Here is a 57,671-nt window from a genome sequence, read left to right as displayed (position 1 = left end):
TTATATTGTTGATCATATAGGTTTGATTAAAAATATTTTATTGTAAGGTTAATTCACCATAAATTGATATTAAATCATTAGTATTAATACGCCCCTCAGTGATGAAGTAAAATCCATCATAGAGGGGCATAATTATTTCAAGTAGATATAGTCGTGATTCTTCAAAAAGATTAGTTATTTAACTGAGAGTGTAGTTCCATATATTTTATCGAAACCACCCACATCATATAGTTCATTGATAATATCCTCAGTAACAGGTTGATCAATTGATAATACCATCATCGCTTGGCCTCCTTGTATATTTCTGCCAAGTGACATTGATGCAATATTAATATTATGTCTACCTAGTAGCTGACCAGTTAAACCGACCATACCAGGCTTGTCACCATGATAAGAAACAAGTTGATAGGCATTAGGTTTAAAGTCAACAGAGTAATCATTAATACGTACAATACGAGCACCAAAGCCAGCTATTACCGTGGCACCAATTTTTACTTCTTCCGTATCACTTACTAAATGAACTTGAATATAATTACTAAAAGTATCTTGTGATGCTCTTTTTTCAACGTTACGTGTTACACCTTGTTCATTTAAAAGTGCAAAAGCATTAATGATATTAACACGATCTCCTAAATCCTGTTGTAAAATTTGTTTTACAATTGACCGTGTAATTAAGTCAGTTTCCTGTTTAGCGACATCACCATTAAAAGTCACCTTGATTTCTCTCGGTGCACCTTCAATTAATTGAATGGCTAATTCACCAGATAACTCACCTATTTCAATCCATTGTTGTGTTATTTCATCTATATCATTGAAACTAATTTTTGGCGCATTGACTGCGTGTGTTACATTACCGTTTTCCAGTATATCTATAATTTCTTCTGACACTGATACTGCAACTTTCTCCTGAGCCTCAATAGTTGATGCACCTAAGTGTGGCGTAACAATGATTTTATCATGCTCAATTAATGGTGAATCGGTAGGGGGTTCATGTTCAAATACGTCTAATGCAGCACGTGCAATCTGATTATTATTTAGTGCATTTAATAAATCATCTTCATTGATGATACCGCCTCTTGCGACGTTAATAATTTGCAATGTTGGTTTTGCTTTTGAAAAGAAATCAGCATTCACAATACCTCTTGTTTTAGGTGTTAATGGCGTATGAACTGTTACAAAATCAGCTTGTCTAGCTATTTCATCTATGGTAGCAAGTTTAACGCCTAATTGCTGTGCTTTATCTTCAGTAAGATAAGGGTCATAAGCTAACACTTTCATACCGAAACTTTGAAGACGTTGTGCTACACCAATACCTATTCGTCCTGCACCTATGACACCTAATGTTTTCTGATAAAGTTCGACCCCCTTAAACGCTTTTCTATTCCATTCCTTATTTTTTAAAGATGCATGCGCTTGAGGAATATTTCTAGCCATCGCTAAAATCATAGCTACTGAATGTTCAGTTGCAGAAATAGTATTACCATCAGGTGCATTAATGACTAAAATACCTTGGAGAGTAGCAGCGTCAATATCAATATTGTCTACGCCAACGCCAGCACGGGCGATAACTTTCAAATTACTAGCCTTTTCAATGACTTGTTGAGTAACTTGCGTCTGACTACGAACAATTAAACCCTCGTAATCACCTATAATATCTAATAGTGATTGTTCATCTAAATCCGTTTTAATATCGACGTTAAAATCAGAATGGTTTAATAAACTTTGTAATCCATCTGTTGAAATAGGGTCTGACACTAGAATATTATGCTTCACTATGAATCACCTCTGAAAATTTTGTTAAGCCTCTACCAATATAATTCGTTTGACGGTAATCTGTAAGTATAATCTCTAAAGCACTTATCACTGAAAGCATATCGAAAGGTGAGACTTTACCCATATGTCCGATACGTAAAATCTTTCCTTTCAATTTACCTTGACCACCAGCAATTGTAATATTAAATCTTGTTTTTAAAGTTGATTTAATATGAGTTAATTCATCTTTGGATGTTGGTATAAATGATGTTACCGTAGGGGAAGCGAAATCATCTTCTACTAAAAGTTCCAAATCTAATGCATTTAAAGCTAATCTTAGACCGTCTCTAATAATATAGTGACGTTTAATGGTATTTTCAAATCCTTCAGAATGAATTAATTCAGCATAAGCGTTTACTGCTCTAAATAACCCGACATTTGGTGTAAAAGGAGTAGAATCTTGTTGAAGTGAGTCAAAGTATTTATTTAAATTTAAGTAAAAGCGTGGTGTAGTCACTTCTTTGAAACGTTTCAATGCACGATCATTATAAGCTACGAATGCTAGACCAGGTGGCAACATAATTGCTTTTTGACTCCCAGAAACTAACACATCTATGTAGTCACGCTCTAAATTAACATCTACAGCACCAATACAACTCACACCATCTACAACAAAGTAGATATCTTGATTGAATGTTTTCAATGCTTTACCAAGTTCACCTACAGGATGTAGGACAGCTGTTGACGTTTCGCAGAATTGAGTAAATACAGCACTGATTTGATGATTTAAATTGTTAAGATATGTTATGAATTCTTTAATATCAATGGATTGTCCCCATTCCACATTATATATGTGTACATTTTTATAGTATGTCTCAGCAATTTGTTTAAAGCGATTGCCAAATGCGCCTGACACTATAACGACAAAATGATCATCGGGATTAACTATATTTAACATACTTGCTTCTAAGACACTAGTGCCACTTGATGTTAAAATCATAACTTCATTTTCTGTACCAAAAATGGGTTTTAAATTGTTAAATGCTTTTTTAGCTATAGATTCAAAATCTGGTGAACGGTGACCAACCATAGGTAAACCTAAAGCATGATTGATTTCCTTTGGAACTGGAGTAGGTCCTGGTGTTAATAAAAGTGGTTCATAATAATTCATTAAATTTCCTCCCACGGTATAAGATTTAATCATTTTACCAAATATTCTGATAATTTAAAAGAGTAATCACCATGTTTATATGAGATTCATGGTGAAACTAGCGCAATTTTAACAATTATTGAATTGACGCTTGAATTTTAATTTCTACATTATTACGTATAGAATTCGAAATCATACAATTATTATCAGCTATTTCTAATAATTTAGGAAGCCTTTTCTCAAGATTCTCTTTGTCTTCCGCAGTCACTGAAATTTTAGGATAATGTGTTATTGTTACCATTTTAAACTTACCATTCTCGAATAGGGCAGTACCTACTGAATTATTTATCAGATTGATGTCGGTAAATTTTGCTCTTTCTAACGTTGCTGCCAATGAGATGATATAACAAGACGATGCAGCTGAAACTAATAATTCATCGGGATTTGTACCTACTCCATTACCACCGAGCGGTGCAGGTATAGAAATTTGTTCAGAAATAATGTCTCCATTAACAGTTCCAACTTCTTCTCTTCCACCACGCCATTTTGTTTGTACTTTAAAATCATGCTTAACCATTTATGTTTAACCTCCACTTATAATATGGTATTTTAAGTGTAGTTTAAAGTGTGACATAATTAAAGAAAGGTGACTTTTATGAAAATTAATAAACCTAATCAAGCATTTCAAATAGTTGCTCATCGTGGTTTATCTAATCATTTTCCAGAAAATACTCTTGTTGGTTTTAAGGCGGCTTTAATGCAACATGTTGATATGTTAGAAATAGATGTACATTTCAGTAAAGACAATCATTTGGTTGTTATACATGATGACACTATTAATCGAACTTCGAATGGTGAAGGAAAAGTAAAAGACTATACACTTGAAGAATTGTTAAAATTTGATTTTGGAGTAAAACATGATAAATCCTTTCAAAATACTAAGATTTCGACATTTGAAGAGGTGTTATCCTTAATTAAAAATTTTTCAAAAAAGTTACTTATTGAGATTAAAGTTCCACATCAATATCCAGGAATTGAAGAAGCTGTATTGAATGCTTTAGAAATATATAAAGTTCCTAAATACAAAGCAATCATTCAATCTTTTGATGAAGATTGTGTGAAACGTTTAAACTCATTGGATAGTGAGTATCAATTAGGGCTGCTTATTAGTAGAAAGAAATATTGGTATAAATCTCCAAATTTTGAAGAAATATCTGATTATGCAAATTTTATTAATCCTAATTACAAATTAGTTAATTCTAGATTTATAAAAAATGCACATAGTCAATCATTGAAGGTTATTCCATATACTGTGAATAAACCGAAAGACGCTAAAAAACTTATCAACCTTGGCGTAGATGGCATTATTTCTGATTTACCAGAGGATATCTTTAGATTATAAAATCACTTAGATCATCTATGAATAAAAAAACCACCCATTCCATAAGGAAGGGTGGTTGTTCATTATCATGAACTTATCTTGAGTAGTACTCAACGATTAATTGTTCATTAATTTCAGCTGGTAATTCGCTACGTTCAGGGAAGCGTACGAAAGTACCTTTTAAGCTATCTGCATCAAAGTCTAAGTATTCTGGTACGAAATTATTAATTTCAACAGATTCTTTGATGATGTCTAAGTTTTGTGATTTTTCACGTACAGTGATAACTTGACCAGGTTTTAATGAATATGATGGAATATCAACACGACGACCATCAACTTCAACGTGACCGTGACCAACTAATTGACGTGCTTGACGACGAGTGCGAGCTAAACCTAATGAATAAACAACTGCGTCTAAACGACTAGCTAATAAAATCATGAAGTTTTCACCATGTACACCGTGTTGTTTACCAGCGATGTCAAATGTGTTACGGAATTGTCTTTCAGTCATTCCATATAAATAACGTAATTTTTGTTTTTCACGTAATTGTAAACCATATTCTGATAATTTTTTACGTTGGTTTGGACCGTGTTGTCCTGGTGCGTAAGGACGTTTTTCTAATTCTTTACCAGTACCGCTTAATGAGATACCTAAACGACGAGATTTTTTCCAGTTTGAACCTCTGAATCGAGCCATATTAAGACTCCTCCTTTTTCTTTTTTGTTGTTATGAATAAACAAAAAAGAGTGTTGCATGCCCAATAGGATATGTTGTTTTATGTGTCTTCACCTTATAGCGTCAGTTACGCGACACGTCCTCATCGGGAACAACATAGAGCTTATTGATATGCAACTGCTATTTTCGTTAATTCACACAAAGTTCATTGTAACAGTATTTTACAAAGTGTCAATACTTTTTAGTTATTTAGTTAGCTGTTTTTCAATAACTTTGACAATAACTTCTAAACCTTCCTTGTCTTCATTAGTAAATCGATCTGTGATAGGTGCATCAATATCTAGAACCCCAATTATTTCATCATTGACATGAATTGGAATAACTATTTCTGATTTACTATTTGCATCGCAAGCAATGTGGCCTGGGAACGCGTGTACATCTTTAACTAACTGAGTTTTATCTTCTGCAACTGCAGTACCACAGACACCTTTGCCAATTGCAATATGAACGCAAGCTGGATGACCTTGGAAGGGTCCAAGAATGAGTTCTTCATTTTCAATTAGATAAAAACCAACCCAATTAATTTGATCTAAATTATCATTTAATATAGCTGATGTATTGCTTAGAATTGCGATAAGGTTCTGTTCGTCTTCGATTAAACTTTGAAGCTGTTTCGTTAATAAATTATAATTTGTTTCTTTTATCAATGGCATATGCTTACCTCATTTTGTTATTTTTAATAAAAGTATAAATGGAAAAATTTATTCTATCAATTCATTCATTTACTATTTTAATGAAAGCGGTATTTGCGTTATAATAATGATAATATAGGAGGAGAATGAGATGGTTTTATACACAATATTAGCAATAATTATCATTGTTTTAATCATTGTAGGAATCATGTTTTATTTACGTTCTAATAAACGAAAAATTGTTGAAGAAGCTGAAGAACGTAAGTTAAAAGTTCAAAGATTACCTTTTGAAGAAAATTTAAAACAACTTTCTGAATTAAATTTAAAAGGTGAAACTAGAAAAAAATATGATGCCTTTAAGAGAGACACCTTAGACTATACAAATAACTATTTAGCACCTGTAGAGGAAAAAATCCACGATGCTGAAATTCAACTTGATAAGTTTCAATTTTCTGGAGCTCAAAGTGACATTGATGATGCACATGAATTAATGGATAAATATGAAGCTGGGTATCAACAACAAGTTGAAGACGTTAATGAAATTGTTTCTTTACATAAGGAAAATGAACAAGTTTATGAAAAGTGCAAGACTAATTATCGAGAAATGAAGCGTGATGTGTTAGCTAACAGACATCAGTTCGGCGATGCAGCTTCACCACTTGAAAAAAGAATTGAATCATTTGAGCCAGAACTTGAACAGTATGAAGAACTTAAAGAAGAAGGTAATTACGTTCAAGCACATAACCACATTATGGGTCTAAATGAATCTATGAATGAAGTCCAAAAGTATATGGATGAAATTCCAGAACTAATTAGAGAAGCCCAAAAAGAACTACCTGGACAATTTCAAGATTTGAAATATGGTTGTCGCGACTTAAAGATGAACGGTTATGATCTAGATCACGTTAAAATCGATGGTACGCTACAAAGCTTAAAGACAGAGTTGAATTTTGTAGAACCTATGATCAGTCGTCTTGAGTTAGATAATGCAAACGATAAACTTGAACAAATTAATGATAAGCTTGATGAAATGTATGATTTGATTGAGCATGAAGTTAAAGCTAAAAATGAAGTGGAAGAAACTAAAGAACAAATTACTGATGAATTGTTCAAAGCACGTGAGATGAATTACACATTACGTACAGAAATTGACTATATTCGTGAAAATTATTTCATAAATGAAAGTGATGTTCATAGCATTAGACAACATGAGAACGAAATTCAAAATTTAGTAGCTGTATATGATGAAATTCTTAAAGAAATGGCTAAATCTGCTGTACGTTACAGCGAAGTTAAAGACAACCTAGAATATTTAGACGATCACGTTAAAGTAATTAATGAGAACCAAGAAAAATTACAAAATCATCTTATTCAATTGAGAGAAGATGAAGCTGAGGCAGAAGATAATCTTTTAAGAATTCAATCTAAAAAAGAAGAAGTTTATCGTCGACTTTTAGCTTCAAATTTAACAAGTGTACCAGAAAGATTCATTATTATGAAAAATGAAATTGACCATGAAGTTCGTGAAACTAATGATCAATTTAGTGAACGTCCAATTCACGTAAAACAACTTAAAGATAAAGTTGCCAAAATTGTTATTCAAATGAATACTTTTGAAGATGAAGCAAATGATGTGTTGGTGAATGCCGTATACGCAGAACGTTTAATTCAATATGGTAACCGTTATCGCAAAGATCATAATAATGTAGATAAGAGTTTAAACGAAGCAGAACGCTTGTTTAAAAATAATCGTTACAAACGATCAATTGAAATTTCAGAACAAGCACTTGAAAGTGTAGAACCTGGAATTACTAAATATATTGAAGATGAGGTAGCCAAAGGTTAATTACGCTTGTCTTATTGACAATAAAAATTTATAACTTTGGTAAGTAATAAATGTTAGGTTAAAGCAAATAAATAGTAGTCTATTTTGAGGTGGGATAATGAATTCGTAATGAATTCTATCCCATCTTTTTTGATTTGTTTAAAGTTATAGTAAGTTATTGAATTCAAGGGGGAGTTACTTTAATTCAGAACGCTTAATAAATAATGCTAAATAAGTTTTCAACTCAAAATCATTTAATTTGAGTTCGACGCCTTTTATTTTTATTTAAAAATAGTATAATGCTTTAGTATCTATTTTTGAATAATATGTCTATAAAAGATAAATTTACTAAGGGTAAATAAATAATTTAATAGAGAATGAAAGAGAGTGTTTTAAGTGATCTATTTTGATAATGCAGCCACTACAAAGCCTCATAAAGATGTACTCGATTCATTTAATAAAGTAAATGAAACTGTTTATTTCAATCCAAATAGTCCTCACAAGTGGGGGTTGCAAGCGGAGAAGGTGCTTCTACAAGCAAAGGAACGTATATCATCAATGCTATCTATAGGACAAAAAACAGATGTTATTTTCACAAGTGGTGCCACTGAATCGAATAATATAGCTTTAAAAGGTATTGCTTATCGTAAAAAGCAATTTGCAAATGAAATTATTACTTCCGTTTTAGAACATCCATCTGTCTTAGAAGTTATGAGATATTTAGAAGAAGATGGGTTTGTATTAAAATATGTTGATGTTAATGCGGATGGCCGTGTTGATATTGAACATTTAGCTTCATTGATGAATGACAAGGTCGGTCTTGTTTCTTGTATGTATGTGAATAATATTATGGGTCAAATTCAACCTATTGATGAAATAGTGGACATATTAAAAGATTATCCTAAAGCACATTTACACGTTGATGCAGTTCAAGCTTTAGGAAAAGTAACAATGAACCTTGAAGGTGTTAATAGTGTAAGCTTTAGTGGTCATAAATTTAATGGACTAAAAGGACAGGGTCTCCTATTAATTGATAATAAAGATAAATTAGAACCTATTGTTCACGGCGGAGGACAAGAATACGGCGTAAGAAGTGGAACAGTGAACTTACCGATGAATGTGTCACTAGTTAAAGCAATAACTTTAGCAATAGATAATTTAAATGAACGTCATCAACGATTAAGTGATTACAACCATGAATTACGTGAATTTTTAAAAGAGTTTAGAGGTGTATATATCAATTCTCCTTTGGATTGTGCACCGCAAATATTAAATATTGCGTTTCCAGGTGTGAAGGGTGAGGTCTTAGTTAATGCATTTTCTAAATTGGATATCATGGTTTCAACTACAAGCGCTTGCTCATCTAAAAGAGGAAAACTAAATGAAGTTTTAATGTCAATGGGACTCCCGGATAATAAAATTGAAGGAAGTATTAGATTATCCTTAGGAGATATGACTACTCAAGAAGATATTGATCAATTTAAAGTGAAATTTGAAACGATATACAAAGAAATTAAGGAGTTGTTAAAGTAAATGGAGTTTGATCATTTATTAGTTAGATATGGTGAACTAACTTTAAAAGGAACAAATCGGAAAAAGTTTGTAAATGCTTTGAAAGATAACGTCATTAAGTCTTTACAAACTATAGAAGGAACGCATGTTAAAGGCAAGAGAGATAGAATGTATATCTCATTAACTGAAGAAGCAGATGCACAGGAGGTAATCAATCGTTTAACTAAAATATTTGGTATTAAATCTATTAGTCCTGTTCATAAAACCTCTCAAGAATTAGATGAAATAAAAAAATTATGTGTTGATTTAGCTCAAGATTTTAAACCGGGAGAGACATTCAAAATTGATGTTAAACGTGTAGATAAGTCATTTCCAATGGACACATATGCTTTACAACGTGAACTTGGAGGTGCGATTTTACAAGCAACTGAAGATATATCGGTTGATGTGAAACAACCCGATTATAACGTAAGAGTTGAAGTAAGAATGGATGGTGTGTATGTATTCACACAAATTTATGAAGGTGCTGGTGGTTTACCAGTTGGCACTGGCGGTAAAACACTCTTAATGTTGTCAGGAGGCATAGACTCTCCAGTAGCTGGGATGGAAATTATGAAACGTGGTGTTTATATAGAAGCGATTCATTTCCATAGTCCACCTTTTACTAGTGAAAAAGCTAAAGACAAAGTGATTGAACTTACACGTATCCTCTCTGAAAGAGTGGGACCAATAAAATTGCATATAGTGCCATTTACAGAATTACAAAAACAAATAAATAAAGTAGTTCATCCTAGATACACAATGACATCTACGCGTCGCATGATGTTACGTGTAGCGGATATTGTATTAGAAAAAGTTGGGGCTAATGCGATTGTTAACGGTGAAAATTTAGGACAAGTGGCAAGTCAAACATTAAAGAGTATGTACGCAATTAATGATGTGACTTCTACTCCGATTTTAAGACCACTTGTTTCGCTTGATAAGGAAGATATTGTCAAGAAAGCACGAGAGATTGGTACATTTGATGTTTCGATTCAACCTTATGAAGACTGTTGTACTATTTTCACTCCTAAAAATCCTGTAACTGAACCAGATTTTGATAAAGTAATTAAATATGAAAGTGTATTTAACTTCGATGAAATGGTTCAACGTGCAGCAGATAATATTGAAACATTAACTATTAATAAAGATTATAAGAGCGAAAAAGACCAAAACACTGATGCATTAATTGATGAGTTATTCTAAAATAGAATAATCAAGTATTAAGAACAAAGGGGATATGCATCATGGAGATAACGCTAAATATTATATTAATTATTATAGCATTTGGATTTTTAGCTGCTTTTATCGATGCAGTAGTAGGTGGTGGGGGCCTAATTTCAACACCAGCTTTATTAGCTATAGGAATGCCACCTTCATTGGCGCTTGGTACTAACAAATTAGCCAGTTCATTTGGATCGCTTACAAGTGCAATTAAGTTTATACGTTCAGGCAAAGTAGATTTAAATATTGTACTTAAGTTATTTCCATTTGTGTTTATATTTGCAGCAGGCGGTGCTAGTTTAGCTACTATGTTGCCTGCACAAATTTTAAAGCCTTTAATTATCATTATATTGAGCCTTGTACTGATATATACAATTATGAAAAAAGATTGGGGAAATGTGCGCACATTTTCTAAGCTAACAATTGGTAAAGCTGTCATTTTTGTATCTTTAATGTTAATAATTGGCTTTTATGATGGTTTCTTAGGTGGAGGCACTGGCTCTTTTATGTTATTTGTTTTGCTTATGTTTGGATTTGATTTTTTGAGTGCAGCAGGTAATGCGAAAGTCTTAAATTTTGCTTCTAATTTAGGTGCATTAGTTCTTTTTATTATCTTAGGCCAGGTTGATTTTGTGTATGGCTTAATTATGGCTGTAAGTATGATTATAGGTTCATATGTAGGTGCACAATTTGCCATAAGCAAAGGTGTTGGTTATGTAAAGATACTTTTTATTATCGTTACAGCAGTTCTAATTTTGAAAAACACATATGACTACATTTTACAACTGCTTCAACATTAGATATGATTCAGTTTTAAATGATTGATTTAAGTTTTACCACTGTCGTATGATAACAATATAATGATAAAAATTATAGGAGGTCATTTCATCATGACACAAATTACTTTTAAAAATAATCCAATTCATTTAGCTGGTTCTGAAGTATCAGAAGGGCAACATGCTCCTGACTTTAAAGTATTAGATAACGATTTAAATGAAGTTAGTTTAGAAAATTATAAAGGTCAAAAGAAATTAATCAGCGTTGTACCTTCTATTGATACAGGTGTGTGTGACCAACAAACTCGTAAATTTAATGAAGAAGCGGCGCAAGAAGACGGTGTTGTTTTAACGATTTCTGCAGATTTACCATTTGCTCAAAAAAGATGGTGTGCATCAAATGGTTTAGATAACGTTATCACTTTAAGTGACCATAAAGACTTATCATTTGGTCAACAATATGGTGTCGTTATGGAAGAGTTAAGATTATTAGCTCGTTCTGTATTTGTATTAGATAGCAATGACAAAGTTGTATATAAAGAATTAGTTAGCGAAGGTACTGATTTCCCTAACTTTGATGCTGCATTAGAAGCATATCGCAACATTTAATATCAATTTTTAGATGATAGATATAACGTAAAAGTGTCCATATTTATTTCAAAAATGCTACTTTAAATTAGCGTTGATTATTTTTAAGAAATAAACCGAATGGACACTTTTTTAATGGAGAGGATTAAGTTTATGAGTGAAGAACAAACAATCATGGAAAAGCTTTTTAAAACATTAGATGAAAAAGCTAAAGTTTTAAATGAACAAAACGGTCAAAGTTTTATTGAGAATTTAGGATTAGCAATGGAAGATGTTTATAGTAATAAACGTGAATTACTAGAACAAGCCACATTACAAGATCGTAGAAAAGCATTTCAGTTCGCTTATTTAAGTTTAATGCAAGAAGAAACAATTCAAGCCAATCACCAAATAACACCCGATTCTATAGGTTTAATTCTCGGATTTTTAGTTCAAAAATTTACTGAAAACAACGAAGAATTACATGTTGTAGATATCGCTAGTGGTGCAGGCCATTTAAGTGCATCTGTTAATGAAGTGCTTAAGGATACTACAATAATGCATCATCTTATTGAAGTTGATCCGGTACTTTCAAGAGTTAGTGTACATTTAGCAAATTTCTTGGAGATACCGTTTGATGTTTATCCTCAGGATGCAATTATGCCGTTACCTTTAGAAGAAGCGGATATTGTTATTGGTGATTTACCGATAGGATATTATCCTCTAGATGAACGAAGTCATGAAATGCAATTAGGTTTTAAAGAAGGGAATAGCTATTCACATTATTTACTAATTGAACAAGCAATTACTGCCTTAAAACAATCTGGTTTCGCATTTTTAGTAGTTCCAAGTAATATTTTTGAGAATGACAATGTAAAACAGTTAGAAAATTTCATTGCTACAGAAACAGAAATGCAAGCATTTTTAAATTTACCTAAGACGTTATTTAAGAACGAAAATGCGCGTAAATCAATATTGATTTTACAAAAGAAAAAATCGAATGAGACTAAGCCAGTTGAAGTGTTATTAGCAAATATTCCTGATTTTAAAAATCCTAATCAATTCCAAGGATTTATTGGTGAATTAAATACTTGGATGAAAGACAATCATCCTCAAAAATAAACTGTGATATTCTTGAATTATGGCTGTATTAATGGTTAAATAAATATGGATATTAATTAATAAATTGGAGGACAATAATATATGTCTAGTTTAGTTTTAGCGATTAACGCTGGTAGTTCTTCTTTAAAATTCCAACTAATAAGAATGCCTGAAGAAACTCTAGTAACAAAAGGTTTAATCGAACGTATCGGTATTAAAGATTCAATCTTCACAATTGAAGTGAATGGTGAAAAAATTAAAGATGTTAAAGATATCAAGGATCATGAAGAAGCTATTAACATCATGTTAGACAGTTTCAAACAACATGGCATCATTGATGACATTAATGATATTGCTGGTACAGGACATCGTGTCGTGCACGGTGGTGAGTTATTCCCAACGTCTGCATTAGTTACAGATAAAGTGGAAGAACAAATTGAATCATTAAGTGAATTAGCACCATTGCATAACCCTGCTAACTTAATGGGTATCCGTGCATTCAGAAAATTATTACCAAACATTCCTCATGTAGCAGTGTTTGATACTTCATTCCACCAATCAATGCCAGAACAATCATATTTATATAGCTTACCTTACCAATACTATAAAGATTATGGCATTCGTAAATATGGTTTCCACGGTACAAGTCACAAATATGTATCACAACGTGCTGCTGAAATCATGAATAAACCAATTGAAGAGTTACGCATTATCTCTTGTCATATTGGTAATGGTGCATCAATTGCTGCCATCGATGGTGGTGAATCAATCGATACATCAATGGGGTTCACTCCATTAGCGGGTGTAACAATGGGTACACGTTCAGGTAATATCGACCCTGCATTAATTCCATTCATTATGCAAAAGACTGGTCAAAACGCCGAAGAAGTTCTTAATGTATTAAACAAAGAATCAGGTCTACTTGGTATTTCAGGTACATCAAGTGACTTACGTGACCTTGAAAGTGATGCAGAAGAAGGAAAAGAACGTGCACAATTAGCACTAGACGTATTTGCTTCAAGAATTCATAAATATATTGGTTCTTATGCTACAAGAATGCATGGCGTGGATGTCATTGTATTTACAGCTGGTGTAGGAGAAAACTCTTCAACAGTTCGTGCTAAAGTATTAGAAGGCTTAGAATTCATGGGCATCTATTGGGATCCTAAGAAAAATGAAACAATCCGTGGTGAAGAAGGATTTATCAATTACCCACACTCACCAGTTAAAGTTATTGTTATTCCAACAAATGAAGAAGTTATGATTGCTAGAGATACAGTTAAATTTGGCGAATTATAATTTATTAATACTGACAACATGCATTGTAATTGGACAATGTATGTTGTCTTTTTTAAATAAAATTGTGACAAATAAATAATGACGATAAAGTCAAAGACCTTATCGCCATATTAAACTCACTTTGTAAATGAATAGTTAGATATAACTATTATGAATATTGTTTTCTAAATTCTGGAGTTGCAACTTCAGGTTGGAAATCTTCAGGAATTTCTTCTGTACGCACTACTAATACATCACATGGTGCGTGACGTACAATTGCTTCAGATACAGAACCGACAATAAATCTTTCAACGGCATTTAAACCTGAAGTACCACACATAATTAAATCTACACCTAATTCACTTGCTAATTTTTTAGGGATAATTGCTTTAGGAGAACCAAACTCTAAACGAGTTTCAACGTTAGTTACTCCAGCACGCGTTGCAACTTCTTGATAACCTTTTAATAATTCTTCAGAGAAACTTCTAGACTTCTCAGTGAATTGTGCATCGTATACTTCATAAGAAGAATACGTTCTTGAATCGATAATGTTCACTATAGTTAATTTAGCGTCATTACGTTTAGCTACGTCTACTGCTTTATTGAAAGCCCACTCAGCTTCGTGTGAACCATCAACTGCGATTAAAATGTTTTTGTATGTTAACATCTTAATAACCCCCTTAGCTTTTCTTACTTATATATTACCACAAATTTCAGAATTTTTACTCTTTATATTTTAACAATAATATGTACTTTTTCTGATTGCGCTTTCATTGGTTTAGCGTTACGATAGTGATGGAGGTGGATGGAATGAAAATTGGTATTCCAAAAGAGATAAAAAATAACGAAAACAGAGTTGGTTTGTCACCAAGTGGTGTACATGCATTAGTTGAGCAAGGACATACAGTACTTGTTGAGAAAGATGCTGGTTTAGGTTCATTCTTTGAAGATAAAGATTACAAAGATGCAGGTGCTGACATTGTATCTGAACAGTCATCTGTATGGGATGTAGAAATGGTTATTAAAGTTAAAGAACCATTGGAAGAAGAGTATAAATATTTCAAAGAAGGACTCATCTTATTTACATACCTACATCTTGCTAATGAAGAAAAATTAACTCAAGCGCTAGTTGATAATAAAGTCGTAGGTATTGCCTATGAAACGGTTCAATTACCTGACCGTTCATTACCATTATTAACACCAATGAGTGAAGTTGCAGGACGTATGTCTGCTCAAGTTGGCTCACAATTCCTACAAAAATTTAACGGTGGAATGGGTATTTTACTTGGAGGCGTTCCTGGAGTACCAAAAGGTAAAGTATCTATCATCGGTGGCGGTCAAGCTGGTACAAATGCGGCTAAAATCGCACTAGGTTTAGGTGCTAATGTTACAATCTTAGATGTAAACCCTAAACGATTAGCTGAATTAGATGATTTATTTGATGGCCGTGTGAACACAATTATGTCTAACCCATTAAATATTGAAAATGCAGTAAAAGAAAGTGATTTAGTTATTGGTGCCGTATTAATCCCTGGTGCAAAAGCACCTAGCTTGGTAACTGAAGATATGATTAAACAAATGAAAGATGGTTCAGTGATTGTTGATATCGCTATTGACCAAGGTGGTATTTTTGAAACTACAGATAAAATTACGACACACGATGATCCAACATATGTAAAACATGGTGTTGTTCACTATGCAGTTGCGAATATGCCAGGTGCAGTACCTCGTACATCTACAATTGCATTAAATAATGCAACATTACCTTATGCGCAATTATTAGCAAGTAAGGGTTACCGTGAAGCATTCAAAGCAAACCACGCATTATCTTTAGGTTTAAATACGTACAAAGGTCATGTAACTCATAAAGGTGTAGCTGAAGCGTTCGGTTTAGAATACACATCTGTTGAAGATGCATTAAAAGAAGATTAATAATTGATTTAATATAAATAATCCAGTTGAGTACATAGTTATTTTACTATTAACTCAACTGGATTTTTAATTTTTATTTATCATAGTGTGTTAGTATTTCATAACCATTTTCAGTTACTAAAATATCATCTTCAATACGTACGCCAGCAACATTAGGTACATATATACCAGGTTCTATCGTAATAACCATTCCCGCTTCAAGTAGGTTTGAATTTGTACTTGAAACATCTTGATATTCATGTTCTTCTAAACCAAGGCCATGTCCTAATCTGTGAGGGAAATAATCACCGTATCCAGCATCACTTATAATGTCTCTAGCGATTTTATCAATATCTTGTAAAGGGACGCCTGCTCTAATTGCCTCAATTGCATTGGTTTCTGCTTCTAAAACAATATTATAAATTGTTTGAGCTTCTTCAGAAGGGGTTCCGAATTTTACTGTACGTGTCATATCGCTACAATAATGATTATATATAACCCCTAAATCAAATAATACATATTCATCTTTAACTAGTTTTCTTTCTCCTGGTGTTCCGTGAGGTGATGCAGCGTGATCTCCAAATAATACCATTGTGTCAAAACTCATCTCACTAACACCAAATTTTTTGATTTCATTTTCAATATGATTGACTACTTCACGTTCTGTTACACCGACTTTAAGGAATTCGGTACCAATTTCGATGCATTTGTCAGCGAGCTTTGCCGCTTCGCGAATATTTTCAATTTCGGATTCGTTTTTAATATTACGTAATTCTTTAATTGTTTGATCAATATCGCCATAGTGCTGAACACCAAAGTTTTGAGTTAACTCGCGTTGACGTTTTACTGTTAAGTGTTCACTTTCAATCAATAACTTATTAAAAGATAACGGATCAATTTCAAAAGGATTCTCAGTATCTAAGTAACCAATGATTTTTCCTTCAAATGGAGAATTCTTAACTTCTTCAACTTCCATCTTTGGACAATATAAAGTTTGATCTCCATTTGCTGTAATTAATAGTGCAAATAGTCTCTCGTGAGGTTCGCTTCTATACCCAGTGAAGTAGAATACATTGAGAGGAGTTGTTATCCATGCAGCGTCAGCTTGTTCATGTTGTAATTGTTTAGTTATTTTTTCGATTTTACTCATTCAATCATCTCCATTAAGTATTTATGTTAATTTTACGTCTAATCAGCTTAGAATTCAAAATTATTTAATATAATAAGCGATTATTTTAGTTTCATGTTATATCTTTAATAGCTAGGGTATAATTATAATAATCAAGCAATAGGAGGCTATAATTATGAAACTTTCTTTTCATGGGCAATCAACGATTTATTTTGAAGGTAATGGTAAAAAAGTAATTGTAGATCCATTTATTTCGGGTAATGACAAATGTGATTTAGATGAACAAACATTAGATGTAGACTATATAATTTTAACTCATGGTCATGCTGATCACTTTGGCGATGTAGTTGAATTAGCAAATCGTAATCACGCAACGGTTATAGGTTCTGCTGAATTACAAGGGTATTTAAGTACTTATCATGGTGTAGAAGATGTTCATGGTATGAATATCGGTGGCAAAGCTAAATTTGATTTCGGTAGCGTTAAATATGTTCAAGCTTTCCATAGTTCAAGTTTCACACATGAAGATGGTATCCCTGTTTACTTAGGAATGCCAATGGGACTTATACTAGAAGTTGAAGGTAAAACGATTTATCACATGGGTGATACAGGATTGTTTAGTGATATGAAGTTAATTGCTGAAAGACACCCTGTAGATGTATGTTTTGTCCCAATTGGTGATAACTTTACTATGGGTATTGATGATGCAAGTTATGCAATTAATGAATTTGTTAAACCTAAGATTTCAGTTCCAGTTCATTACAATACTTTCCCATTAATTGAACAAGATCCACAACAATTTAAGGATGCAGTACATGAAGGTGAAGTACAAATATTAGAACCTGGTGAGTCTGTATCATTTTAATAGATTTTAAATAAATATGAAGTGATTAATTAGTTTAATGAAATTAATAAGCACAAAGGTGATTTATACATGAACAATCATCTTTGTGCTATTATTTTGACGCATCTTTTGAAATTTTACTAACTATTTTACAATCAGTACAGGGATGGTAGCACGTTTTGCTACTTTATGACTTACACTACCTAATACGAATTTTTTCTGAGATTCAGCTTTACGGTTACTTAATACGACGATTTCATATTTACCACTATTAGCGTGTTTCACTAATTCGTCCTTAGGGTTACCACGTACGATGATTTGATCATAATCAATGCCATAGTCTTCTAAAGTAGTTCGTGTTTTTTCTAGCAATTGACTACGTTTTTCAGTCAATTCATTAATATGCGTACCAGCTTTAATTGATGCTTGTGCATCCTGTTCGCCAATCGCATTTAAAATAGTTACTACGGTATCTGGACCTGCTAATTTTGATACTTCCTTCAACGCTTTCTCATTTTTTAATTGAGTATCTACACCTAATAAAATATTTTTATACATAGGTCATCCCTCCTCATAAACAATTATATATAAAATGTTTTAATTTTACCAATGTATATAATTAAAATAATTAAAGATTTAATTAACATAACTTGATTTATTAATTAATAAAAAATCAAACTGATGAAGCGTTTCTAAAACTAATTAATTTACATTTTCTAAATCGATTTTTTATGATTAAAAAGTTATAATAAATAAAACACTGTACATTATAAAGAGGTATTATCAATGACTAAACATGAACAAATCATAGCATACATAGAATCGTTAAATGTTTGCCAAAAAATTTCTGTCAGGAAAGTTGCCAAAGTAATGAAAGTATCTGAGGGGACGGCATATAGAGCTATAAAAGATGCCGGACAACTTGGGTTAGTAACTACCATTGATAGAGTAGGTACAGTACGTATTGATAAAAAGAATCGTGAGGAGATTGAGAACCTTACGTTTAATGAAATTTTAAATATCATTGATGGAGATATCATTGGTGGCAAAAATGGATTAACAAAAAGTGTTTCAAAATTTGCGATAGGTGCAATGGAACTTAAAGATGTGGTTAAATATTTAAGTCATCATACATTGTTAATCGTAGGTAATAGGCCGGATGTTCAGTTAGAAGCGTTAAAAAGAGGTAGTGGCGTACTTATTACTGGAGGTTTTAAAACGACACAAAAAATTATTGATTATGCTAATAATCATGATTTACCAATCCTGTCTTCAAATTATGATACATTTCTTGTAGCGAATATTATCAATAGAGCAATGTATAATCAAATGATTAGAAAAGAAATTTTAATAGTTGAAGATATAGTGAAACCAATTAACGATATGACGGTAATTTTTGATGAAATGGGTATTGAAGATTATAAATCACGTGCCAAAGTTACAGGTCATTCAAGGTTTCCAGTTGTAGATAAAGATTGGCGATTAGTTGGTATCGTTACGAGTAAGGAAGTCATCCAAATGAACTCGGATGATACCATTGCTAAAGTAATGACGAAACGTCCTATCAATGTTGAATTAAATACTACGGTAGCGAGTTGTGCTCACATTATGATTTGGGAAGGGATTGAGATATTACCCGTAACTCAGAATAAAAGAGCAATAGGTGTAATAACGAGAGATGACGTATTAAAAGCGATGCAACTTATTGGCAGACAACCTCAAATAGGTGAGACGATTAATGATCAAATAGCGAAACATATTACGATTTCACAAAGTGACATTTCGGTTGAGGTTTCTCCGTTATTAACCAATCAATATGGAACATTAAGTAAGGCTGTATTTGTCGCTATTATTGAAGAAACAATAAAGCATGAATTGCGAAAATATAAAAAGGTAGATGTTATGATTGAAAGTTTAAATATCATCTATATTAAAACTGTGCCAATTGAAGCATCAATTAGAGTACAATATGACATGCTCGATGTTGGAAGGAACTTTGCAAAATTGGAAGTCGCGATGGTAAGTGGTAATGAAAAAGTCGCAAATGCAATGATAATTTGTCAGATGTTTGAAGATATGCAAAGTATTTAATTTTAAAGTAATAAATCTAATTTAAGGAGATATAACAATGGTAGAAATTTTTAATGAAATCATGCAAAGAGTTAAAGAGGCAGAAACAATTATTATTCATAGACATGTGAGACCTGATCCAGACGCTTATGGCTCACAACTTGGATTAAAGTTATATCTTGAACGAAAATTCCCTGAAAAAAATATCTATGCTACAGGTGAAGCTGAACCATCATTATCATTTATAGGAGACTTAGATGAAATTGATGACAGTGTATATAGTGATGCACTTGTAATTGTATGTGATACTGCAAATGCACCACGTATTGATGATCAAAGATATTTAAATGGACAGTCATTAATTAAAATAGATCATCATCCTGCTACTGATCAATATGGTGATGTAAATTTTGTTAATACTGAAGCATCTTCTACAAGTGAAATTATATTTGATTTCATCTCACATTTTAATGATCTAAGTATAATTGATGAACATGTAGCTCGAGTATTGTATTTAGGTATTGTTGGAGACACAGGGCGATTCTTATTTAGTAATACATCACCTCATACAATGGAAGTTGCTAGTCAATTATTGGCATATCCATTCAATCACAATGCTGAATTAAATAAAATGTCCGAAAAAGATCCTAAGTTAATGCCTTTCCAAGGATATGTTTTACAAAATTTTGAACTATCAGATTCACATGAATATTGTCAAATTAAAATAACTAATGATGTTTTAAAGCAGTTTGACATTCAGCCTAATGAAGCTTCTCAATTTGTAAATACAGTTGCGGATATTAGCGGTTTAAAAATATGGATGTTTGGTGTAGATGAGGGAGATCAAATTAGATGTCGTATTCGATCTAAAGGGATCACTATTAATGATGTCGCTAATCAATTTGGTGGGGGAGGCCACCCAAATGCATCAGGTGTGTCAGTCTATAGTTGGGATGAATTTGAAGAATTAGCACAAGCTTTACGTCAGAAATTATAAATTTAAGAAAGGAAGTCATTCATGGTTGCTCATTTAAATCTTCATACAACATATGATTTATTAAATTCTAGTTTGAGAATCAATGATGTAGTTAAAAAAGCACAAAATAATCATTATGATACATTAGCGATTACTGATACTAATGTCTTATATGGCTTCCCAAAATTTTATGATGCTTGTATTAAAGCCAATATTAAACCAATTTTTGGAATGACAGTTAACGTTACGGATGGTTTGTATACAATTGAGACTGTGGTTTTAGCTATAAATAATGATGGCTTAAGATCACTATTTCAACTCTCTTCTGCAATTAAAATGAAGCAAAAAGAGGTTATATCAGTTGAGTGGTTAAAAAAGTATTCAACAAATTTTGCAATCATATTTAAACAAGCAAATCAATCTCATTATTCTATAGTTGAACAATTTCAAAACCATCAAAATATATTTATAAATCATTCAAGCGACTTAGCATTTTATAATAATATAAGAGTAGTTTGGTTTAAAAATGCACGATACTTAAATCAAGAAGATGTTGAGACGATTCCAGCACTTGAAGCAATTAAAAATAATACTAAGATAGATCTGGTTAATGATACTGAAGATATTGGGGAACATTTTCCTAAACAAAATGAATTAGAAACATTAAATATAGATAGAGAGGTATGGAATAACACACTTGAACTAGCTAGTTTATGTAATGCAAGCTTAGAATATCATCAAAATTTACTACCTAAATTCGATGCACCATCAGGTAATTCTTCAAAAGAGTATTTATGGTCACAACTCCAATCAAGTTTAAAAAAGATGGAATTAAATCATGATGAACGCTATACAAAAAGATTAGAACATGAATATCGCGTTATAACTGAAATGGGTTTTGAAGACTACTTTTTAATTGTGAGTGATTTAATTCACTACGCTAAAACACATGATGTTATGGTTGGTCCTGGGCGGGGGTCCTCAGCTGGTTCATTAGTTAGCTTCCTGCTCGGCATTACTACAATAGATCCAATTAGATTTAATTTATTATTTGAACGTTTTTTAAATCCTGAACGTGTAACAATGCCTGATATAGATATTGATTTTGAAGACACGCGTAGGGAAAGAGTCATTCAATACGTTCAAGACAAATATGGAAAACATCGTGTTTCGGGTATTGTCACATTTGGACATTTATTGACTAGGGCTGTTGCAAGAGATGTAGGTCGCATAATTGGATTTAATGATAAAACTTTAAATGAAATTTCTAAGTTAATACCTCATCAACTTGGTATAACTTTAGATAAGGCATATGAGGATGAGCAATTTAAGCAATTTGTACATAGAAATCATCGACATGAAAAGTGGTTTGAATTAAGTAAGAAATTAGAAGGCTTACCTAGACATACTTCAACACATGCAGCAGGTATTATTATTAACGATCAACCTCTATATAATTATGCACCACTAACATTGGGCGATACTGGTTTATTGACGCAATGGACGATGACAGAAGCAGAGAGAATTGGTTTACTTAAGATTGACTTTTTGGGGTTAAGAAATTTATCTATCATACATCAAATTATCACTCAAGTAAAAAAAGATTTAAATATTTCTTTAGAGATTGAAGAGATACCGTTTAATGATGTAGACGTATTTAAGTTATTATCTAGAGGAGATACAACTGGAATCTTCCAACTTGAATCTGAAGGTGTAAGAAAAGTATTAAAACGACTTCAGCCTGAACATTTTGAAGATATCGTTGCGGTTACGTCTTTATATAGACCAGGACCTATGGAGGAAATTCCGACTTATATTTCACGACGACACAACGAAAGTGAAATTAAATACTTACACCCTGATTTAGAACCCATACTTAAAAATACGTATGGTGTAATAATCTATCAAGAACAAATTATGCAAATCGCTAGTCAATTTGCTAGCTTTAGTTATGGACAAGCAGATATTCTACGTCGTGCCATGAGTAAAAAGAATAGAGCAGTATTAGAAAGTGAAAGACAACATTTTGTTGAAGGTGCGATAAAAAATAAATATGATGAGAAGATAAGTAAACAAATATTTGATTTAATTCTTAAGTTTGCTGATTATGGATTTCCTAGAGCACATGCGGTAAGTTATTCAAAAATTGCATATATCATGGCATATTTGAAGGTTCACTATCCTAATTATTTTTATGCTAATATTTTAAGTAATGTCGTTGGTAATGAATCTAAAACAGCGGCCATAATTGATGAAGCTAAAAATCAAAAATTGAAAATTTTGCCTCCTAATATTAATGAAAGCCATTGGTATTATAGAGCAACTAAATCAAATATTTATCTATCCTTAGGTGCTATTAAAGGTGTTGGTTATCAGAGCGTTAAATCAATTGTTGATGAAAGGTATCAAAATGGTAAGTATAAAGATTTCTTTGATTTTACTAGACGAATACCAAATCGCATAAAGACTAGAAAATTACTTGAATCATTAATATTGGTAGGCGCTTTTGATACTTTTGGAAAAACACGTTCAACTTTATTAAGTTCTATTGATCAAGTTTTAGATGAAGTGTCAAATGTAGAACAAAACGATTTATTATTGGATATTTTAACACCTAAACAATCCTACGCTGATAAAGATGAATTTAGTGATCAAATGATTAGTAGTTACGAAATGGAATACTTGGGATTTTATGTTTCTAACCATCCAGTCGAAAAGCAATTTAATAAAAAGCAATATTTAGGTATCTATACACTAAGTAATGTTGTAAATCACAAACCTATTTTGGTTCAAGTAGATCAAATCAAACAAATAAGGACCAAGAATGGTCAAAATATGGCATTTTTAGTTCTAAATGATGGACGACATACGATGGATGCAGTTTTATTTCCAGATAAATTCAAACGTTATGAAACTCAATTAAATGAGAGAGAAATGTATGTTGTTTGGGGAAAATTTGAAAAGAGAAAACAACAATTGCAGCTCATTTTAAATCAAATGGATTCAGTTGAACATTTTGAAGTAACTAAAATAAATGAGGCATCTCAAATTATTTTAAGAAACATTCAAAACTTAGATGAAATTAAACAAATTCTTAATGATCATAAAAACAACCATATGATTAAAGTGAATATATATAATGAACAAACTGGAGAACTTGATTATTTGGGTAGTATGGATAAAACATCGAATGAAATTAAAAACTTTGTTGAGGCTTTTGATCCAAAAGATATAAGAATTTTATAACTTTTATGTATAAAAAAATTATGATATAGTAAACTGATGATTTATAAAATAAAGTCATCAGTTTATTTTATCTTAAAAAATTTTAAATGCAGAGAATATATATTCATTATACTGATGAACTTTCGATATTTTAGTAAATAAACAGGGGTTGATTTAATGTCTTTAAGAGATGATGCATTACAAATGCATAAAGAAAATCAAGGTAAGTTGGAAATTACACCTAATATCAAAGTTACTAATAAAGAAGAATTAAGTTTAGCTTATTCACCAGGCGTAGCAGAACCGTGTAAAGAAATACATGAAGATCCAAGAACTGTATATGATTACACGATTAAAAGAAATACTGTGGCTGTTGTTACTGATGGCACTGCAGTTTTAGGTTTAGGTAATATTGGTGCCTCAGCTAGTATTCCTGTTATGGAAGGTAAAGCTGTTCTTTTTAAAAGTTTTGCAGGTATAAACGGTGTACCTATCGCTTTAGATACTAAAGATACAGAAGAAATTATTAGAACAGTTAAATTAATTTCACCTAATTATGGAGGAATTAATCTAGAAGATATTTCAGCGCCAAGATGTTTTGAAATAGAAAATCGTCTTAAAAAAGAAACTAATATTCCAGTCTTCCATGATGATCAACATGGTACAGCGATTGTTACTATGGCTGGTTTAATCAATGCACTAAGAATTGTCGATAAAGATTTATCTGATATTAAAGTTGTGTTAAATGGTGCAGGTGCAGCAGGTATTGCAATTGTTAAATTATTAGATTCTTATGGTGTCAGAAATATGATAATGTGCGATTCAAGAGGTGCTATTTTTGAAGGTCGATCTTATGGTATGAATGACACTAAGGATTATGTAGCTAAATTCACTAACAAAGATAAAATTGAAGGTTCATTACAAGATGTAATTAAAAATGCTGATGTATTTATAGGTGTTTCAGTTGCTAGCTTACTATCACAAGACATGGTTAAATCAATGGCGGATGATGCAATCATCTTTGCAATGGCTAACCCAGATCCAGAAATCAAGCCCAATGATGCTAAAGAAGCAGGCGCTAAAGTTGTAGGAACAGGTCGTTCAGATTTTCCAAACCAAATTAATAATGTACTTGCGTTCCCAGGTATTTTTAGAGGTGCATTAGACACTGAATCAACACACATAAATGAAGATATGAAGAAAGCGGCGGTTGAAGCGATTGCTAATCTTATAGATGAAGATGAGTTGAATCCGGATTATTGTATTCCTGGTCCTTTCGATAAAAGGGTAGCTCCTTCAGTTGCACGTGAAGTTGCAAAAGCAGCAATGGAAACTGGCGTGGCAAGAATTGAAGTGGATCCTCAAAAAGTTTATGATAAAACAATGCAATTAACAGACTTGAAATAACCTAGAATTGCAACAATTTTAAAAAAACAAAGACATGTATTATTTCTAACTCATATTTTATGTTCGATCATATATTAAATTGAGATGTAATAAATTAAGGTTGTATGGTTAGGTGGAGGTTTACGAATGTTTAAAGACTTTTTTAATCGTAGTAGTAAAAAACGAAAATATTTAACAGTTCAAGATTCGAAACAAAATGAAGTACCAGCAGGTATTATGACTAAATGTCCAAAATGCAAAAAAATAATGTATACAAAAGAATTAAATGAGAATTTAAATGTATGTTTTAACTGTGATCACCATATTGCATTACCTGCATATAAGAGAATTGAAGCAATCACTGATGAAAATAGTTTCGTTGAATTTGATAAGGGAATGACATCAGCAAACCCTTTAGACTTTCCTGGTTATCAAGAAAAAATTGAAAAAGACCAACAAAAAACTGATTTAAGCGAAGCGGTTGTAACCGGTACTGCCAAACTAGATGGTGTTCAATTTGGTGTAGCTGTTATGGATGCTAGATTTAGAATGGGAAGTATGGGTTCAGTTGTTGGTGAGAAAATATGTCGAATTATTGATTATGCAACAGAACATAGACTACCATTCATATTATTTTCTGCAAGTGGTGGTGCTAGGATGCAAGAGGGTATTATTTCATTGATGCAAATGGGTAAAACCAGTGTTTCACTGAAACGTCACTCAGATGCCGGACTACTTTATATTTCTTATCTTACGCATCCAACAACTGGTGGTGTTTCTGCTAGTTTTGCTTCTGTTGGGGATATCAATTTAAGTGAACCCAAAGCCTTAATTGGATTTGCTGGTCGACGTGTTATTGAGCAAACTATTAATGAGAAACTTCCAGATGATTTCCAAACTGCAGAATTTCTTCTTGAGCATGGTCAACTTGATAAAGTTGTTCACCGTAAAGAGATGAAAGAAACACTTGCTCAATTATTAAAATTGCACCAAGAGGTGAAAAAAGATGCTTGATTTTGAAAAACCACTTTTTGAAATAAAAAATAAAATTGAATCTCTTAAGCAATCTCAAGAAAAAAATGATGTAGATTTACAAGATGAAATTGATTTACTTGAAGCATCACTTGAAAGAGAAACCAAAAAAATATATACCAATCTTAAGCCTTGGGATAGAGTGCAAATTGCACGTCTTCAAGAAAGACCTACGACATTAGACTATATTCCATATATCTTCGATTCATTTATTGAATTACATGGAGATCGTAATTTTAGAGATGACCCTGCAATGATTGGTGGAATTGGGTATTTAAACGGTACCCCTGTTACAGTTATAGGCCAACAAAGAGGTAAAGATACTAAGGATAATATATATCGAAACTTTGGTATGGCGCATCCTGAAGGTTATCGTAAAGCGTTAAGATTAATGAAACAAGCCGAGAAATTTAATAGACCTATTTTTACTTTCATTGATACTAAAGGTGCTTATCCAGGTAAAGCTGCCGAAGAACGTGGACAAAGTGAATCTATTGCTAGAAACTTAGTTGAGATGGCATCTCTAAAAGTGCCAGTGATAGCTATCGTTATCGGTGAAGGTGGTAGTGGTGGTGCACTAGGAATTGGTATAGCCAATCGAATTATGATGCTTGAAAACAGTACTTATTCTGTTATTTCTCCAGAGGGAGCAGCGGCACTGTTATGGAAAGATAGCTCATTAGCAAAAATGGCTGCCGAAACTATGAAAATTACTGCAAAAGATTTACATCATTTAAACGTTATTGATAGTGTGATTGACGAACCTTTAGGTGGAGCACACAATAATATAGAACAACAAGCTATTGATATTAAGCAAGCATTCGTAGATCAATTAGAACAACTTCAACAACAAAGTGCAGATGAATTAGTTGAAGATAGATTTAATAAGTTTAGAAATATCGGTGCTTTTATTGAAAAATAGCTTGAATGTGACACATACAAATTAATATTTAAAACTACTTTGAAAAACACAGTTGCAAATTAAGTTGTGAAGGAACCTTTATTGTATTTTTCTAGCTGTAGTTTTCCTTATAGGGGTGAAACAATTGATTCTTGTTGAATATTGTTCACCCTTTTTTTATTTCGAAAAGAAATATTGATTATAAAACGTTTACATGAATTTTGTGCACCTATATTGATGGAACACTAAAAAAAATTGTGGTAATTTATTATTAAAGAGAAATCTAGTTAGGAAAGGGAATGTCGTCATGAAGAAAATTGCGGTTTTAACTAGTGGTGGAGATTCACCAGGCATGAATGCTGCTGTTAGAGCAGTTGTGCGTAAGGCGATTTATAACAACATTGAAGTTTATGGAATTTATCAAGGTTATCAAGGATTACTTGATGACAATATTCATAAACTTGAATTGGGTTCAGTAGGGGATACAATTCAACGTGGAGGAACTTTCCTTTACTCTGCAAGATGTCCACAATTCAAAGAGGCGAGTGTAAGACAAAAAGGTATAGAGAATTTACACAAACGTGGTATTGAGGGACTAGTAGTAGTTGGGGGAGATGGTAGTTACCGAGGTGCCCAACGTATTAGTGAAGAAACGAAAGATATCAAAACAATAGGAATTCCAGGTACTATTGATAATGATATTAATGGTACTGACTTCACTATTGGGTTTGACACAGCGTTGAACACGATTATTGATAGTGTAGACAAGATTAGAGACACTGCTTCAAGTCATGCTAGAACTTTTATTGTAGAAGTTATGGGTCGTGATTGTGGTGATTTAGCACTTTGGGCTGGATTATCAGTAGGTGCTGAAACAATATTAGTTCCAGAAGCTAATACAGACATTAAAGATATCGCTGAAAAGATAGAAAGTGGTATCAAGCGTGGTAAGAAACACTCAATCGTGATGGTAGCTGAAGGAAGTATGAGTGGTCAAGAATGTGCGGATCAATTGATGAAATATATTAATGTTGATGCACGTGTATCTGTATTAGGTCACATTCAACGTGGCGGTAGCCCATCAGGTGCCGATAGAGTATTAGCATCACGTTTAGGTGGTTATGCTGTTGACCTATTAATGCAAGGTCGTTCTGGACAAGGTGTTGGTATCATGAATAATAAATTGACTGCTACACCATTTGATGAAATCTTCAATGGCAACGACCATAAATTTAATACAGATATTTATGAATTAGCGAAAGAGTTATCTATTTAATTTAGGAGGCTTTTTAAAATGAGAAAGACTAAAATTGTATGTACAATTGGACCTGCATCAGAGTCTGAAGAAATGTTAGAAAAATTAATGAAAGCTGGTATGAACGTAGCGCGTTTGAACTTTTCTCATGGTAGTCATGAAGAACATAAAGCACGTATTGATACGATTCGTAAAGTAGCAGACAGATTAGGTAAAACAATAGGTATCTTATTAGATACAAAAGGACCTGAAATTCGTACTCATGACATGAAAGATGGCTTAATTATGCTTGAAAAAGGCAAAGAAGTAATCGTAAGTATGTCACAAGTTGAAGGTACACCTGAAAAATTCTCAGTAACTTATGAAGACTTAATTAATGATGTGCAAGTAGGGTCATACATCTTACTTGATGATGGTTTAGTTGAATTACAAGTTAAAGACATCGATAAAACTAAAGGCGAAGTTAAATGTGATATCTTAAACACTGGTGAATTAAAAAATAAAAAAGGTGTTAACTTACCTGGCGTAAAAGTTAATTTACCTGGTATTACTGATAAAGATGCTGACGATATCTTATTTGGTATCAAAGAAGATGTTGATTATATCGCAGCAAGCTTTGTACGTCGTCCTAGTGATGTTTTAGATATTCGTGAAATTTTAGAAAGAGAAAATAATCATAACATTACTATTTTCCCTAAAATTGAAAACCAAGAAGGTATTGATAATATCGAAGAAATATTAGAAGTATCTGACGGTTTAATGGTAGCTCGTGGTGACATGGGAGTTGAAATACCACCTGAATCAGTACCAATCGTACAAAAAGATTTAATTAGAAAATGTAATAAATTAGGTAAACCAGTTATTACTGCAACACAAATGTTAGATTCAATGCAACGTAATCCACGTGCAACTAGAGCAGAAGCAAGTGACGTTGCCAATGCAATCTATGATGGTACTGACGCTGTGATGCTTTCAGGTGAAACTGCTGCAGGTTTATATCCTGAAGAAGCTGTTAAAACAATGAGAAATATTGCTGTTTCTGCTGAAGCTGCTCAAGATTACAAAAAATTATTATCAGACCGTACTAAATTAGTAGAAACTTCATTAGTTAACGCTATTGGTGTATCAGTTGCACATACTGCATTAAACTTAAATGTTAAAGCGATTGTTGCGGCAACTGAAAGTGGTTCTACAGCTGTAACGATTTCAAAATATCGTCCACATTCTGATATTATTGCGGTTACCCCTAGCGAGCACACTGCACGTCAACTTGCTTTAGTTTGGGGTGCCTATCCTGTAATTAAAAAAGGGCGTAAAACTACTGATGACCTATTAAATAATGCAGTTGCTACAGCAGTAGAAACTGGAAGAGTTACTAATGGTGATTTAATTATTATTACTGCCGGTGTACCTACTGGTGAAAAAGGTACAACTAATATGATGAAATTACATTTAGTTGGAGATGAAATTGCAAAAGGACAAGGTGTCGGTCGTGGATCAGTAGTTGGTAAAACTGTAGTAGCTAACAGTGCTAGTGATTTAGAAGGTGTAGACTTAAGTGAATCAGTTATTGTCACTAATTCTGTAGATGAGACATTAGTGCCTTATATTGAGCAAGCAGTTGGATTAATTACAGAAGAGAATGGTATCACATCACCAAGTGCGATTATTGGACTTGAAAAAAGTATTCCAACCATTATAGGTGTTGAAAATGCTACTAAAGAATTAAAAGATGGTATTTTAGTAACAGTAGATGCTGCCCAAGGTAAAATATTTGAAGGGTACGCTAACGTACTTTAATTCATTAAATTATTATTAAGAATGATGGCTAACTTAGTAAGAAAAGAGATCCAGAACAGATAATATTTCAAAACGATATTGCAAATTCGCAATAATTGATTAAACTGGGAATAAGCTCGTGAAGAGTTTTTCTCAGTTTTTTCATTTCATTAGAAAGAAATTCATTAAATGAGAATTTCAAATAGGAAAGTTAATTGAGTTATAAAATTTCATTTTGAATAAGGTTATAATTTGTGGTAATATAACATGGATTAATTGAGATATACTATTATAAGAAGGTTTAATTATTATGAAAGAAAATTTTTGGAGTGAATTACCACGTCCTTTTTTTATTTTAGCACCTATGGAGGACGTTACTGATATCGTTTTTCGACATGTTGTAAGTGAGGCTGCTAGACCTGATGTTTTTTTCACTGAATTTACAAACACTGAGAGTTATTGCCATCCGGAAGGTATTCATAGCGTCCGTGGAAGATTAACATTCAGCGAAGATGAACAGCCTATGGTAGCACATATATGGGGCGATAAACCCGAGCAGTTTAGAGAAATGAGTTTTGGTTTAGCTGAAATGGGTTTTAAAGGTATAGATTTAAATATGGGATGTCCAGTAGCTAATGTTGCAAAAAAAGGTAAAGGTTCCGGTTTAATATTGAGACCTGAAACAGCTGCTGAGATTATTCAAGCTACTAAAGCTGGTGGATTACCTGTTAGTGTTAAAACCCGTTTAGGTTATTATGATATTGAAGAGTGGAGAGATTGGTTAAAACACGTTTTTAAACAAGATATCGCAAATTTATCTATACATCTTCGAACACGCAAAGAGATGAGTAAAGTAGATGCGCATTGGGAATTAATCGCAGCAATTAAACAATTAAGAGATGATATCGCACCTAATACATTACTAACGATTAATGGAGATATTCCAGATAGAAAAACTGGACATGAACTTGCGATGAAATATGGTGTTGACGGCGTGATGATAGGTAGAGGGATCTTTAATAATCCGTTTGCTTTTGAAAAAGAACCCCGTGAACATACTAGTAAAGAACTATTGAATTTGTTTAGATTGCATTTATCATTGTTTGAGAAATATTCAAGTGATGAAAGTCAACAATTCAAAAGATTAAGAAGGTTTTTTAAGATTTATGTGAAGGGGATTAAAGGAGCTAGTCAATTACGTCATCAATTAATGAGTACAGAATCGGTTGATGAAGCACGCGATTTATTAGATGAATTTGAGTCTAAAATTGAAGAAGATGTAAATTAATTTTCTAAAACATTAGATATAGTTATTAGATAATTGGTTTATTACAAAAACAAGCCAGTAAATGAATTTTTATGTTAATTCATTTACTGGCTATTATAATCTCGTAAGAATTTTAAATTATTTATTCTTAGCAACTTGTCTATATCTCAAATACATTAAACCTAGTAATATAAACCAAATTGGAGTTAAGAAAATAGCATTTCTAGTTGTTTCATTTACAAATAGTAAACAAAATACTAAGAAGAAGAATACTAATATTGCGTAACCCATATATTTACCACCAGGAAGTTTATAAGATACAGTTTTATGTAGCTCAGGATTTTTTCTGTGATAGTTAATATAAGCAATAATAATTAATGCCCATACGATAATAAATAATACAGTCGAGATTGTTGTTACATAAGTAAACACTAACGTAGCATCTGGGAAGATGTAGTTTAATAATGCTGTTACTAATAATAATGCAGATGAACCAATAATAGCAAAATGAGGAACACCATTTTTATTAGTACTTCTAAAGATAGGTGGTGCTTGATCTTGTTCTGATAAACCAAATAACATACGACTATTTGAGAATATACCACTATTACAAGATGATGCTGCAGCAGTTAATACTACAAAGTTGATCAATCCAGCAGCGAAAGGAATTCCAATTAATGAGAATAATCTAACAAATGGACTTTCACTAGGGTCAACTTTATCCCAAGGAATAATAGACATAATTACTGCTAATGCACCAACGTAGAATACTAAAATTCTTAACGGTACAGCATTGATAGCTTTTGGAATTGTTTTCTGAGGATCTTTAGTTTCTCCTGCAGTTACACCAATCATTTCAATACCAACAAATGAGAACAATGCCATTTGGAATGACATAAAGAACCCAGATGCACCGTGAGTAAAGATGCCATGTTTATATAAATTTGTAAAACTCGCATGTCCAAATTGTGTTTTATATGCCATTAAAATCATGACTAAACCTACAACGATTAAAGCGATGATAGTTATAATTTTAATAATAGCGAACCAGAATTCTAATTCACCAAATAATTTAGCACTAAGCAAATTAAATAGCATTAATATAAGCACACAGAATAGTGCACTAATCCAGTTTGGAATTGCAGGGAACCAGAAACTAACATATTTAGCAACGGCAGTTACTTCAGCCATACCGGTAATGATCCAACATAACCAATAAGTCCAACCAGTCACAAAACCAGCAAACGGTCCTATGTATTCATTTGTCACATCGGCGAAAGATTTGAAGCGAGTATTTTGAATTATAATCTCACCTAAGCCTCTCATAAACATGAACAACATGAAACCTATAATAATATAAGTCAATAGAATAGATGGACCAGTCATTGCTATTGTTTGACCTGCTCCCAAGAATAATCCGGTACCAATAGCGCCGCCAATAGCAATCAATTGCACATGACGATTACTCAATCCTCTTTGTAATTTTTCTTCAGCCATAAGACAACTCCCTTACATTTAATTAATATTATTATGCACTTATAAATTCAATTCGACAATTATTTTTCTAATATTTTCTAAAAATTCCTTTAAATTTTGATTAAATAATTGTAATCAAGCTTGATAATTAAATTGAAATTTTCAATATTTTCTCACTAATTACATAATTTGAATTGGATTAAAAGCTTATATAATGGCGTTTATTGGGTATTTAAGTATATATAAGTTTAAAAAATTAAATTTAATAAGCATTTATTAAGCGATATATAATCGTTCACAAAACTTATCTGATTGGCTATAATAGTATTTGGAAGCCATTACATTATGTATAAGAAAAGGGGAATTACTTATGGCAGAATTACAAAAAGGTTTAGAAGGGGTAATTGCAGCTGAAACTAAAATCAGTTCAATTATTGATAGTCAATTAACGTATGCGGGATACGATATTGATGATTTAGCAGAAAATGCTTTGTTCGAAGAAGTAGTGTTTTTATTATGGAATTATAGATTGCCTACTCAAGATGAACTAGATGCATTAAGAGAAAAATTTTATCATTATATGACTTTAAATCCAAGAGTTTATAAGCATTTTGAAGAATACGCAACTGATAATGTGCACCCTATGACGGCACTACGTACATCTGTATCATATATTGCTCATTTTGATCCTGATGCTGAAAATGAAACAGAAGAAAATAGAAAAGAAAGAGCAATACGTATTCAAGCTAAAATTGCATCTTTAGTTACAGCATTTGCGCGTGTTCGTGAAGGTAAAGAACCAGTTAAACCTAATCCTGAATTAAGTTATGCAGCTAACTTCTTATATATGTTGAGAGGGGAATTACCTACAGATACTGAAGTTGAAGCATTTAATAAAGCATTAGTATTACATGCTGACCATGAACTTAATGCTTCTGCATTTACTGCACGTTGTGCCGTTTCTTCTTTATCTGATATGTACTCAGGTATTGTAGCTGCTGTAGGTTCATTAAAAGGACCATTACATGGTGGTGCAAATGAACAAGTAATGAGCATGCTTGCTGATGTTAAATCAGTGGATGAAGTTGATGCTTATTTAGATGAAAAATTCAAAAATAAAGAAAAAATCATGGGATTCGGTCATAGAGTATACAAAGACGGAGATCCAAGAGCCAAATATTTACGTGAGATGAGCCGAAAAATCACTTCTGAAACTGGTAGAAGTGAATTATATGATATTTCAATAGCTATTGAGAAACGTATGAAAGAAGAAAAAGGACTCATTCCTAATGTCGATTTCTTTAGTGCTACTGTATATCACAGTATGGATATTCCACACGATTTATTCACGCCAATTTTCGCGGTAAGTCGTACATCTGGTTGGACAGCACATATTCTAGAACAATATCGTGATAATAGAATAATGCGTCCTAGAGCTAATTACGTCGGTGAAACTAATCGTAAGTATTTACCAATTGAAGAAAGATAAATTTTAAACTTTAATAGATTTCACAATATTTGGAGGTAAAATTATGTCAGCTGAAAAAATTACTAGAATTAACGATGGATTAAATGTACCTAATGAACCAATTATTCCTTTTATTATTGGTGATGGTATTGGACCAGATATTTGGAAAGCAGCGAGTCGCGTTATTGATGCAGCTGTTGAAAAAGCATATAACGGCGAAAAACGTATTGAATGGAAAGAAGTACTAGCAGGTCAAAAAGCTTTTGATGAAACAGGTGAATGGTTACCTCAAGAAACGCTTGACACGATTAAAGAATATTTAATCGCTATTAAGGGACCATTAACTACACCAATTGGTGGTGGTATTCGTTCATTAAATGTTGCATTACGTCAAGAATTAGACCTATTTACATGTTTACGTCCAGTTCGTTGGTTCAAAGGTGTCCCTTCACCAGTTAAACGTCCACAAGATGTTGATATGGTCATCTTCCGTGAAAATACTGAAGATATTTATGCAGGTATCGAATTTAAAGAAGGTACTGATGAAGTTAAAAAAATTATTGATTTCTTACAAAATGAAATGGGTGCTACTAACATTCGCTTCCCAGAAACTTCAGGTATTGGTGTGAAACCAGTTTCTAAAGAAGGTACTGAACGTTTAGTTAGAGCTGCAATTCAGTATGCAATCGATAATAACCGTAAAACTGTTACGCTTGTTCACAAAGGTAATATTATGAAATTCACCGAAGGCGCATTTAAGCAATGGGGCTATGATGTAGCTCATAATGAATTTGCTGATAAGGTATTTACTTGGCAACAATATGATGAAATTGTTGAAAAAGATGGTAAAGATGCAGCAAATCAAGCTCAAGAAAAAGCTGAACAAGATGGAAAAATCATTATTAAAGATTCTATCGCTGACATTTTCTTACAACAAATTTTAACTCGTCCAGCAGAACATGATGTAGTTGCTACAATGAATCTAAATGGTGACTATATTTCAGATGCTTTAGCAGCTCAAGTGGGCGGAATTGGAATTGCACCTGGTGCAAACATTAACTATGAGTCAGGACACGCTATTTTCGAAGCAACACATGGTACTGCACCTAAATATGCTGGTTTAAACAAAGTTAACCCATCTTCTGAATTATTAAGTTCAGTTCTAATGTTAGAACATTTAGGTTGGCAAGAAGCCGCTGATAAGATTACTGATGCAATTGAAGCTACTATTGCTTCTAAAGTTGTAACTTATGATTTTGCTCGTTTAATGGATGATGCTACTGAAGTATCAACTTCAGAATTCGCTGATGAGTTAATTAAAAACTTAAAGTAATTTATTTACACATTAATATATTATAACTTTAAAGAATTAATAGATTGATGATGCATTGCACTAATGTATTAGTTAACACAATAGCGCAAGTTTTAAAGGATTCTCAATCATAGCAATTTTTAACAAAAGTGGAACATTGAATTTATATTAAATTCTGTTCCGCTTTTTTATTATGAAGTAAAACAAATAACTTTATTTTGTTTATAATTTATTAATTATTTTTTAAAAATAATAAAATTAATACTCAATATGTGGAAAATAATCATATGATTGTTAAGATTATGTAAATTTAATATGTTGTATGTTATTTTTGTTTTAACTTCCGTTATAATGAAAATGAAATGTTATATTAATTCAGGGAGGCACATTATGTCACAAAAAGTATTAGTGGTTGACGATGAGCAATCAATTGTAACTTTACTTAAATATAATCTTGAAACGGCTGGTTACATCGTTGAGGTAGCTTACGATGGTGAAGAAGCTTTGGAAAAGGTGAATGAAATTCAACCAGAACTTGTCGTTTTAGATGTAATGTTACCTAAAAAAGATGGTATTGAAGTATGTAAAACAATACGTTCTGATAAAAATTTAGTACCTATTTTAATGTTAACTGCAAAAGATGATGAGTTTGATCGTGTATTAGGATTAGAATTAGGTGCCGATGATTATATGACAAAACCTTTTTCTCCTAGAGAAGTTGTGGCGAGAGTTAAAGCTATCTTGAGAAGATCTAAATTTGCTAGTGAAATTGAAAAAGCAGATGTTGATGATGAGGATATATTGATTGAAAATATTAGAATCAGACCTGAATTCTTTGAGGTATATAAAGATGATGAATTATTAGAACTCACTCCTAAAGAATTTGAACTATTGTTGTATCTAATAGAAAGACAAGGGCGAGTAATCACTCGAGAACACATGTTAAATTCTGTATGGAATTATGAATTCGCAGGCGATTCTCGAATTGTTGATGTTCATATAAGTCATTTAAGAGACAAACTCGAAGAGAATCCGAAACAACCTAAATTAATTAAAACTGTTCGTGGACTCGGTTATAAATTAGAGAGACCTAAAGCTTAATGCTTAAATTTCATCATAGATTATTATTGCTATTAAGCACAATTACTATAATCAGTTTTATTGGTTTAGGCGTCATTATTCATCATACAATTTATCAAATATTATCAACAGCTCAGGTTACAGAACTCAAACATGTATCTGAAAATTTTTTGAAATTAAACAAGCAAAATGAGAATAATGAAATTAAAAATATTTCAGCTAATCAAAATTTAATTGTTAGAATTTCTGAAAATGGTAAAGTGATATACCAAACTGGTAACCAAAATAAAATAAATGATAACATTGATAATGAAGCTAATCCATCAAATATCATTTATAAAAGAGAAAATGGTCAGGTTAGATATACATTTAAAACAACTGTCAATGACAAAACGATATACATAAGTGGGATGAATACTGAGATTCTTGAATTACAGAAGAGTATGTGGAAGTATTTATCTTTAATAGGAATTATTGTTCTTTTAGCGATTTATTTAGCTGTTAGAAGTATCAATCGTACATATATTAGACCGATTAATGAAGTGACTTATGCTACCTCGTTAATTGCTGATGGATACTATCATGTTAGAGTACCTGAAAGCAATGTTAAGGAGACAAAAGCGCTATTTGTCACGACTAACGATCTTGCAAGACGGTTACAAAAGCTTAATAATAAACAAAAAATGCAATCAAATCGATTAAAAACAACATTAGAAAATATACCAAGTTCAGTATTAATGATTGACAAACATGGTGAAATTGTTGTGGCCAATCATGCATACTATGAGTTGTTTAGGCCAAACGGTAAGGTTGAAAATAAAAACTATACATCATATTTAGATCCTAAAATTCAACAATTAATTCTAGAAAGTTTCAAAACTGAAAAGCCACTATATGATCAGATAGAAATTTTATTAAATAATGTTCATCATAAATATTTCGATTTGTCATGTGTTCCAATACTAAGTAAATCTAAGAAAAAGTTACAAGGTATGGTTGTAGTAATGCATGACATTACAAATTTGAAAAAATTGGAAAACTTGCGTCGGGAGTTTGTTGCAAATGTATCTCATGAGCTTAAAACACCTATTACATCTATTAAAGGCTTCGCTGAAACACTCATAGAAGGTGCGAAAAACGATGAAGAATCACTTGATATGTTCTTAAATATTATTTTAAAAGAATCTAATCGTATTGAGTCACTCGTTATGGATTTATTGGATTTATCACATATCGAACAACAAACAGAGATAGAAACAGCATTTATGAATTTATCAGAGCTTGCTTACACAACTATTGATAACTTACAAAACCAGGCAAGATATAAAGATATTAAAATAGTATCCGAAATAGAAAAAGATGTCATTATAGAAGCACATGAAAACAAAATTGCACAAGTCATTACTAATTTACTATCAAATGCAATTAATTATTCACTTGAGAATAATGAGGTTATTGTAAGAGTGTATAGAGAAGGACATGAAGTAAATTTAGAAATACAAGACTTTGGTATTGGAATAGATAAAAGTGATCAAAAGCATATTTTTGAAAGATTTTATCGGGTGGATAAAGCAAGAAGTAGAGATTCAGGTGGTACAGGTTTAGGTTTATCTATAACAAAACATATAGTGGAGGCACACCATGGAACGATTAATGTCGAAAGCAATATTGGTGAGGGCTCGCTATTTAAAGTTTCATTTTTAGATGAAAAAGAATGATATCGTTCAATAAAGAATGACTATAATATCGCGGTACAAGAACTTTTATTTTGATTAGTAATTAATACAATTATTTTAAGGCCTTTCGTATACTTGCACCAAAAATTTGGTTGAGGATATGAAAGCCCTTTTTTTATTTAAATAAGTAATGGAGAGTGTGAAAAGTTTTTGTATAAACCATACATTCGTTATGGTTCAGGTTATATGCTAAAATATAATAAAATCACTCTGGAGGTATACGCATTGAATAAATTAGTTTTAATTGATGGTAATAGTTTAAGTTTTAGAGCATTTTATGCATTACCACTACTTTCTAACAAAGCAGGAATACATACGAATGCAGTATACGGTTTTGCTATGTTATTGGAAAAGATTATGAGAGAAGAACAACCATCGCACTTTTTAGTTGCGTTTGACGCCGGCAAAACAACATTTAGACATTCAAAATATAGTGAATATAAAGGCGGAAGACAAAGTACACCACCTGAGTTAAGCGAACAGTTCCCATACATTCGACAATTATTAGATACTTACCATATCAAACACTATGAGTTAGAAAATTATGAAGCTGACGATATTATAGGCACATTAAGTAAAGAAGCTAATGACCAAGGGTTTGAAACGATTATAGTTACTGGGGATCGAGATTTAACACAGTTAGCAACTGATAATGTTACTATTTATTACACAAAGAAAGGTGTAACAGATGTTGATCATTATACGCCAGAATTCATTGCTGAAAAATATGATGGACTTAATCCCAATCAAATTATAGATATGAAAGGACTAATGGGGGATGCATCTGATAACATCCCTGGCGTTGCTGGTGTAGGCGAAAAGACAGCTATCAAGCTATTGAAACAATTTAATACAGTTGAAGGTGTTTATGACAATATAGATTCAGTCTCTGGAAAAAAATTAAAAGAAAAACTCGAAAATAGTCGTGAAGACGCATTCATGAGTAAAGACTTAGCAACGATTAATAAAAATAGTCCAATTGAAGTAACATTACAAGACACTGTGTTAAAAAATCAAGATGATAATAAAGATAAAATTGAATTATTCAAAAAGTTAGAATTCAAACAATTATTATCTGATATAGATAGTAATAATACTGAAGAGAAACACGAAGATAAAGTCATTGAAGTGAGTAATGATTTTAACAACATAAATTTTAAAGAATTAAAAGAAGCTGTGATTCACATCGAAGTAGATGGTACCAATTACTTACAGGATACAATTTTAAAATTTGGATTTTATGATGGAGTGGACCATGTTGTAATAGATTCCGATCAACTAAAGGAATATCCTGAATTGATTAAATGGCTAGAGAATGAGACTACAGAAAAAATTGTTTATGATGCTAAAAAAACATACGTTGTTGCGCATAGATTAGATATAGATATAAAAAATATTGTATTTGATGTTATGTTAGCAAGTTATATTATCGATCCATCAAGAACGATAGATGATGTAAACTCTGTAGTAAGTAATTATAATCAAAATTTTGTCCAAGATGATATTTCAATTTATGGAAAAGGGAAAAAGAGACATGTCCCAGAAGACACAATATTAAATAAGCATATTGCTTCAATCACAGAGGCAATTTATGCCTGCAAACGTGAAATGGTTGCTGAATTAGAATCGCACCAACAAATTGATCTATTGTTGAATTTAGAACTTCCACTTGCACGTATCTTAAGTGAAATGGAAGAAACAGGAATTTATACGGATATTAATGACTTAAGACAAATGCAGTCAGAAATCCAAGGAAAATTAGATTTACTAATAAGTAATATTCACGAAGCGGCTGGGGAAGAATTTAACATTAACTCTCCTAAACAATTAGGTGTAGTATTATTTGAAACGCTAGAACTACCAGTCATTAAAAAAACAAAAACTGGATATTCTACTGCAGTTGATGTGTTGGAGCAATTACAAGGTCAACACCCAATAATTGACTATATACTTGAATATCGTCAATTATCAAAATTACAATCCACTTATGTAGAGGGATTACAAAAAGTCATAAGTAAAGATAACAGAATTCATACTCGCTTCAATCAAACATTAGCGCAAACTGGTCGTTTATCAAGTGTAGATCCTAATTTACAAAATATACCAGTCCGTCTTGAAGAAGGACGTAAGATTAGAAAAGCTTTTAAGCCTACTTCAAATGATAGTGTGATATTATCAGCTGACTACTCTCAAATTGAATTACGTGTACTCGCTCATATTACCCAAGATGAAAGTATGAAAGAAGCATTTATCAATGAAAAAGATGTTCATACTGCTACTGCGATGAAAGTATTTGATGTAGAAGCGAATGAAGTTAACGCTTTAATGCGAAGACAGGCTAAAGCTGTTAACTTTGGAATAGTGTATGGTATTAGTGATTATGGTTTGAGCCAGAGCTTAAACATTACTCGAAAAAAAGCAAAAGCATTTATAGATGATTATTTGGCAAGTTTTCCAGGTGTAAAACAATACATGTCTGATATTGTTAAAGATGCGAAAGCAGATGGATATGTTGAAACATTATTGCACCGTCGCAGATATATACCAGATATTAATAGTAGGAACTTTAATTTGAGAGGTTTTGCTGAACGTACGGCAATGAATACTCCAATACAGGGTAGTGCAGCAGATATTATTAAATTAGCAATGGTAGAATTTGATAGACAAATTAAACAAACGTCTTATCATGCTCAGTTATTACTACAAGTACATGATGAATTAATTTTCGAAGTACCTGCCAATGAAGTTGAAGATTTTAGTTTATTTGTTGAGGAAATTATGGAACACGCATTACAATTAGATGTGCCGTTAAAAGTAGATTCTAACTATGGATCTACATGGTATGATGCAAAATAGAAAGAGGAATTAGAAATGCCAGAATTACCAGAGGTTGAACACGTTAAAAGGGGTATAGAGCCTTATATATTGAATGCAACTATTAAAAGTGTGACATTTTCAAACAAAGTTATTGAGGGCAAACAACAAGGAAAAGAGACAATTATTAAAGGAATTAATTTGGATGGTTTCAGATTGAATAGTGAAAGTTTTAAAATAAAATCCATTGATAGAAGAAGTAAATATATTGTCTTCACTATTGAAAAAAATAACAACCAGCGTATTATATTAAGTCATTTAGGTATGGCAGGCGGATTTTTTATTGTCGATAAATTATCAGATATTAGTACACCTAATTATCGAAAACATTGGCATGTCGTGTTTCATTTAGATAATGGTAAACAACTCGTTTATTCTGATATTAGACGATTTGGTGAACTAAGAAATCTGGCTACTTATAATGATTATCCAGCTTTTCTTGAAATTGCGCCTGAACCGTTTGATGACAATGCATTAAACTATTTTTTAGACCGGATTAAACTTAAGAAATACCAAAACAAACCTATTAAACAAATGTTGCTTGATCATAAAATGATAGCAGGTTGTGGAAATATTTATGCATGTGAAGCGTTATTTAGAGCAGGCGTTTTACCTGAGAGGAAAGTAAAAGATGTATCTAATCAAGAACGACAAATGTTATTTTATTATGTTCAAGAAGTATTAAATGAGGGTATAAATAATGGCGGTACTAGCATTTCTGATTATCGTCATGCTGATGGCAAGACAGGAGAAATGCAATTACACTTAAATGTATATAAACAAAAGACATGTAAAATATGTGGTCATGACATTGAGCAAAAAGTCATTGCATCGCGAAATAGTCATTTTTGTCCACATTGTCAGAAATAAAGGTGAGTGAATATTTATGCCAAAAGTTATTGGATTAACAGGTGGTATTGCCACTGGAAAGTCAACGGTTTCTGAGTTATTAACAGCATTTGGTTTTAAAGTTGTAGATGCTGATATAGCTGCAAGAAAAGCTGTTGCAAAAGGAACTAAAGGTTTAGAACAAGTTAGAGCAGCTTTTGGTGATAGTGCTATCACTGAGGAAGGTGAAATGGATCGCAAATATGTAGGTGAAATTGTTTTTAATCACCCAGAGAAACGTTTAGAGTTAAATGATATTGTGCATCCTATAGTTAGAGAGATAATGGAAGAAGAAAAGCAATCATATCTTAATCAAGGTTATGATGTCATTATGGATATTCCACTTCTTTTTGAAAATGAATTACAAAATACAGTTGATGAAGTATGGTTAGTATACACGTCTGAAAGTATTCAAATTGAGAGGTTGATGGAGCGAAATCAATTGTCACTAGAGGATGCGAAAGCGCGCGTTTATAGTCAAATATCAATAGATAAAAAGAGTAGAATGGCAGACCATGTTATAGATAACTTAGGAGATAAGTTGGAACTGAAACAAAACTTAGAACAGCTATTGACTGATAAAGGTTTTATTAACAAAGAAAGATAAAATTTGCTTAAGCAATTATTTATGCTTCGGCTCTAATAGATGAATGATGTAAATGTTAAATTTTACATAGATAAGTCTATTAGAGCTTTTTTTGTTAACCAAATATTGTCGATTAAAAAATTTTTTAAAATTAATGGAAAACGCTTTCAAATTTAAATTATTATGTTACACTATTTTTATAAAGTATAACATATAAACAAACAATCAAGGGGTGCTTTAAATGTCAACAAATATTGCAATTAATGGTATGGGTAGAATAGGTAGAATGGTGTTAAGAATCGCATTACATAAAGAAGATTTAAACGTTGTAGCGATTAACGCAAGCTATCCACCTGAAACAATTGCGCATCTAATAAATTACGATACTACTCATGGTAGATTTGATAAAAAAGTTGAACCAATTGAGAACGGTATCCGTGTCGATGGACAAGATATTAAACTTGTTTCTGACCGTAACCCTGAAAATTTACCTTGGAAAGACTTAGACATTGATATTGTAATTGAAGCTACAGGTAAATTTAACCATGGCGATAAAGCAATTGGCCATATTAATGCAGGTGCTAAAAAAGTATTACTAACTGGTCCTTCTAAGGGTGGCCATGTACAAATGGTGGTTAAAGGGGTAAATGATAACCAATTAGATGTAGATACATATGACATTTTTAGTAATGCATCTTGTACAACTAACTGTATTGGTCCGGTAGCAAAAGTGCTTAATGATAAATTTGGCATCGTTAACGGTCTTATGACAACAGTACATGCGATTACTAACGATCAAAATAATATTGATAATCCGCATAAAGATTTACGTCGTGCACGTTCATGTAATGAAAGTATTATTCCAACTTCAACTGGCGCAGCTAAAGCTTTAAAAGAAGTACTTCCAGAATTAGAAGGTAAATTGCATGGCTTAGCTTTACGTGTGCCAACTAAAAACGTGTCACTTGTAGACTTAGTTGTAGATTTAAAAGAAGATGTTACAGCTGAACAAGTCAATGACGCATTCAGAAATGCTGGACTAGATGGTATTCTCGATGTAGAAGACGAGCCACTAGTATCAATGGACTTCAATACAAATCCTAATTCAGCAGTTATTGACGCTCAAAACACAATTGTGATGGATGATAATAAAGTAAAAGTGATTGCATGGTATGATAATGAGTGGGGTTACTCAAATAGAGTAGTTGAAGTTGCTCAACAAATTGCTAAATTAATTGGCTCTGAAAATGTTGCAACGGCTAAATAATAAGATATCACTATAAATTAAAACGAGACTGTTAAATCTTTTGACTAAGATTTGATAGTCTCGTATTTTATTTTTATGTGATTTTGTATTAAAACTTTCACGCATTCTTGTCATTAAAGAAATATATTATGCATAAAACTAGATTTTTATTAAGATACTTTTGTTTTAGTTTAATTTAAATGAGAATTAGACTTCTTTTGTCAAGAATGCTTTTATAGTATAATGAATCATAATCTATTCAAGAGGGTGAAAGATATGAAATGCCCAAAATGTAGTTCAACACATTCGCGTGTAGTTGATTCTAGACATGCGGATGATGCAAATGCAATTAGAAGAAGAAGAGAATGCGAAAATTGTGGTACTCGATTTACGACGTTCGAACATATAGAAGTAAGTCCATTAATTGTCGTAAAAAAAGATGGAACTCGAGAACAATTTTTAAGAGAGAAAATTTTAAATGGTCTTGTTAGATCTTGTGAAAAGAGACCAGTACGTTATCAACAATTAGAAGATATTACTAATAAAGTTGAATGGCAGCTACGTGATAGCGGACAAACTGAAATATCTTCGCGAGATATTGGTGAACATGTTATGAACCTGTTGATGCATGTCGATCAAGTTTCTTATGTGAGATTTGCTTCAGTTTATAAAGAGTTTAAAGATGTTGATCAATTGTTAGCATCAATGCAAGGTATCTTGAACGATAATAAACGGAGTGATCTATAAATGAGTTTACAATCGTATGAGTATGGTTTGAGTCCACATGACGGTTTTAAAGTGTATCGTCAGTTCCAATTTAATCATAATCATTTGGAAATACTTAATAGATTGTATATGCCATTAATTGGCGCGCAAGCGATAGGTACATATCACTTTATGAACCAATTCGTGAATAGTGATGACACATTAACGCATTACACAATAATGAATGAATTGAAAATGAATTTATCAGAATTTAGACAGTATATGGATTTATTGGAAGCAATCGGTTTATTTAAAACATATGTAAAGCATGATGAACGACAATCATTTTTTATTTACGAATTGATACAACCACCAACTGCCTATCAATTTTTTAATGATCCTATGTTATCAATTTATCTATATAACCAAGTCGATAAACAACGTTTTAAAAGCTTAAAAAATTATTTTAAAAAGCATGATTTTGATTTAAGTGGGTTTCAACAAGTAACTCGCAAGTTTACTGATGTTTTTAAAATTCCACACTCAAGCGTTACTATTGATGCTTCATCAATTAAAAAAGAAAAACCATATCATGGTATTGATTTATCCAATGTATCATTTGATTTTGAGATTTTAAAAGAAATGCTACGTCATCATTTTATTAGCGATGAAATTATAACTAAAGAAGCTAGAGATTTAATTGTTCAATTGGCTACATTGTATGGTTTAACAGAAGATGCTATGAAACGAATTATATTGAATTCTATTACAAGTAATCAACAATTATCATACGAAGAAATGAGAAAGCATGCACGTTCGTATTATTTAATTGAACATAATCAACAATTACCTGAATTAGAGCCTAAGGCAAGTAATCATAATGAAGTGAATAGTAACAATCAATCTGTGTCTTCAAGTCAACCAACTTCCAATGATGATTGGTTTCAATTGTTAGAGGAAACAAGTCCAGTAGATATGTTGGCGTCATGGTCAGAATCAGAACCAACATTTCAACAAAAGAAAATGATTGAAGAGTTAGTCGAAAGAGAAAAATTAAGCTTTGGTGTAATTAATATTCTTTTACAATTTGTAATGCTAAAAAATGAGATGAAACTACCTAAAACATATATTTTAGAAATCGCATCTAATTGGAAAAAATTAGGTATTAAGACTGCAAAAGAAGCATATAACTATGCGTTAAAAGCAAATGAATCAAAATCAGAATATAAAGGTAATGACCAACGTCAATCAAGAAAGCGTTATTCAAAATCACGTGAGATTGTATCTAGAGAAAAAACACCTAAATGGTTAAAAAATAGAGGTCAAGAAAAAACTGATAAAGAAACGACTAAAGAAGAACAAGAACAGTTTGAAAAGGAAAGAGCTGCGTTTCGTGAACAACTAAAACGCGATTGGGAGGAGGATTAAATGAAATCATTCAATAGTATTATCAAATCAAATGGCGATTTAGAAAAAAGAATTGCTAAAATTAAAAAACAAGTCGTTAACGATCCTGATGTTAAATCATTTTTAAATGAACATCAATCTGAATTGACCAATGAAATCATTGATAATGACTTAAATGTGTTGCAAGAGTATAAAGATCAACAAAAAAATTATGATGGGCATGATTATGAAAATTGTCCGAACTTTGTTAAGGGTCATGTTCCTGAATTATATATCGACAATAATAGAATTAAAATACGTTATAACATGTGCCCTTGCAAAATTAAACACGATGAAGAAAGATTTAATTCTCACTTAATCACATCACACCATATGCAACGTGATACATTAAACGCTAAGATGAAAGATATTTATGACACTGATTTGAACCGATTAGTTATTGCTAAAAATGTAAATGATATCTGTAAACAATTAGTTAATGGAGAAAATGTAAAAGGAATGTATATTCACGGCCCATTTGGAACAGGGAAATCATTTATTCTAGGTGCAATTGCCAATCAACTTAAAGCTAAAAGTGTTGCTTCTACGATTGTTTATTTACCTGAATATATTCGCACACTCAAAAGTGGTTTCAGAGATGGGAGTTATGAAACAAAGTTACAACGAATAAGAGAGGCAAATATATTAATGATAGATGATATAGGTGCGGAAGAAGTAACACCTTGGGTTAGAGATGAAGTAATTGGACCATTATTACACTATCGCATGGTTCAAGAACTACCAACGTTTTTCTCATCGAATTTAAATTTTGAAGAGCTAGAACATCATTTATCTATCACACGTGAAGGTGCGGAAGAAACAAAAGCCGCTAGAATTATTGAAAGAATTAAATCTTTATCAACGCCATATTATTTGGATGGTAAAAATTTAAGAAACAATTGAAATTTAAAATAACTATTGTATAATTAAGATAAATCTTAATCGTTGAAATAGTTGAAGATATGATAATTTAATCCATGTTATACAGCGAGCTAATGTATGATGAGAGATTAGCTAATAAATTAAATTATTACTCCTTCATCATTAGGTGTTGGTAATCAATGCCCGGCTCAAGACCGTTATCTTAAGTAGAGATATTTAGCTATTGCTAAATAACTAGGGTGGTACCACGACGAACTCGTCCCTTTTTTTAGGGGGCGAGTTTTTTATTTCAACGAAATTAGAATTTAATTGAAATTAGAATTTAATTATGGAGGTTTTCTAATGGATCAAATAAATGTTCAATTCCCAGATGGAAATTCGAAAGCGTTCGATAAAGGCATTACAACTGAAGAAATTGCACAATCAATTAGCCCTGGATTAAGAAAAAAAGCGGTTGCTGGTAAATTTAAAAATCAAATGGTCGATTTAACTAGACCGTTAGAAGAAGACGGTTCAATTGAAATTGTGACTCCAGGTAGTGATGAAGCGCTTGAAGTTTTACGTCATTCTACTGCCCATTTAATGGCCCAAGCTTTAAAACGTTTATATGGGGATGTTAAGTTTGGAGTTGGCCCTGTTATAGACGGTGGATTCTATTATGATTTTGATATGGATGAAAAGGTTTCGTCAGATGACTTTGAAAAAATTGAAAAAACGATGAAACAAATTGTTGATGAAAATCATAAAATTGAACGTAAAGTTGTATCAAGAGAAGAAGCTAAATCATTCTTCAAAGATGATCCTTATAAATTGGAATTAATAGACGCTATACCTGAAGATGAAAGTGTTACTTTGTATTCGCAAGGTGAATTTACTGATTTATGTCGTGGTGTACACGTTCCTTCAACTTCAAAAATCAAAGAATTTAAATTACTTTCAACTGCCGGTGCATATTGGCGTGGTGACAGCAATAACAAAATGTTACAGCGTATTTATGGTACAGCATTCTTTGATAAAAAAGATTTGAAAGCACATTTAGAGATGCTTGAAGAGCGTCGTGAGCGTGATCACCGTCGAATTGGTAAAGATTTAGAGCTATTCACTAATAATCAATTAGTAGGTGCAGGTCTTCCATTATGGTTGCCTAATGGTGCTACAATTCGTAGAGAAATTGAACGTTATATAGTTGATAAAGAGGTAAGTATGGGTTATGACCACGTATATACTCCAGTGTTAGCAAATGTTGAGTTATACAAAACTTCTGGACACTGGGATCATTATAGAGATGATATGTTCCCACCAATGAAATTAGATGAAACAGAAGAAATGGTATTACGACCTATGAATTGTCCACATCATATGATGGTCTATAATAATCGTCCTCATTCTTATCGTGAACTACCTATCCGTATTGCAGAATTAGGAACTATGCACAGATATGAAGCTAGTGGTGCTGTATCAGGATTACAACGTGTACGTGGAATGACATTAAACGATTCACACATATTTGTTAGACCTGATCAAATTAAAGATGAATTTAAACGTGTTGTTAACATGATTCAAGAAGTATATAGTGACTTTGGCTTTGAAGATTACACATTCAGATTAAGTTACAGAGATCCAGAAGATAAAGAGAAGTATATGGATGATGATGAAATGTGGAACAAAGCTGAAACTATGTTAAAAGAAGCAGTCGATGAAATGGGATTACCATATGTTGAAGCAATTGGTGAAGCGGCATTCTATGGTCCAAAACTAGATGTTCAAGTTAAGACTGCTATGGGTAAAGAAGAAACTTTATCAACTGCTCAAATTGATTTCTTATTGCCAGAACGTTTTGAACTAACATACATCGGTAGCGATGGTGAAAATCATCGTCCAGTAGTTATTCATCGTGGCGTAGTTTCAACTATGGAACGATTTGTAGCGTTCTTAACTGAAGAAACTAAGGGTGCATTCCCAACTTGGTTAGCACCTAAACAAGTTGAAATAATACCTGTTAATGTTGACTTACATTATGACTATGCTAGAAATTTACAAGATGAATTAAAATCACAAGGTGTACGTGTAGAAATTGATGACCGTAATGAAAAAATGGGGTACAAAATTCGTGAAGCACAAATGCAAAAAATACCTTATCAAATAGTTGTTGGTGATAAAGAAGTTGAAAACAATCAAGTCAATGTACGTAAATACGGCTCTCAAGATCAAGAAACAGTTGAAAAAGATGAATTTATTTGGAATTTAGTAGATGAAATTCGTTTGAAAAAACATAGATAGTATTGATAAAAATGATAGCTTAATGTATATTACTATATAGTTAATTAAAAAAAGAGTTAGAGGTTGCGTCTTTAATTAGTAACACTTCAGAAGTTATTAAGGAACGTATGTTGAAAGTGTGGAAGGTAAAGATGCCGAAATGAATGATACCCTTAATTATCATTTGTTGGGACAGTTATCGAATAGAAACTGTACTGTCACAATTTGTGATGTGCTACCGACATAGATTAAGCAGATGGTTGCATATCTAAAGGTATGCAACCATTTTTTTATGCTTTAAAGAATTATAAACTATTTGGAAGTATAATTTGAATGCGTTCATAATCATCGCATAACACAACAAAACTATTTTAGTTAGCCTCTACTGTAAGAAAGGGAGCTTCTATGAAAAAAGTCGAAAATCAAGATGATGGAATCAAAAGAGGACTGAAGGACCGCCATATTTCTATGATAGCAATGGGTGGTTGTATCGGTACCGGATTATTTATGACCTCTGGGGGAGCAATACACGATGCAGGGGCATTAGGTGCTTTAATTGCATATGCGATTATTGGAGCTATGGTATTCTTCCTCATGACATCTTTAGGTGAAATGGCAACGTATTTACCAGTGCCTGGTTCATTTAGTACTTACGCAACACGTTTTGTAGATCCATCTTTAGGATTTGCGCTAGGTTGGAACTATTGGTTTAACTGGGTTATTACAGTTGCAGCAGATGTAACCATTGCTGCACAAGTCATTCAATATTGGACACCTATGGCTGGTATTCCAGCATGGGTTTGGAGTTGTATATTCTTAGTTATTATATTCGCACTAAACTCTTTATCTGTTAGAGTTTATGGTGAAAGTGAATATTGGTTCGCTTTAATCAAAGTTGTAACAGTCATTATCTTTATCATTATTGGTCTTTTAACGATACTAGGTATTATGGGTGGAGAATTTGTAGGTTTCGAGACATTTACGAAAGGTGACGGACCAATTCTAGGTGGTAACTTAGGTGGAAGTTTATTATCAATTCTAGGCGTCTTCCTAGTTGCTGGATTCTCATTCCAAGGTACAGAGTTAATTGGTATTACAGCTGGAGAATCTGAAAATCCAGAACGCGCTGTACCTAAAGCTATTAAACAAGTATTCTGGAGAATATTATTATTCTACATATTAGCAATATTTGTTATAGGTATGTTAATCCCTTACGATAGTAATGCATTGATGGGTGGCGATGATAATATTGCTACTTCTCCATTTACACTCGTGTTTAAAAATGCTGGGTTAGCTTTTGCGGCATCATTTATGAATGCAGTTATTTTAACATCAGTTTTATCAGCAGGTAATTCAGGTATGTATGCATCAACACGAATGTTATATTCTATGAGTAAAGATAAATTAGCTTTCCATTCATTTGGTAAAACGAATAAATATGGTGTGCCATACTTATCTTTATTTGCGACAGCGATTTTAGTTGTTATTATTTTCTTAGTGCAAAAACTAAGTGGTGACGCATATGAATATATTGTTGCTGCAAGTGGTATGACAGGCTTTATCGCATGGGTAGGTATTGCAATTAGTCACTACAGATTTAGAAGAGCTTTCGAAAAACAACATCATAGTAAAAGGGAGTTGAAGTATAAAGCTAAATGGTTCCCATTCGGTCCTATATTCGCAGGCTTGCTCTGTGTGATTGTCATAATCGGGCAAGATGTTGATTTTATTAAAACAGGTCATTTCGATTTAAATCGCTTCATTATCACATATATGGGAATCCCAGTTTTCTTAGTATTCTTTATTTATCATAAATTGAGATATAAAACGAAGATAATTCCATTAGATAAAGTAGATTTAAGACAAGATGTTTCAATGGATGAAGTAAAACATCACTAATATTAAAATAATTGTTGACTTATATGATATACACTGATATGATAATTAACGTTGAATACGAAACGTACCAAGTAGAAACACCCGTTTCTCACCTGTAGCGACGCATCAAGCAGTTGGCAGGTTAATCATGTCACACATTATATGTGTATGAGAGAAGAGCGGGCATTCTATGCTCGCTCTTTTTGCTTGGAAAATTTCGTAAAATTTTGGGAGGTGTCAACCATAGCAAAAGATCAAACGCAAGTTAACGAAAAGATTCGCGCTAAAGAATTACGTTTAATTGGCCAAAATGGTGACCAAATTGGTGTTAAATCAAAACGAGAAGCAATAGAAATGGCTGAACATGTTGAATTAGATTTAGTAGTTGTAGCACCAAATGCTAAACCACCTGTTGCAAGAATTATGGATTATGGTAAATACAAATTCGAACAGCAGAAAAAAGAAAAAGAAATGAAAAAGAAACAAAAAGTTATCAATGTTAAAGAAATACGCCTAAGTCCAACTATTGAGGAACATGATTTCCAAACTAAGTTGAAAAATGGTCGTAAATTCTTATCTAAAGGCGATAAATGTAAAGTTTCTATTCGTTTCAGAGGTCGTGCAATCACTCATAAGGAAATTGGTCAGCGCGTATTAGAAAAATTCGCTGACGAATGTAAAGATATTGCCACTGTTGAACAGAAACCTAAAATGGAAGGGCGTCAAATGTTTATCATGTTAGCGCCTATTAACGAAAAATAATTCACTATTATTAGGAGGAAATGAATCATGCCAAAAATGAAAACTCACCGTGGAGCAGCTAAACGTGTTAAAAGAACTGGTTCAGGTCAATTAAAACGTTCAAGAGCTTTCACATCACACTTATTTGCAAATAAAAACACTAAACAAAAACGTAAATTACGTAAAGCTAAATTAGTTTCTAAAAGCGATATGAAACGAGTAAAACAATTATTAGCTTATAAAAAATAATTGTAATTGATAAATGTACGATAATTAATTGTTATATCTAAGGAGGAATTTAATATGCCACGAGTTAAAGGTGGAACAGTAACAAGAGCACGTCGTAAAAAAACGATTAAATTAGCTAAAGGTTACTTCGGTGCTAAACACACATTATATAAAGTAGCAAAACAACAAGTAATGAAATCAGGTCAATACGCTTTCCGTGACCGTCGTCAACGTAAACGTGATTTCCGTAAATTATGGATTACACGTATTAACGCAGCTGCACGTCAACATGACATGAGCTATTCAAGATTAATGAACGGCTTGAAAAAAGCTGACATCAATATTAACCGTAAAATGCTTTCTGAAGTTGCTATTTCAGATGAAAAAGCTTTCGCAGAGTTAGTTTCAAAAGCTAAAGAAGCTTTAAAATAATTGATTTATAAAAGATGACTTTGAAGTCATCTTTTTTTGTTTTCAAATAATTAAGAATTGAAATTATAAATCGTTAATGCACCTTTATTTGTTCTTTGGTGATCGAGTTTGATAAAATGCTAATTAAGAAATTATTGTAAGGAGAACACTATGTCTAAATATGATGAGCAAATTATAGTTGTACCAAGAGATATCCTTTTTGAACAAGAGTCAAATGCTTTTAACGGCTTTTTAACTAAAAATGATCCACAAGGTGAAGCGATATTTAATACTTTTTCTAATTATGAAGTTAAAAGACGTGGAGATATGGAAGAAGATCCTTCATATAAACAATTAATATCATATTGTCTTTTAGAAAATGAGAAAAATGAAATATTAGTATACAAAAGATTAAGTGGTGGTGGAGAGTCACGTTTACATGGTCAATCTTCTATCGGTGTAGGTGGACACATGAATGATGTGATTGGCGCAAATTCTGTAAATGAAGTTTTAAGGGTAAATGCTCAAAGAGAGCTAGAAGAAGAAGTCGGTTTATTAGAATCTAATTCTCAGAATTTGGAATATATAGGTTTTATAAATGATGATACAAACGATGTGGGTAAAGTACATATAGGTGTAGTTTTTAAAATTAAAGTTAACTCAAATGATATTGAAGTACGTGAAACAGATACATTAAAAATTCAATGGTTAGAAAAAGAGCGTATTGATAATTATGATGAATTTGAAACATGGAGTGCATTAATTTTAAAAGATTTATAGGAGGGATACAACATGTCAGACATCATCCCTTTTCCAAAACTACAACAAAAATTGTATAAAGATATTAAATCATCTCATAACAGTCAACATTACGAAACAGTATATCAATTAATTGAAGATTATGAAGCACAATTTGAACTAGATGAGACATTAGCCTTAATTAAATGTGATATGTTATATCATTTGAATTCGTTTTTGGAGTTAAGAGAAGAAGCTATTGTACTTTTAAAAAGAGGCATTCAAGCGTATGATGAGTTAATGTTATATTATATCAAGGCGTTAAATGGCTTAGGTCAGTATTATGAGTCTGTAAATGTTATCAATCAAATTATAGACGAAGTTCAAAGTCATAAAACAAGAATGGCGTTATTTCCATTAAAGGAATATGCTCAATCTCAACTCAATGAAGATAAACATATCACAAGTCAATCATTGGCTAAATTTAATACACTCAATTTGAATGAACAAATACAATTAGTTCTTAAATTAATTGATAATGGGCATTATGAATTTAAAGAAACTATAGCCTTTTTATTATCTAATGAGGTTGAGGCAGACAATTTAAAAAGTTTAATGTTAGAATTTTTAAGATTTGCTGGCTACAATACACCAATTAATATTAACAAGATGAATTATTCAGTTAACGTTATTCCTAATGAGCTTAATGGTTTGGAACATACTGAACTTAAAACTCAAGTAATTCCTCGAGTAATTGATAAGCTAGAAAATGGAGCACTCAATATCATTGATGAAGCAATACATACCATGAATAATCATGCTATATTACTATATCCACTTAATGTATTCGATTTATACACTTGTGATGATTGGATTACTGGTTATGATGTTTACTTTAAATCAATGATTGGTATACAAACTAATGAAGATAGTTTAAAAATATTAAATTTTATTAATAGTCTTGATGGTCAAATTTGAGCAAATTATTTTATATTGTTAAATTAATTCGTTAAAGTTAGATTATTGAATTTTAAAAGTGTTTTAAGCCCTATAAAAGACTGTTTGTGTCCGTATAGGACGTGTGCTATAATAGGGAAGTTGAAAAAATAAAAATGTAATCATGGAGGTATTTATACATGACAGCAACTTGGGAAAAAAAGGAAGGTAACGAAGGATTATTAAAAGTTACAGTTCCAGCAGAAAAAGTAGACAAAGCATTAGATCAAGCATTTAAAAAAGTAGTTAAACAAATTAACGTGCCTGGTTTCCGTAAAGGTAAAGTGCCTCGTCCTATCTTTGAACAACGTTTCGGTGTAGAAGCATTATATCAAGATGCAGTAGATATTCTATTACCTGAAGCATATGGTGAAGCTATTGATGAAACTGGAATCAATCCAGTAGCTCAACCAGAAATTAATGTTACACAAATTGAAAAAGGTAAAGATTTTGAATTTGAAGCTACTGTAACTGTTGAACCTGAAGTTCAATTAGGTGATTACAAAGGTTTAGAAATAGAAAAACAAGATTCAGAATTAACTGATGAAGATTTACAAGAAGCAATTGACCACAGCCTAGGACACCTAGCTGATATGGTAGTTAAAGAAGATGGTGCTGTTGAAAATGGAGATACAGTAAACATTGACTTTGATGGCTATGTTGATGGCGAGCAATTTGAAGGTGGACAAGCAGATGGTTATGATCTTGAAATTGGCTCAGGCTCATTTATTCCTGGATTTGAAGATCAATTGGTAGGCGTTAAAACAGGTGAAGAAAAAGATGTAGTTGTAACTTTCCCTGAAGAATATCATGCTGAAGAATTAGCTGGCAAAAAAGCTACTTTCAAAACTAAAGTAAATGAAATTAAATATAAAGAAGTACCTGAATTAGATGATGAAATTGCAAATGAATTAGATTCAGATGCTAACAGTGTTGATGAGTACAAAGAAAACTTACGCAAACGTTTATCAGAACAAAAAGCTGAGGAAGCTGAAAATGTTGAAAAAGAAGAAGCAATTAATAAAGCAACTGATAATGCTACAATCGATATTCCTCAAGCAATGATTGACACTGAATTAGATCGTATGGTTCAAGAATTTGGTCAAAGAATCCAACAACAAGGATTAGATTTACAAACTTACTTCCAAATTTCAGGTCAAGATGAATCTCAATTAAGAGAACAAATGAAAGATGATGCAGAACAACGCATTAAAACAAACTTAACACTTTCAGCTATTGCCGATAAAGAAAATATTGAAGCAAATGATGAAGATATCGATAAAGAATTAGAAAAAATGAGTAAACAATTTAATATCTCAGTTGAAGATATTAAAAATACTTTAGGTAATACTGACATTATTAAAAATGATGTACGTATCCAAAAAGTAATTGACTTACTTAGAGACAATGCTAAATACGTTGAATCTACTAAAGAAGATAAATAATAATTCATTGTTAAATTAATAATTAAAATTTAAAGTAGCAGGTGCATCAATATATGTAACCTGCTACTCTATGTTTTAAGCATTTTAGTTGTTAACCATGAATTTGCATTGTAGAATGCTATCTAGTATAGTCGTTTAAGAATAGAGGTGTAAATGAATGTTTAAATTCAATGAAGATGAAGAAAATTTAAAATGTTCTTTCTGTGGTAAGGACCAAGACCAAGTTAAGAAATTAGTCGCAGGAAGTGGCGTATATATCTGTAATGAGTGTATCGAACTATGTTCAGAAATTGTAGAAGAAGAGTTAGCTCAAACGACTTCTGAAGAATTTACTGAACTGCCTACACCGAAAGAAATTATGGATCATTTAAATGAATATGTTATTGGTCAAGAAAAAGCTAAAAAATCTTTAGCAGTTGCAGTATATAATCACTATAAACGTATCCAACAATTAGGACCTAATGAATATGAAGTTGAGTTACAAAAAAGTAATATTGCGTTAATAGGACCAACTGGTAGCGGTAAAACACTATTAGCACAAACATTAGCTAAAACTTTAAACGTTCCATTTGCTATTGCAGATGCTACAAGTTTAACTGAAGCAGGTTACGTTGGTGACGATGTAGAAAATATTTTATTACGATTAATTCAAGCAGCTGACTTCGATATTGATAAAGCTGAAAAAGGTATTATCTATGTTGATGAAATTGATAAGATTGCTAGAAAATCTGAAAACACATCAATTACACGTGATGTATCTGGTGAAGGTGTTCAACAAGCCTTACTTAAAATTTTGGAGGGAACGACTGCAAGTGTGCCTCCACAAGGTGGACGTAAACATCCAAACCAAGAATTAATACAAATTGATACAACAAATATCTTATTCATTCTAGGTGGTGCGTTTGATGGCATCGATGAAGTAATTAAACGTCGCTTAGGAGAAAAAGTGATTGGATTTGCAAGTAATGAAGCGGATAAATACGATGAAGAAGCATTGTTAGAACAAATTCGCCCAGAAGACTTACAATCATATGGTTTAATACCTGAGTTTATTGGTCGTGTGCCAATAGTTGCTAACTTAGAAACATTAGATGTAGAAGCGCTTAAAAACATTTTAACGCAACCTAAGAACGCTTTAGTAAAACAATATACTAAAATGTTAGAACTTGATAATGTTGAGTTAGAATTTACCGAAGAAGCATTAGCTGCGGTAAGTGAGAAAGCTATTGAGCGTAAAACAGGAGCACGTGGATTACGTTCTATCATTGAAGAAGCATTAATCGATATTATGTATGATGTTCCTTCATCAGAAGACGTAACTAAAGTTGTTATTACTGATAAAACAATTAATGATGAAGTTGACCCAGAATTATACGATTCTGAAGGTAACTTATTGAATGATAGTAAAACATCAGCATAATTAAGTTTGAGTACGCTTTGTAAAGATTGCGCCGAACAGTTGAAATAATTTTAAGATTTTATAAACAATTAAAGTTGGAGTGGAACATCGAATTCTATTTGAATTCTG

The 57,671-nt window shown here is 32.1% G+C and carries 49 protein-coding genes, 1 riboswitch and 1 other annotated feature (1 of these 51 running past the window's edge); of the genes, 40 read left to right on the top strand and 9 right to left on the bottom strand.

Annotation, left to right across the window (positions count from 1 at the left end; all coding sequences use genetic code 11):
• Positions 1-46, top strand: the 3' portion of a protein-coding gene (locus tag NR218_RS02990) for an HAD family hydrolase (RefSeq protein ID WP_011275499.1). Its footprint begins 1,079 nt before the window's first position; only the last 46 of its 1,125 coding nucleotides appear in the window; its start codon lies beyond the left edge, outside the window; it ends in the stop codon at positions 44-46.
• Between the two features lie 128 nt (positions 47-174).
• Here NR218_RS02990 and serA read toward each other — a convergent pair whose 3' ends face one another.
• The 3 genes from serA to NR218_RS02975 all read right to left on the bottom strand — a co-directional run bounded on the left by serA (position 175) and on the right by NR218_RS02975 (position 3,479).
• Positions 175-1,773 (bottom strand): phosphoglycerate dehydrogenase, encoded by a 1,599-nt coding sequence (gene serA, locus NR218_RS02985; RefSeq protein WP_011275500.1) that lies wholly within the window; start codon positions 1,771-1,773, stop codon positions 175-177.
• A complete protein-coding gene (locus tag NR218_RS02980; protein WP_011275501.1) occupies positions 1,763-2,923 on the bottom strand; it encodes a pyridoxal-phosphate-dependent aminotransferase family protein in 1,161 nt (386 codons plus the stop codon). Before NR218_RS02980 ends, serA begins: the two co-directional genes overlap by 11 nt.
• 115 nt (positions 2,924-3,038) lie before the next feature.
• A complete protein-coding gene (locus NR218_RS02975) occupies positions 3,039-3,479 on the bottom strand; it encodes an OsmC family protein (protein ID WP_011275502.1) in 441 nt (146 codons plus the stop codon).
• Positions 3,480-3,557: 78 nt separating this feature from the next.
• Here NR218_RS02975 and NR218_RS02970 point away from each other — a divergent pair, with 78 nt between their 5' ends.
• Positions 3,558-4,304 carry a glycerophosphodiester phosphodiesterase gene (locus NR218_RS02970; protein WP_011275503.1) on the top strand — a complete coding sequence of 249 codons (747 nt, stop codon included), beginning with the start codon at positions 3,558-3,560 and terminating at the stop codon, positions 4,302-4,304.
• Positions 4,305-4,377: 73 nt separating this feature from the next.
• On the opposite strand, the gene rpsD is transcribed toward NR218_RS02970, so the two are convergent.
• Positions 4,378-4,980 carry a 30S ribosomal protein S4 gene (gene rpsD / locus NR218_RS02965; RefSeq protein WP_011275505.1) on the bottom strand — a complete coding sequence of 201 codons (603 nt, stop codon included), beginning with the start codon at positions 4,978-4,980 and terminating at the stop codon, positions 4,378-4,380.
• 224 nt (positions 4,981-5,204) lie between these two features.
• Positions 5,205-5,672 carry a GAF domain-containing protein gene (locus NR218_RS02960; protein ID WP_011275506.1) on the bottom strand — a complete coding sequence of 156 codons (468 nt, stop codon included), beginning with the start codon at positions 5,670-5,672 and terminating at the stop codon, positions 5,205-5,207.
• A gap of 130 nt (positions 5,673-5,802) precedes the next feature.
• Between NR218_RS02960 and ezrA the strand changes: the two genes are divergently transcribed.
• The 7 genes from ezrA (at position 5,803) to NR218_RS02925 (ending at position 13,994) form a co-directional block, all read left to right on the top strand.
• Positions 5,803-7,497, top strand: coding sequence for a septation ring formation regulator EzrA (ezrA, locus tag NR218_RS02955; protein WP_011275507.1), 1,695 nt, complete (start codon positions 5,803-5,805; stop codon positions 7,495-7,497).
• 375 nt (positions 7,498-7,872) lie between these two features.
• Positions 7,873-9,009: a cysteine desulfurase family protein gene (locus tag NR218_RS02950; protein WP_011275508.1), complete on the top strand. Its 1,137-nt coding sequence runs from the start codon at positions 7,873-7,875 to the stop codon at positions 9,007-9,009.
• Positions 9,010-10,233 carry a tRNA uracil 4-sulfurtransferase ThiI gene (gene thiI / locus NR218_RS02945; RefSeq protein ID WP_011275509.1) on the top strand — a complete coding sequence of 408 codons (1,224 nt, stop codon included), beginning with the start codon at positions 9,010-9,012 and terminating at the stop codon, positions 10,231-10,233.
• Positions 10,234-10,274: 41 nt separating this feature from the next.
• Complete coding sequence (locus NR218_RS02940; RefSeq protein ID WP_011275510.1) at positions 10,275-11,051, top strand: sulfite exporter TauE/SafE family protein; 777 nt, start codon at positions 10,275-10,277, stop codon at positions 11,049-11,051.
• 90 nt (positions 11,052-11,141) lie between these two features.
• Entirely contained in the window at positions 11,142-11,636 is a 495-nt protein-coding gene (gene tpx, locus NR218_RS02935; protein ID WP_011275511.1) for a thiol peroxidase, read from the top strand.
• Positions 11,637-11,768: 132 nt separating this feature from the next.
• The gene (locus tag NR218_RS02930; protein ID WP_011275512.1) at positions 11,769-12,716 is read left to right on the top strand and encodes a class I SAM-dependent methyltransferase; all 948 of its coding nucleotides are present in this window, start codon (positions 11,769-11,771) and stop codon (positions 12,714-12,716) included.
• A gap of 81 nt (positions 12,717-12,797) precedes the next feature.
• Positions 12,798-13,994 carry an acetate kinase gene (locus NR218_RS02925; protein ID WP_011275513.1) on the top strand — a complete coding sequence of 399 codons (1,197 nt, stop codon included), beginning with the start codon at positions 12,798-12,800 and terminating at the stop codon, positions 13,992-13,994.
• A gap of 148 nt (positions 13,995-14,142) precedes the next feature.
• Here the strand turns inward: NR218_RS02925 and NR218_RS02920 are convergent, their stop codons facing one another.
• Positions 14,143-14,640 carry a universal stress protein gene (locus NR218_RS02920; protein ID WP_011275514.1) on the bottom strand — a complete coding sequence of 166 codons (498 nt, stop codon included), beginning with the start codon at positions 14,638-14,640 and terminating at the stop codon, positions 14,143-14,145.
• A 143-nt stretch (positions 14,641-14,783) separates the two neighbouring features.
• Between NR218_RS02920 and ald the strand changes: the two genes are divergently transcribed.
• The gene (gene ald / locus NR218_RS02915; protein WP_011275515.1) at positions 14,784-15,905 is read left to right on the top strand and encodes an alanine dehydrogenase; all 1,122 of its coding nucleotides are present in this window, start codon (positions 14,784-14,786) and stop codon (positions 15,903-15,905) included.
• A gap of 73 nt (positions 15,906-15,978) precedes the next feature.
• Here the strand turns inward: ald and NR218_RS02910 are convergent, their stop codons facing one another.
• Positions 15,979-17,034, bottom strand: a complete 1,056-nt coding sequence (locus NR218_RS02910; protein WP_011275516.1) for a M24 family metallopeptidase — start codon at positions 17,032-17,034, stop codon at positions 15,979-15,981.
• 154 nt (positions 17,035-17,188) lie between these two features.
• Between NR218_RS02910 and NR218_RS02905 the strand changes: the two genes are divergently transcribed.
• Positions 17,189-17,878 (top strand): metal-dependent hydrolase, encoded by a 690-nt coding sequence (locus NR218_RS02905; protein ID WP_011275517.1) that lies wholly within the window; start codon positions 17,189-17,191, stop codon positions 17,876-17,878.
• Between the two features lie 123 nt (positions 17,879-18,001).
• Here the strand turns inward: NR218_RS02905 and NR218_RS02900 are convergent, their stop codons facing one another.
• On the bottom strand, positions 18,002-18,415 hold the full coding sequence (locus NR218_RS02900) for a universal stress protein (RefSeq protein WP_011275518.1): 414 nt from the start codon (positions 18,413-18,415) through the stop codon (positions 18,002-18,004).
• 228 nt (positions 18,416-18,643) lie between these two features.
• Here NR218_RS02900 and NR218_RS02895 point away from each other — a divergent pair, with 228 nt between their 5' ends.
• The 9 genes from NR218_RS02895 (at position 18,644) to NR218_RS02855 (ending at position 31,769) form a co-directional block, all read left to right on the top strand.
• Complete coding sequence (locus NR218_RS02895) at positions 18,644-19,948, top strand: DRTGG domain-containing protein (RefSeq protein ID WP_011275519.1); 1,305 nt, start codon at positions 18,644-18,646, stop codon at positions 19,946-19,948.
• A gap of 37 nt (positions 19,949-19,985) precedes the next feature.
• Positions 19,986-20,924 carry a DHH family phosphoesterase gene (locus NR218_RS02890; protein ID WP_011275520.1) on the top strand — a complete coding sequence of 313 codons (939 nt, stop codon included), beginning with the start codon at positions 19,986-19,988 and terminating at the stop codon, positions 20,922-20,924.
• Between the two features lie 21 nt (positions 20,925-20,945).
• Positions 20,946-24,149: a DNA polymerase III subunit alpha gene (locus NR218_RS02885; protein WP_011275521.1), complete on the top strand. Its 3,204-nt coding sequence runs from the start codon at positions 20,946-20,948 to the stop codon at positions 24,147-24,149.
• A gap of 156 nt (positions 24,150-24,305) precedes the next feature.
• Positions 24,306-25,535, top strand: coding sequence for an NAD(P)-dependent malic enzyme (locus tag NR218_RS02880; RefSeq protein ID WP_033080156.1), 1,230 nt, complete (start codon positions 24,306-24,308; stop codon positions 25,533-25,535).
• A gap of 126 nt (positions 25,536-25,661) precedes the next feature.
• A complete protein-coding gene (gene accD, locus NR218_RS02875; RefSeq protein WP_011275523.1) occupies positions 25,662-26,528 on the top strand; it encodes an acetyl-CoA carboxylase, carboxyltransferase subunit beta in 867 nt (288 codons plus the stop codon).
• Positions 26,521-27,468, top strand: coding sequence for an acetyl-CoA carboxylase carboxyltransferase subunit alpha (locus NR218_RS02870; protein ID WP_011275524.1), 948 nt, complete (start codon positions 26,521-26,523; stop codon positions 27,466-27,468). The genes accD and NR218_RS02870 overlap by 8 nt, the downstream gene beginning before the upstream one ends.
• Before the next feature lie 286 nt (positions 27,469-27,754).
• Positions 27,755-28,723 (top strand): 6-phosphofructokinase, encoded by a 969-nt coding sequence (gene pfkA / locus NR218_RS02865; RefSeq protein WP_033080157.1) that lies wholly within the window; start codon positions 27,755-27,757, stop codon positions 28,721-28,723.
• Between the two features lie 18 nt (positions 28,724-28,741).
• The gene (gene pyk, locus NR218_RS02860) at positions 28,742-30,502 is read left to right on the top strand and encodes a pyruvate kinase (protein ID WP_011275526.1); all 1,761 of its coding nucleotides are present in this window, start codon (positions 28,742-28,744) and stop codon (positions 30,500-30,502) included.
• Between the two features lie 289 nt (positions 30,503-30,791).
• Complete coding sequence (locus NR218_RS02855; protein WP_011275527.1) at positions 30,792-31,769, top strand: tRNA dihydrouridine synthase; 978 nt, start codon at positions 30,792-30,794, stop codon at positions 31,767-31,769.
• Positions 31,770-31,886: 117 nt separating this feature from the next.
• Here the strand turns inward: NR218_RS02855 and NR218_RS02850 are convergent, their stop codons facing one another.
• Complete coding sequence (locus NR218_RS02850) at positions 31,887-33,245, bottom strand: amino acid permease (RefSeq protein WP_011275528.1); 1,359 nt, start codon at positions 33,243-33,245, stop codon at positions 31,887-31,889.
• Between the two features lie 349 nt (positions 33,246-33,594).
• Here NR218_RS02850 and NR218_RS02845 point away from each other — a divergent pair, with 349 nt between their 5' ends.
• The 20 genes from NR218_RS02845 to clpX all read left to right on the top strand — a co-directional run bounded on the left by NR218_RS02845 (position 33,595) and on the right by clpX (position 57,563).
• A complete protein-coding gene (locus NR218_RS02845) occupies positions 33,595-34,713 on the top strand; it encodes a citrate synthase (protein WP_011275529.1) in 1,119 nt (372 codons plus the stop codon).
• A gap of 43 nt (positions 34,714-34,756) precedes the next feature.
• Complete coding sequence (gene icd, locus NR218_RS02840) at positions 34,757-36,025, top strand: NADP-dependent isocitrate dehydrogenase (protein WP_011275530.1); 1,269 nt, start codon at positions 34,757-34,759, stop codon at positions 36,023-36,025.
• Positions 36,026-36,394: 369 nt separating this feature from the next.
• On the top strand, positions 36,395-37,105 hold the full coding sequence (locus tag NR218_RS02835; protein WP_011275531.1) for a response regulator transcription factor: 711 nt from the start codon (positions 36,395-36,397) through the stop codon (positions 37,103-37,105).
• On the top strand, positions 37,105-38,802 hold the full coding sequence (pnpS, locus tag NR218_RS02830; RefSeq protein ID WP_011275532.1) for a two-component system histidine kinase PnpS: 1,698 nt from the start codon (positions 37,105-37,107) through the stop codon (positions 38,800-38,802). The genes NR218_RS02835 and pnpS overlap by 1 nt, the downstream gene beginning before the upstream one ends.
• A gap of 243 nt (positions 38,803-39,045) precedes the next feature.
• The gene (gene polA, locus NR218_RS02825) at positions 39,046-41,676 is read left to right on the top strand and encodes a DNA polymerase I (RefSeq protein WP_011275533.1); all 2,631 of its coding nucleotides are present in this window, start codon (positions 39,046-39,048) and stop codon (positions 41,674-41,676) included.
• A gap of 15 nt (positions 41,677-41,691) precedes the next feature.
• Entirely contained in the window at positions 41,692-42,564 is an 873-nt protein-coding gene (gene mutM / locus NR218_RS02820; RefSeq protein WP_011275534.1) for a bifunctional DNA-formamidopyrimidine glycosylase/DNA-(apurinic or apyrimidinic site) lyase, read from the top strand.
• A 16-nt stretch (positions 42,565-42,580) separates the two neighbouring features.
• Positions 42,581-43,189 (top strand): dephospho-CoA kinase, encoded by a 609-nt coding sequence (gene coaE / locus NR218_RS02815; protein WP_011275535.1) that lies wholly within the window; start codon positions 42,581-42,583, stop codon positions 43,187-43,189.
• Between the two features lie 220 nt (positions 43,190-43,409).
• Positions 43,410-44,435 (top strand): type I glyceraldehyde-3-phosphate dehydrogenase, encoded by a 1,026-nt coding sequence (gap, locus tag NR218_RS02810; protein ID WP_011275537.1) that lies wholly within the window; start codon positions 43,410-43,412, stop codon positions 44,433-44,435.
• A 255-nt stretch (positions 44,436-44,690) separates the two neighbouring features.
• On the top strand, positions 44,691-45,161 hold the full coding sequence (nrdR, locus tag NR218_RS02805; protein WP_011275538.1) for a transcriptional regulator NrdR: 471 nt from the start codon (positions 44,691-44,693) through the stop codon (positions 45,159-45,161).
• Entirely contained in the window at positions 45,162-46,547 is a 1,386-nt protein-coding gene (locus NR218_RS02800; RefSeq protein WP_011275539.1) for a replication initiation and membrane attachment family protein, read from the top strand.
• Positions 46,548-47,468: a primosomal protein DnaI gene (gene dnaI / locus NR218_RS02795; protein WP_011275540.1), complete on the top strand. Its 921-nt coding sequence runs from the start codon at positions 46,548-46,550 to the stop codon at positions 47,466-47,468. It begins immediately after the preceding gene.
• A gap of 321 nt (positions 47,469-47,789) precedes the next feature.
• The gene (gene thrS, locus NR218_RS02790; protein ID WP_011275541.1) at positions 47,790-49,727 is read left to right on the top strand and encodes a threonine--tRNA ligase; all 1,938 of its coding nucleotides are present in this window, start codon (positions 47,790-47,792) and stop codon (positions 49,725-49,727) included.
• 49 nt (positions 49,728-49,776) lie between these two features.
• Positions 49,777-49,952: riboswitch (Lysine riboswitch) on the top strand.
• 159 nt (positions 49,953-50,111) lie between these two features.
• Positions 50,112-51,605 (top strand): amino acid permease, encoded by a 1,494-nt coding sequence (locus tag NR218_RS02785; protein WP_011275543.1) that lies wholly within the window; start codon positions 50,112-50,114, stop codon positions 51,603-51,605.
• Positions 51,606-51,668: 63 nt separating this feature from the next.
• Positions 51,669-51,796, top strand: a sequence feature (ribosomal protein L20 leader region).
• Positions 51,797-51,818: 22 nt separating this feature from the next.
• The gene (gene infC, locus NR218_RS02780; RefSeq protein WP_237450731.1) at positions 51,819-52,346 is read left to right on the top strand and encodes a translation initiation factor IF-3; all 528 of its coding nucleotides are present in this window, start codon (positions 51,819-51,821) and stop codon (positions 52,344-52,346) included.
• A 27-nt stretch (positions 52,347-52,373) separates the two neighbouring features.
• The gene (gene rpmI, locus NR218_RS02775) at positions 52,374-52,574 is read left to right on the top strand and encodes a 50S ribosomal protein L35 (RefSeq protein WP_002448990.1); all 201 of its coding nucleotides are present in this window, start codon (positions 52,374-52,376) and stop codon (positions 52,572-52,574) included.
• Positions 52,575-52,628: 54 nt separating this feature from the next.
• Complete coding sequence (gene rplT / locus NR218_RS02770; protein ID WP_011275545.1) at positions 52,629-52,985, top strand: 50S ribosomal protein L20; 357 nt, start codon at positions 52,629-52,631, stop codon at positions 52,983-52,985.
• A 150-nt stretch (positions 52,986-53,135) separates the two neighbouring features.
• Entirely contained in the window at positions 53,136-53,744 is a 609-nt protein-coding gene (locus NR218_RS02765; protein WP_011275546.1) for an NUDIX domain-containing protein, read from the top strand.
• Positions 53,745-53,756: 12 nt separating this feature from the next.
• Entirely contained in the window at positions 53,757-54,680 is a 924-nt protein-coding gene (locus NR218_RS02760) for a hypothetical protein (RefSeq protein WP_011275547.1), read from the top strand.
• 158 nt (positions 54,681-54,838) lie between these two features.
• A complete protein-coding gene (tig, locus tag NR218_RS02755) occupies positions 54,839-56,143 on the top strand; it encodes a trigger factor (RefSeq protein ID WP_011275548.1) in 1,305 nt (434 codons plus the stop codon).
• A 157-nt stretch (positions 56,144-56,300) separates the two neighbouring features.
• Positions 56,301-57,563 (top strand): ATP-dependent Clp protease ATP-binding subunit ClpX, encoded by a 1,263-nt coding sequence (clpX, locus tag NR218_RS02750; protein ID WP_265848378.1) that lies wholly within the window; start codon positions 56,301-56,303, stop codon positions 57,561-57,563.
• Positions 57,564-57,671 lie beyond the last annotated feature (108 nt).

Source organism: Staphylococcus sp. SUC_1.2 (assembly GCF_026222585.1).
The sequence above is the reverse complement of the archived record's forward strand: the minus strand, read 5'-3'. Positions and strand labels throughout refer to the sequence as shown.

What these genes read in the sequence shown, in the direction of transcription:
- NR218_RS02980 (WP_011275501.1), bottom strand. Translation starts at nt 2,923, where the DNA reads ATGAATTATTATGAACCACTTTTATTAACACCAGGACCTACTCCAGTT.
- NR218_RS02975 (WP_011275502.1), bottom strand. Translation starts at nt 3,479, where the DNA reads ATGGTTAAGCATGATTTTAAAGTACAAACAAAATGGCGTGGTGGAAGA.
- NR218_RS02970 (WP_011275503.1), top strand. Translation starts at nt 3,558, where the DNA reads ATGAAAATTAATAAACCTAATCAAGCATTTCAAATAGTTGCTCATCGT.
- rpsD (WP_011275505.1), bottom strand. Translation starts at nt 4,980, where the DNA reads ATGGCTCGATTCAGAGGTTCAAACTGGAAAAAATCTCGTCGTTTAGGT.
- NR218_RS02960 (WP_011275506.1), bottom strand. Translation starts at nt 5,672, where the DNA reads ATGCCATTGATAAAAGAAACAAATTATAATTTATTAACGAAACAGCTT.
- ezrA (WP_011275507.1), top strand. Translation starts at nt 5,803, where the DNA reads ATGGTTTTATACACAATATTAGCAATAATTATCATTGTTTTAATCATT.
- thiI (WP_011275509.1), top strand. Translation starts at nt 9,010, where the DNA reads ATGGAGTTTGATCATTTATTAGTTAGATATGGTGAACTAACTTTAAAA.
- NR218_RS02940 (WP_011275510.1), top strand. Translation starts at nt 10,275, where the DNA reads ATGGAGATAACGCTAAATATTATATTAATTATTATAGCATTTGGATTT.
- tpx (WP_011275511.1), top strand. Translation starts at nt 11,142, where the DNA reads ATGACACAAATTACTTTTAAAAATAATCCAATTCATTTAGCTGGTTCT.
- NR218_RS02930 (WP_011275512.1), top strand. Translation starts at nt 11,769, where the DNA reads ATGAGTGAAGAACAAACAATCATGGAAAAGCTTTTTAAAACATTAGAT.
- NR218_RS02925 (WP_011275513.1), top strand. Translation starts at nt 12,798, where the DNA reads ATGTCTAGTTTAGTTTTAGCGATTAACGCTGGTAGTTCTTCTTTAAAA.
- NR218_RS02920 (WP_011275514.1), bottom strand. Translation starts at nt 14,640, where the DNA reads ATGTTAACATACAAAAACATTTTAATCGCAGTTGATGGTTCACACGAA.
- ald (WP_011275515.1), top strand. Translation starts at nt 14,784, where the DNA reads ATGAAAATTGGTATTCCAAAAGAGATAAAAAATAACGAAAACAGAGTT.
- NR218_RS02910 (WP_011275516.1), bottom strand. Translation starts at nt 17,034, where the DNA reads ATGAGTAAAATCGAAAAAATAACTAAACAATTACAACATGAACAAGCT.
- NR218_RS02905 (WP_011275517.1), top strand. Translation starts at nt 17,189, where the DNA reads ATGAAACTTTCTTTTCATGGGCAATCAACGATTTATTTTGAAGGTAAT.
- NR218_RS02900 (WP_011275518.1), bottom strand. Translation starts at nt 18,415, where the DNA reads ATGTATAAAAATATTTTATTAGGTGTAGATACTCAATTAAAAAATGAG.
- NR218_RS02895 (WP_011275519.1), top strand. Translation starts at nt 18,644, where the DNA reads ATGACTAAACATGAACAAATCATAGCATACATAGAATCGTTAAATGTT.
- NR218_RS02890 (WP_011275520.1), top strand. Translation starts at nt 19,986, where the DNA reads ATGGTAGAAATTTTTAATGAAATCATGCAAAGAGTTAAAGAGGCAGAA.
- NR218_RS02885 (WP_011275521.1), top strand. Translation starts at nt 20,946, where the DNA reads ATGGTTGCTCATTTAAATCTTCATACAACATATGATTTATTAAATTCT.
- NR218_RS02880 (WP_033080156.1), top strand. Translation starts at nt 24,306, where the DNA reads ATGTCTTTAAGAGATGATGCATTACAAATGCATAAAGAAAATCAAGGT.
- accD (WP_011275523.1), top strand. Translation starts at nt 25,662, where the DNA reads ATGTTTAAAGACTTTTTTAATCGTAGTAGTAAAAAACGAAAATATTTA.
- NR218_RS02870 (WP_011275524.1), top strand. Translation starts at nt 26,521, where the DNA reads ATGCTTGATTTTGAAAAACCACTTTTTGAAATAAAAAATAAAATTGAA.
- pfkA (WP_033080157.1), top strand. Translation starts at nt 27,755, where the DNA reads ATGAAGAAAATTGCGGTTTTAACTAGTGGTGGAGATTCACCAGGCATG.
- pyk (WP_011275526.1), top strand. Translation starts at nt 28,742, where the DNA reads ATGAGAAAGACTAAAATTGTATGTACAATTGGACCTGCATCAGAGTCT.
- NR218_RS02855 (WP_011275527.1), top strand. Translation starts at nt 30,792, where the DNA reads ATGAAAGAAAATTTTTGGAGTGAATTACCACGTCCTTTTTTTATTTTA.
- NR218_RS02850 (WP_011275528.1), bottom strand. Translation starts at nt 33,245, where the DNA reads ATGGCTGAAGAAAAATTACAAAGAGGATTGAGTAATCGTCATGTGCAA.
- NR218_RS02845 (WP_011275529.1), top strand. Translation starts at nt 33,595, where the DNA reads ATGGCAGAATTACAAAAAGGTTTAGAAGGGGTAATTGCAGCTGAAACT.
- icd (WP_011275530.1), top strand. Translation starts at nt 34,757, where the DNA reads ATGTCAGCTGAAAAAATTACTAGAATTAACGATGGATTAAATGTACCT.
- NR218_RS02835 (WP_011275531.1), top strand. Translation starts at nt 36,395, where the DNA reads ATGTCACAAAAAGTATTAGTGGTTGACGATGAGCAATCAATTGTAACT.
- pnpS (WP_011275532.1), top strand. Translation starts at nt 37,105, where the DNA reads ATGCTTAAATTTCATCATAGATTATTATTGCTATTAAGCACAATTACT.
- mutM (WP_011275534.1), top strand. Translation starts at nt 41,692, where the DNA reads ATGCCAGAATTACCAGAGGTTGAACACGTTAAAAGGGGTATAGAGCCT.
- coaE (WP_011275535.1), top strand. Translation starts at nt 42,581, where the DNA reads ATGCCAAAAGTTATTGGATTAACAGGTGGTATTGCCACTGGAAAGTCA.
- gap (WP_011275537.1), top strand. Translation starts at nt 43,410, where the DNA reads ATGTCAACAAATATTGCAATTAATGGTATGGGTAGAATAGGTAGAATG.
- nrdR (WP_011275538.1), top strand. Translation starts at nt 44,691, where the DNA reads ATGAAATGCCCAAAATGTAGTTCAACACATTCGCGTGTAGTTGATTCT.
- NR218_RS02800 (WP_011275539.1), top strand. Translation starts at nt 45,162, where the DNA reads ATGAGTTTACAATCGTATGAGTATGGTTTGAGTCCACATGACGGTTTT.
- dnaI (WP_011275540.1), top strand. Translation starts at nt 46,548, where the DNA reads ATGAAATCATTCAATAGTATTATCAAATCAAATGGCGATTTAGAAAAA.
- thrS (WP_011275541.1), top strand. Translation starts at nt 47,790, where the DNA reads ATGGATCAAATAAATGTTCAATTCCCAGATGGAAATTCGAAAGCGTTC.
- NR218_RS02785 (WP_011275543.1), top strand. Translation starts at nt 50,112, where the DNA reads ATGAAAAAAGTCGAAAATCAAGATGATGGAATCAAAAGAGGACTGAAG.
- rpmI (WP_002448990.1), top strand. Translation starts at nt 52,374, where the DNA reads ATGCCAAAAATGAAAACTCACCGTGGAGCAGCTAAACGTGTTAAAAGA.
- rplT (WP_011275545.1), top strand. Translation starts at nt 52,629, where the DNA reads ATGCCACGAGTTAAAGGTGGAACAGTAACAAGAGCACGTCGTAAAAAA.
- NR218_RS02765 (WP_011275546.1), top strand. Translation starts at nt 53,136, where the DNA reads ATGTCTAAATATGATGAGCAAATTATAGTTGTACCAAGAGATATCCTT.
- NR218_RS02760 (WP_011275547.1), top strand. Translation starts at nt 53,757, where the DNA reads ATGTCAGACATCATCCCTTTTCCAAAACTACAACAAAAATTGTATAAA.
- tig (WP_011275548.1), top strand. Translation starts at nt 54,839, where the DNA reads ATGACAGCAACTTGGGAAAAAAAGGAAGGTAACGAAGGATTATTAAAA.
- clpX (WP_265848378.1), top strand. Translation starts at nt 56,301, where the DNA reads ATGTTTAAATTCAATGAAGATGAAGAAAATTTAAAATGTTCTTTCTGT.